The sequence below is a fragment of the Paraburkholderia lacunae genome (assembly GCF_003353175.1).
GTDB classification, from domain to species: Bacteria; Pseudomonadota; Gammaproteobacteria; order Burkholderiales; family Burkholderiaceae; genus Paraburkholderia; species Paraburkholderia lacunae.
On sequence record NZ_QHKS01000009.1, the window covers coordinates 1 to 54,449 of the forward strand.

The 54,449-nt window shown below is 61.7% G+C and carries 59 protein-coding genes and 1 pseudogene (1 of these 60 running past the window's edge); 37 read left to right on the forward strand and 23 right to left on the reverse strand.

Going from position 1 to position 54,449, the window contains the following annotated elements; genetic code table 11:
* Positions 1-232: hypothetical protein (locus DLM46_RS39845; RefSeq protein WP_208866280.1), on the forward strand; the 232-nt coding region annotated here is incomplete at its 5' end.
* Between the two features lie 54 nt (positions 233-286).
* On the opposite strand, the gene DLM46_RS15025 is transcribed toward DLM46_RS39845, so the two are convergent.
* Entirely contained in the window at positions 287-1,555 is a 1,269-nt protein-coding gene (locus DLM46_RS15025) for an SGNH/GDSL hydrolase family protein (RefSeq protein WP_115101550.1), read from the reverse strand.
* Between the two features lie 72 nt (positions 1,556-1,627).
* Positions 1,628-3,253: an NAD(P)/FAD-dependent oxidoreductase gene (locus tag DLM46_RS15030; RefSeq protein WP_115101551.1), complete on the reverse strand. Its 1,626-nt coding sequence runs from the start codon at positions 3,251-3,253 to the stop codon at positions 1,628-1,630.
* Between the two features lie 215 nt (positions 3,254-3,468).
* On the opposite strand from DLM46_RS15030, the gene paaA reads away from it, so the two are divergent.
* The 8 genes from paaA to DLM46_RS15070 all read left to right on the forward strand — a co-directional run bounded on the left by paaA (position 3,469) and on the right by DLM46_RS15070 (position 9,752).
* Positions 3,469-4,467 (forward strand): 1,2-phenylacetyl-CoA epoxidase subunit PaaA, encoded by a 999-nt coding sequence (paaA, locus tag DLM46_RS15035; RefSeq protein WP_115101552.1) that lies wholly within the window; start codon positions 3,469-3,471, stop codon positions 4,465-4,467.
* Positions 4,468-4,506: 39 nt separating this feature from the next.
* Positions 4,507-4,791: a 1,2-phenylacetyl-CoA epoxidase subunit PaaB gene (paaB, locus tag DLM46_RS15040; RefSeq protein ID WP_073432200.1), complete on the forward strand. Its 285-nt coding sequence runs from the start codon at positions 4,507-4,509 to the stop codon at positions 4,789-4,791.
* Between the two features lie 8 nt (positions 4,792-4,799).
* Positions 4,800-5,603 carry a 1,2-phenylacetyl-CoA epoxidase subunit PaaC gene (gene paaC / locus DLM46_RS15045; protein ID WP_115101553.1) on the forward strand — a complete coding sequence of 268 codons (804 nt, stop codon included), beginning with the start codon at positions 4,800-4,802 and terminating at the stop codon, positions 5,601-5,603.
* A gap of 21 nt (positions 5,604-5,624) precedes the next feature.
* Positions 5,625-6,167: a 1,2-phenylacetyl-CoA epoxidase subunit PaaD gene (paaD, locus tag DLM46_RS15050; protein WP_115101554.1), complete on the forward strand. Its 543-nt coding sequence runs from the start codon at positions 5,625-5,627 to the stop codon at positions 6,165-6,167.
* 1 nt (position 6,168) lies between these two features.
* Positions 6,169-7,257: a 1,2-phenylacetyl-CoA epoxidase subunit PaaE gene (gene paaE / locus DLM46_RS15055; RefSeq protein WP_115101555.1), complete on the forward strand. Its 1,089-nt coding sequence runs from the start codon at positions 6,169-6,171 to the stop codon at positions 7,255-7,257.
* Between the two features lie 157 nt (positions 7,258-7,414).
* Positions 7,415-8,230: a DUF1835 domain-containing protein gene (locus tag DLM46_RS15060; RefSeq protein WP_115101556.1), complete on the forward strand. Its 816-nt coding sequence runs from the start codon at positions 7,415-7,417 to the stop codon at positions 8,228-8,230.
* Positions 8,231-8,241: 11 nt separating this feature from the next.
* The gene (locus DLM46_RS15065; protein ID WP_115101557.1) at positions 8,242-8,850 is read left to right on the forward strand and encodes a TetR/AcrR family transcriptional regulator; all 609 of its coding nucleotides are present in this window, start codon (positions 8,242-8,244) and stop codon (positions 8,848-8,850) included.
* Between the two features lie 233 nt (positions 8,851-9,083).
* Entirely contained in the window at positions 9,084-9,752 is a 669-nt protein-coding gene (locus tag DLM46_RS15070; protein ID WP_115101793.1) for a GNAT family N-acetyltransferase, read from the forward strand.
* 79 nt (positions 9,753-9,831) lie between these two features.
* On the opposite strand, the gene DLM46_RS15075 is transcribed toward DLM46_RS15070, so the two are convergent.
* Complete coding sequence (locus DLM46_RS15075; RefSeq protein ID WP_115101558.1) at positions 9,832-10,329, reverse strand: Lrp/AsnC family transcriptional regulator; 498 nt, start codon at positions 10,327-10,329, stop codon at positions 9,832-9,834.
* Between the two features lie 294 nt (positions 10,330-10,623).
* Between DLM46_RS15075 and hppD the strand changes: the two genes are divergently transcribed.
* A complete protein-coding gene (hppD, locus tag DLM46_RS15080) occupies positions 10,624-11,721 on the forward strand; it encodes a 4-hydroxyphenylpyruvate dioxygenase (RefSeq protein WP_115101559.1) in 1,098 nt (365 codons plus the stop codon).
* A gap of 136 nt (positions 11,722-11,857) precedes the next feature.
* Here hppD and DLM46_RS15085 read toward each other — a convergent pair whose 3' ends face one another.
* Positions 11,858-12,055 carry a hypothetical protein gene (locus tag DLM46_RS15085; protein ID WP_115101560.1) on the reverse strand — a complete coding sequence of 66 codons (198 nt, stop codon included), beginning with the start codon at positions 12,053-12,055 and terminating at the stop codon, positions 11,858-11,860.
* A 359-nt stretch (positions 12,056-12,414) separates the two neighbouring features.
* Between DLM46_RS15085 and DLM46_RS15090 the strand changes: the two genes are divergently transcribed.
* On the forward strand, positions 12,415-16,014 hold the full coding sequence (locus DLM46_RS15090; protein ID WP_115101561.1) for an indolepyruvate ferredoxin oxidoreductase family protein: 3,600 nt from the start codon (positions 12,415-12,417) through the stop codon (positions 16,012-16,014).
* A gap of 223 nt (positions 16,015-16,237) precedes the next feature.
* Here DLM46_RS15090 and DLM46_RS15095 read toward each other — a convergent pair whose 3' ends face one another.
* On the reverse strand, positions 16,238-18,520 hold the full coding sequence (locus tag DLM46_RS15095; protein ID WP_115101562.1) for an NADP-dependent malic enzyme: 2,283 nt from the start codon (positions 18,518-18,520) through the stop codon (positions 16,238-16,240).
* Between the two features lie 290 nt (positions 18,521-18,810).
* Positions 18,811-20,043: an MFS transporter gene (locus DLM46_RS15100; protein ID WP_115101563.1), complete on the reverse strand. Its 1,233-nt coding sequence runs from the start codon at positions 20,041-20,043 to the stop codon at positions 18,811-18,813.
* 364 nt (positions 20,044-20,407) lie between these two features.
* Between DLM46_RS15100 and DLM46_RS15105 the strand changes: the two genes are divergently transcribed.
* Positions 20,408-21,094 carry an orotate phosphoribosyltransferase gene (locus tag DLM46_RS15105; RefSeq protein ID WP_115101564.1) on the forward strand — a complete coding sequence of 229 codons (687 nt, stop codon included), beginning with the start codon at positions 20,408-20,410 and terminating at the stop codon, positions 21,092-21,094.
* A 107-nt stretch (positions 21,095-21,201) separates the two neighbouring features.
* Here DLM46_RS15105 and DLM46_RS15110 read toward each other — a convergent pair whose 3' ends face one another.
* Positions 21,202-21,891 carry a response regulator gene (locus DLM46_RS15110; protein ID WP_115101565.1) on the reverse strand — a complete coding sequence of 230 codons (690 nt, stop codon included), beginning with the start codon at positions 21,889-21,891 and terminating at the stop codon, positions 21,202-21,204.
* A 269-nt stretch (positions 21,892-22,160) separates the two neighbouring features.
* Between DLM46_RS15110 and DLM46_RS15115 the strand changes: the two genes are divergently transcribed.
* The 6 genes from DLM46_RS15115 to DLM46_RS15140 all read left to right on the forward strand — a co-directional run bounded on the left by DLM46_RS15115 (position 22,161) and on the right by DLM46_RS15140 (position 29,057).
* Positions 22,161-22,763: a YbhB/YbcL family Raf kinase inhibitor-like protein gene (locus tag DLM46_RS15115; RefSeq protein WP_115101566.1), complete on the forward strand. Its 603-nt coding sequence runs from the start codon at positions 22,161-22,163 to the stop codon at positions 22,761-22,763.
* A 218-nt stretch (positions 22,764-22,981) separates the two neighbouring features.
* The gene (locus DLM46_RS15120; RefSeq protein ID WP_115101567.1) at positions 22,982-23,554 is read left to right on the forward strand and encodes a flavodoxin family protein; all 573 of its coding nucleotides are present in this window, start codon (positions 22,982-22,984) and stop codon (positions 23,552-23,554) included.
* Positions 23,555-23,842: 288 nt separating this feature from the next.
* A complete protein-coding gene (gene argC, locus DLM46_RS15125; protein ID WP_115101794.1) occupies positions 23,843-24,790 on the forward strand; it encodes an N-acetyl-gamma-glutamyl-phosphate reductase in 948 nt (315 codons plus the stop codon).
* Between the two features lie 483 nt (positions 24,791-25,273).
* Positions 25,274-26,707: a DUF2957 domain-containing protein gene (locus tag DLM46_RS15130; RefSeq protein WP_115101795.1), complete on the forward strand. Its 1,434-nt coding sequence runs from the start codon at positions 25,274-25,276 to the stop codon at positions 26,705-26,707.
* A gap of 102 nt (positions 26,708-26,809) precedes the next feature.
* On the forward strand, positions 26,810-28,057 hold the full coding sequence (locus tag DLM46_RS15135) for a DUF2957 domain-containing protein (protein WP_115101568.1): 1,248 nt from the start codon (positions 26,810-26,812) through the stop codon (positions 28,055-28,057).
* A gap of 175 nt (positions 28,058-28,232) precedes the next feature.
* A complete protein-coding gene (locus DLM46_RS15140) occupies positions 28,233-29,057 on the forward strand; it encodes an OmpW/AlkL family protein (protein ID WP_115101569.1) in 825 nt (274 codons plus the stop codon).
* Positions 29,058-29,344: 287 nt separating this feature from the next.
* On the opposite strand, the gene DLM46_RS15145 is transcribed toward DLM46_RS15140, so the two are convergent.
* On the reverse strand, positions 29,345-29,980 hold the full coding sequence (locus tag DLM46_RS15145; protein ID WP_115101570.1) for a LysE family translocator: 636 nt from the start codon (positions 29,978-29,980) through the stop codon (positions 29,345-29,347).
* Between the two features lie 175 nt (positions 29,981-30,155).
* Complete coding sequence (locus tag DLM46_RS15150) at positions 30,156-31,025, reverse strand: NAD(P)-dependent oxidoreductase (protein WP_115101571.1); 870 nt, start codon at positions 31,023-31,025, stop codon at positions 30,156-30,158.
* Between the two features lie 94 nt (positions 31,026-31,119).
* Between DLM46_RS15150 and DLM46_RS15155 the strand changes: the two genes are divergently transcribed.
* Positions 31,120-31,926, forward strand: coding sequence for a Mut7-C RNAse domain-containing protein (locus DLM46_RS15155; protein WP_115101572.1), 807 nt, complete (start codon positions 31,120-31,122; stop codon positions 31,924-31,926).
* Between the two features lie 72 nt (positions 31,927-31,998).
* The gene (locus tag DLM46_RS15160) at positions 31,999-32,277 is read left to right on the forward strand and encodes a hypothetical protein (RefSeq protein ID WP_115101573.1); all 279 of its coding nucleotides are present in this window, start codon (positions 31,999-32,001) and stop codon (positions 32,275-32,277) included.
* Between the two features lie 133 nt (positions 32,278-32,410).
* Here DLM46_RS15160 and DLM46_RS15165 read toward each other — a convergent pair whose 3' ends face one another.
* Positions 32,411-32,623, reverse strand: coding sequence for a hypothetical protein (locus DLM46_RS15165; protein WP_115101574.1), 213 nt, complete (start codon positions 32,621-32,623; stop codon positions 32,411-32,413).
* Between the two features lie 226 nt (positions 32,624-32,849).
* Entirely contained in the window at positions 32,850-33,602 is a 753-nt protein-coding gene (locus DLM46_RS15170; protein ID WP_115101575.1) for an IclR family transcriptional regulator domain-containing protein, read from the reverse strand.
* A gap of 393 nt (positions 33,603-33,995) precedes the next feature.
* Here DLM46_RS15170 and DLM46_RS15175 point away from each other — a divergent pair.
* Positions 33,996-34,160 (forward strand): annotated as a pseudogene (locus DLM46_RS15175) (DNA polymerase beta superfamily protein); the annotation flags it as partial.
* Positions 34,161-34,263: 103 nt separating this feature from the next.
* On the opposite strand, the gene DLM46_RS15180 reads toward DLM46_RS15175, so the two are convergent.
* From DLM46_RS15180 to DLM46_RS15195, 4 genes are all read right to left on the reverse strand, one after another.
* Entirely contained in the window at positions 34,264-34,515 is a 252-nt protein-coding gene (locus DLM46_RS15180) for a hypothetical protein (RefSeq protein ID WP_115101576.1), read from the reverse strand.
* Positions 34,512-34,865: a hypothetical protein gene (locus DLM46_RS40315; RefSeq protein ID WP_244306227.1), complete on the reverse strand. Its 354-nt coding sequence runs from the start codon at positions 34,863-34,865 to the stop codon at positions 34,512-34,514. The genes DLM46_RS15180 and DLM46_RS40315 overlap by 4 nt, the downstream gene beginning before the upstream one ends.
* Positions 34,866-35,298: 433 nt before the next feature.
* Positions 35,299-35,994: a DUF2242 domain-containing protein gene (locus DLM46_RS15190; RefSeq protein ID WP_115101577.1), complete on the reverse strand. Its 696-nt coding sequence runs from the start codon at positions 35,992-35,994 to the stop codon at positions 35,299-35,301.
* Positions 35,995-36,177: 183 nt separating this feature from the next.
* Positions 36,178-36,828: a transglycosylase SLT domain-containing protein gene (locus tag DLM46_RS15195; RefSeq protein WP_115101578.1), complete on the reverse strand. Its 651-nt coding sequence runs from the start codon at positions 36,826-36,828 to the stop codon at positions 36,178-36,180.
* A 563-nt stretch (positions 36,829-37,391) separates the two neighbouring features.
* On the opposite strand from DLM46_RS15195, the gene DLM46_RS15205 reads away from it, so the two are divergent.
* Together DLM46_RS15205 and chrA are read left to right on the forward strand one after the other, a co-directional pair.
* Positions 37,392-37,652 (forward strand): DUF6723 family protein, encoded by a 261-nt coding sequence (locus tag DLM46_RS15205; RefSeq protein WP_115101580.1) that lies wholly within the window; start codon positions 37,392-37,394, stop codon positions 37,650-37,652.
* Positions 37,653-37,744: 92 nt separating this feature from the next.
* On the forward strand, positions 37,745-39,124 hold the full coding sequence (chrA, locus tag DLM46_RS15210; protein ID WP_115101581.1) for a chromate efflux transporter: 1,380 nt from the start codon (positions 37,745-37,747) through the stop codon (positions 39,122-39,124).
* Positions 39,125-39,204: 80 nt separating this feature from the next.
* Here chrA and DLM46_RS15215 read toward each other — a convergent pair whose 3' ends face one another.
* A complete protein-coding gene (locus tag DLM46_RS15215; protein ID WP_115101582.1) occupies positions 39,205-40,746 on the reverse strand; it encodes a sensor domain-containing diguanylate cyclase in 1,542 nt (513 codons plus the stop codon).
* 368 nt (positions 40,747-41,114) lie between these two features.
* Complete coding sequence (locus tag DLM46_RS15225) at positions 41,115-41,930, reverse strand: alpha/beta hydrolase (RefSeq protein ID WP_115101797.1); 816 nt, start codon at positions 41,928-41,930, stop codon at positions 41,115-41,117.
* 25 nt (positions 41,931-41,955) lie between these two features.
* Between DLM46_RS15225 and DLM46_RS41120 the strand changes: the two genes are divergently transcribed.
* Positions 41,956-42,384 (forward strand): phosphatase PAP2 family protein, encoded by a 429-nt coding sequence (locus DLM46_RS41120; RefSeq protein WP_341868590.1) that lies wholly within the window; start codon positions 41,956-41,958, stop codon positions 42,382-42,384.
* Entirely contained in the window at positions 42,381-42,608 is a 228-nt protein-coding gene (locus DLM46_RS40320) for a GDCCVxC domain-containing (seleno)protein (RefSeq protein WP_115101584.1), read from the forward strand. The genes DLM46_RS41120 and DLM46_RS40320 overlap by 4 nt, the downstream gene beginning before the upstream one ends.
* A 99-nt stretch (positions 42,609-42,707) precedes the next feature.
* On the opposite strand, the gene DLM46_RS15240 is transcribed toward DLM46_RS40320, so the two are convergent.
* On the reverse strand, positions 42,708-42,905 hold the full coding sequence (locus DLM46_RS15240; protein WP_115101585.1) for a DUF3562 domain-containing protein: 198 nt from the start codon (positions 42,903-42,905) through the stop codon (positions 42,708-42,710).
* Between the two features lie 399 nt (positions 42,906-43,304).
* On the opposite strand from DLM46_RS15240, the gene DLM46_RS15245 reads away from it, so the two are divergent.
* Both DLM46_RS15245 and phoU read left to right on the forward strand, forming a co-directional pair.
* Complete coding sequence (locus tag DLM46_RS15245; RefSeq protein ID WP_115101798.1) at positions 43,305-43,751, forward strand: hypothetical protein; 447 nt, start codon at positions 43,305-43,307, stop codon at positions 43,749-43,751.
* Positions 43,752-44,026: 275 nt separating this feature from the next.
* Positions 44,027-44,752 (forward strand): phosphate signaling complex protein PhoU, encoded by a 726-nt coding sequence (phoU, locus tag DLM46_RS15250; protein ID WP_115101586.1) that lies wholly within the window; start codon positions 44,027-44,029, stop codon positions 44,750-44,752.
* Positions 44,753-44,947: 195 nt separating this feature from the next.
* Here the strand turns inward: phoU and DLM46_RS15255 are convergent, their stop codons facing one another.
* On the reverse strand, positions 44,948-45,256 hold the full coding sequence (locus DLM46_RS15255) for an acylphosphatase (protein WP_115101799.1): 309 nt from the start codon (positions 45,254-45,256) through the stop codon (positions 44,948-44,950).
* A 283-nt stretch (positions 45,257-45,539) separates the two neighbouring features.
* On the opposite strand from DLM46_RS15255, the gene DLM46_RS15260 reads away from it, so the two are divergent.
* Positions 45,540-45,878 (forward strand): hypothetical protein, encoded by a 339-nt coding sequence (locus DLM46_RS15260; RefSeq protein WP_115101800.1) that lies wholly within the window; start codon positions 45,540-45,542, stop codon positions 45,876-45,878.
* Positions 45,879-45,906: 28 nt separating this feature from the next.
* Here DLM46_RS15260 and DLM46_RS15265 read toward each other — a convergent pair whose 3' ends face one another.
* Positions 45,907-46,125 (reverse strand): hypothetical protein, encoded by a 219-nt coding sequence (locus DLM46_RS15265; RefSeq protein WP_115101587.1) that lies wholly within the window; start codon positions 46,123-46,125, stop codon positions 45,907-45,909.
* 343 nt (positions 46,126-46,468) lie between these two features.
* Positions 46,469-46,786, reverse strand: coding sequence for a hypothetical protein (locus DLM46_RS15275; protein ID WP_115101589.1), 318 nt, complete (start codon positions 46,784-46,786; stop codon positions 46,469-46,471).
* A 297-nt stretch (positions 46,787-47,083) separates the two neighbouring features.
* Here DLM46_RS15275 and DLM46_RS15280 point away from each other — a divergent pair, with 297 nt between their 5' ends.
* On the forward strand, positions 47,084-47,323 hold the full coding sequence (locus DLM46_RS15280) for a DUF2442 domain-containing protein (RefSeq protein ID WP_115101590.1): 240 nt from the start codon (positions 47,084-47,086) through the stop codon (positions 47,321-47,323).
* A 210-nt stretch (positions 47,324-47,533) separates the two neighbouring features.
* Positions 47,534-47,779, forward strand: a complete 246-nt coding sequence (locus DLM46_RS15285; RefSeq protein WP_115101591.1) for a hypothetical protein — start codon at positions 47,534-47,536, stop codon at positions 47,777-47,779.
* 1 nt (position 47,780) lies between these two features.
* On the opposite strand, the gene DLM46_RS15290 is transcribed toward DLM46_RS15285, so the two are convergent.
* Positions 47,781-48,686 (reverse strand): LysR family transcriptional regulator, encoded by a 906-nt coding sequence (locus DLM46_RS15290; protein ID WP_115101592.1) that lies wholly within the window; start codon positions 48,684-48,686, stop codon positions 47,781-47,783.
* 95 nt (positions 48,687-48,781) lie between these two features.
* On the opposite strand from DLM46_RS15290, the gene DLM46_RS15295 reads away from it, so the two are divergent.
* The 6 genes from DLM46_RS15295 (at position 48,782) to aroQ (ending at position 53,349) form a co-directional block, all read left to right on the forward strand.
* Positions 48,782-49,774 (forward strand): ketopantoate reductase family protein, encoded by a 993-nt coding sequence (locus DLM46_RS15295; RefSeq protein ID WP_115101801.1) that lies wholly within the window; start codon positions 48,782-48,784, stop codon positions 49,772-49,774.
* Positions 49,775-49,980: 206 nt separating this feature from the next.
* Positions 49,981-50,373, forward strand: a complete 393-nt coding sequence (locus tag DLM46_RS15300) for a VOC family protein (RefSeq protein WP_115101593.1) — start codon at positions 49,981-49,983, stop codon at positions 50,371-50,373.
* Between the two features lies 1 nt (position 50,374).
* Positions 50,375-50,833: a MaoC family dehydratase gene (locus tag DLM46_RS15305; RefSeq protein ID WP_115101594.1), complete on the forward strand. Its 459-nt coding sequence runs from the start codon at positions 50,375-50,377 to the stop codon at positions 50,831-50,833.
* On the forward strand, positions 50,833-52,053 hold the full coding sequence (locus DLM46_RS15310; RefSeq protein WP_115101595.1) for a CaiB/BaiF CoA transferase family protein: 1,221 nt from the start codon (positions 50,833-50,835) through the stop codon (positions 52,051-52,053). Before DLM46_RS15305 ends, DLM46_RS15310 begins: the two co-directional genes overlap by 1 nt.
* On the forward strand, positions 52,053-52,886 hold the full coding sequence (aroE, locus tag DLM46_RS15315) for a shikimate dehydrogenase (RefSeq protein WP_115101802.1): 834 nt from the start codon (positions 52,053-52,055) through the stop codon (positions 52,884-52,886). The genes DLM46_RS15310 and aroE overlap by 1 nt, the downstream gene beginning before the upstream one ends.
* A gap of 19 nt (positions 52,887-52,905) precedes the next feature.
* The gene (gene aroQ, locus DLM46_RS15320; RefSeq protein ID WP_115101596.1) at positions 52,906-53,349 is read left to right on the forward strand and encodes a type II 3-dehydroquinate dehydratase; all 444 of its coding nucleotides are present in this window, start codon (positions 52,906-52,908) and stop codon (positions 53,347-53,349) included.
* A 97-nt stretch (positions 53,350-53,446) separates the two neighbouring features.
* Here aroQ and DLM46_RS39430 read toward each other — a convergent pair whose 3' ends face one another.
* Entirely contained in the window at positions 53,447-53,620 is a 174-nt protein-coding gene (locus DLM46_RS39430; RefSeq protein WP_165847982.1) for a hypothetical protein, read from the reverse strand.
* 90 nt (positions 53,621-53,710) lie between these two features.
* On the opposite strand from DLM46_RS39430, the gene DLM46_RS15325 reads away from it, so the two are divergent.
* Positions 53,711-54,449, forward strand: partial view of a LysR substrate-binding domain-containing protein gene (locus DLM46_RS15325; RefSeq protein ID WP_165847983.1) — the 5' portion only. The gene runs 263 nt beyond the window's last position; the window shows 739 of its 1,002 coding nt (coding positions 1-739); it begins with the start codon at positions 53,711-53,713; the stop codon falls past the right edge of the window.

The following is a 54,449-nucleotide window of genomic DNA, read 5'->3' on the forward strand; positions in this document are numbered from 1 at the left end:
TTTTAAAGATCGGTTCCGCAGTCACCACCGAACCCGCACCGCGCGTCGTCAACCTCACAACCACCCGGCACCGCTTCGTTCTGCGTCGCTGCATCAGCAGCAGAGAAACGGGATTATGAAGAATCTTTTTCGTTTCGTCAACAAAATTTTTTCGCTTTCGCTTAAAACCTTGTTGACGCTACGGCCGCTGGTTCCTGCAGCGGCGCTCGTTCGCAAACGAGGAGGCGAATAGTAGGCGAACATCAGCCATGTGACAAGGGTTTGACGAAAATATTTTTTTGGCGAGTCACTTTCGGGGCAAATTCACTACAGCGTCCATAGGAACCGCCTCGGCCATTGCGGCGTAGCCGGCGTCCCCAGGATGAATGTTGTCGCCACTGTCCAAGGCGCGCTGCAGGCGGTCCGGGTGCGCCGGGTCGCGCAAGGCAGCGTCGAAATCCACGACGCCGTCGAACGCGTGGCTGGTACGGATCCATTGATTGACCGCGAGCCGTATGCTTTCTCTCGGCGCCGGCAACGACGCCGGTGTCAGCGTTGCGCCGAAGATCTTCACGCCGCGGTGCCGCGCGACAGCGATCACCCTCTGATAACCAGCGATCAGGTCGGGCGCCGTCACTGACGTATGCGGGAAATCGCAATCGAGACCACTGCGAGGGGGCATTGCTGCGAAATTGATGTCGTTGATGCCGATCAGCAGGATCGCTGTTTTGACGCCCGGCCGTTCGAGCACATCGCGATCGAAGCGTCGCACAAGCGCGTCCCCGTAGCACGGCGAGTCGCTCAGCAGGCGGTTGCCGCTAATGCCGAGATTGACGATCGCGGTAGAGCGATCGCCGCTGCCGGCGAGCCGGTGCGCCAGCGCGTCCGGCCAGCGGCGATTCTGATTCAAACTGGAGCGCATACCGTCGGTGATCGAATCGCCAATGGCCGCAACGGTAGCCGATGAAGGCACATCCACCGACAAGCCAGTCACCCATACGTAGTGCGTAAACCGGCCACGAAATGAATCTGCGGAAGCGTCCGCTGTGTGATTGCCCGGTGCGGAGACGTAATTCACCTGGTTCGAGACGCGGTGCCACGCCATAATTCTCTGTTCCGGCCCCATGAAGGCGCTAATCGCATAGGGCACGCCTGCGGCGATATCGATAGCCACCGTATCGCTATCCAGTTCGCCGCCCGCTGGAATGCTCACGGCGCCCTTGCCGCCAAAGGTCACGCGCGTCTCCCCGTTGCCCAAGGCTGCGGTGCCGCCCGCCGAGCGGGCAATGCGCAGATCGTCAATGACGAGCGGAGTCTTGCCGTATTCGTTGCTGAGATGAATCCGTGCGGATTTTCCAGACAGTGTCGGGTAGACGATCTGGCGAACCGTGCGCCCCGCTACCTCCGGGGCGCGGTACAGCGACGGCAAATCCGCGCGCTGTGGAATGGGCTGCAGGGCCGTCGCCCAAGCGGTGACCCAATGGTTCGGGGCGTCCGCGGCGAAAACAGTCGAGGCAACAGCAAATTGGGACAGTAGCGCCGCGCCACATGCGGCAACCAGGGTGCGAATGGTCATTCGGGTAGTCGGTTCGAGGCCAAATGTGCATTGTGCCCGATCGATCGCGCCAACTGCCGCGCTCAGTCCCACTCACGCCGCGGCCAGCGCTTCGGTCATCTTCAACGCCAGGGCTTCCGCCACTTCGATTCCGTCGATAGCCGCCGAGTAGATCCCGCCGGCATACCCCGCGCCTTCGCCGGCCGGATACAGGCCCTCGACATTCATACTCTGATAATCGTCCCGGCGACGCACCCGGATCGGCGACGACGTTCTCGTCTCGACGCCCGTCAGCACTGCGTCATGCATCGCGAAACCGGCAATCTTCTTGTCCAGCTGCGGCAGCGCTTCACGAATCGCTTCGATCACGTAATCGGGCAGCGCGGTGCTGAGATCGGTCGGATGCACGCCCGGCTTGTATGACGGCACCACCGAACCCAGCGACGTGGACGGCCGGCCCGCAATAAAATCGCCGACCAGCTGACCCGGCGCACAATAATTGCCGCCACCCAGCTCGAACGCACGCTCTTCCCATTTGCGCTGAAAAGCAATGCCGGCGAGCGGGCCACCCGGATAATCGTCCGGGGTAATGCCGACGACGATCCCCGCATTCGCATTGCGCTCCGCACGTGAGTACTGACTCATCCCGTTAGTGACCACACGCCCCGGCTCGGAGGTGGCGGCGACGACAGTACCGCCCGGACACATGCAGAAGCTATAAACCGCGCGCCCGTTGCTGCAGTGATGGACCACCTTATAGTCGGCGGCGCCCAGCTGCTTGTGGCCGGCGAACTTGCCGAAACGGCTGCGATCGATCACCCCTTGCGGGTGCTCGATCCGGAACCCCAGCGAAAACGGCTTCGCCTCGATATAGACGCCGCGATCGTGCAGCATCTGGAAGGTATCGCGTGCGCTATGGCCGACCGCCAGCACGACATGATCGCAGCGCAAGGTGTCGCCGGTCGAGAGCTTGAGCCCGCGCACCTTGCCCTGATCGATCTCGATATCGTCGACCCGCGTCTCGAATCGAACCTCGCCACCAAGCTCATGAATGGTCGCGCGCATCTTCTCGACCATGCTGACGAGGCGGAACGTGCCGATATGCGGCCGGCTCAGATAAAGAATGTCCTCCGGCGCGCCCGCCCTGACGAATTCGTCGAGCACCTTACGGCCGTAGTGCTTCGGATCCTTGATCTGGCTATAAAGCTTGCCGTCCGAGAACGTCCCCGCGCCGCCTTCGCCGAACTGCACGTTCGATTCGGGATTCAGCACCGACTTGCGCCATAGGCCAAAAGTGTCCTTGGTGCGCTCGCGCACCGCCTTGCCGCGCTCCAGAATGATCGGCCGGAAGCCCATCTGCGCGAGGATCAGACCGGCAAACAGACCGCACGGGCCCATGCCGATTACGACCGGACGCGGTACGTTCAATTGCGCTGGCGCTTTGGCGACGAAACGGTACGTCATATCCGGCGTCACGCTGCAGTGCGGAACGTCCGCGAGCCGCCTGAGCGCGGCCGGCTCATCGTTCACCTCGACATCGACGATATACGTCAACTTGATGTCGGCGCGCTTGCGTGCGTCGTGCGCGCGGCGAAACACGGTGTATCGGATGAGGCCGTCCGCCGCCACGCCGAGTTCTCCGAGGCGCGCGAGGATCGCGCCGTCGAGAGCGCTTTCGGGATGGTCGAGCGGGAGTTTGATTTCGCTTAGACGTAACATGAGTACCGGGGGATGCAGGAAGGCCGCAAATCGCGGCCAATTCACAATTTTATAGGTTATGCGTCGGCACGGGGCAGCGGCGGTCGCGAAACGCCTGGTCAACGACGCCCTTCTCCCCCTATCGAGACAGCGGCATCATCTTAAAAATTTATCAACCGACCGGTCGGTTGATTTATACTGCGCAGACACAGACAACTTCCGCTGAGAGCGTCCCCATGTATACGCAATCCCTGGATATCCCCGGCAATGTCGCCCCGCTCGACGCCGGCGCAGGTTCGCCCGAGCAGGCGCAATTCGATGCGGTCATGACCGCCGACGGCAAAATCGAACCGCAGGACTGGATGCCCGAGGCCTACCGCAAGACGCTGGTGCGGCAAATCTCGCAGCACGCTCATTCGGAAATCGTCGGCATGCTGCCGGAAGGCAACTGGATCACGCGCGCGCCCAGCCTGAAGCGTAAGGCGATCCTGCTCGCCAAAGTGCAGGACGAAGCCGGTCACGGCCTCTATCTATATAGCGCGGCAGAAACGCTCGGCGTGTCGCGCGATCAGCTGATCGCGGCGCTGCATTCGGGCAAAGCCAAATATTCGAGCATCTTCAATTACCCGACGCCCACCTGGGCGGACGTCGGCGTGATCGGCTGGCTGGTCGACGGCGCGGCGATCATGAACCAGATTCCGCTGTGCCGCTGCACCTACGGGCCGTACGCCCGCGCGATGATCCGCATCTGCAAGGAAGAATCGTTCCATCAACGCCAGGGTTTCGACGCGCTGATGTCGATGATGGCCGGCACCGAAGCGCAACGCGAGTTGGTCCAGCAGGCCGTGAACCGCTGGTGGTGGCCGGTGCTGATGATGTTCGGCCCGAGCGACAAAGACTCGATCCACAGCAATCAGTCGTCGCAATGGGGCATCAAACGTATTTCCAACGACGATCTGCGCCAGAAATTCGTCGACGCCGCCGTCGACCAGGCCAAGGTGCTCGGCGTCACGCTGCCGGACCCGGACCTGAAATGGAACGAAGCGCGCGGCCACTATGACTACGGCGACATCGACTGGGAAGAATTCTGGCGCGTCGTGAACGGTGACGGCCCGTGCAACCGGGAACGCCTCGCCACCCGCGTGAAAGCCCATGACGACGGCGTCTGGGTGCGCGAAGCCGCTCTCGCCCACGCCGAAAAGCAGCGCCAGCGTGCGCAGCAGCACGCCGCCTGAACCGGGCGGCAAACCAGGCAAAGTATCAGGAGAACAGCAATGAACAAGGAATGGCCGATTTGGGAAGTCTTCGTGCGCAGCAAGCAGGGACTCGACCACAAACACTGCGGCAGTCTGCACGCCGCCGACGCGCCGATGGCGCTGCGTATGGCGCGCGACGTCTACACCCGCCGCCAGGAAGGCGTGAGCATCTGGGTGGTGCCGTCGTCGGCGATTACGGCGTCCGCGCCGCAAGACAAGGCGGAGCTGTTCGAACCGGCTGGCGACAAGATCTATCGCCACCCGACGTTCTACACGCTCCCCGACGAAGTCAACCACATGTAAGCGCGGCCATGAACATCACGCCTGAACATCTGAAGTACGTGCTGCGCCTCGCGGATACCGCGCTGATCCTCGGTCAGCGCAATACCGAATGGTGCGGCCACGGCCCGATCCTCGAAGAGGACATCGCGCTGTCGAACATGAGCCTCGATCTGATCGGCCAGGCGCGCCTGCTGTACACGCACGCCGCTTCGCTGGAACAGCAGCTCACCGGCAAAACCCGCACCGAAGACGACTACGCGTACTTCCGTGCCGAACGCGAATTCGCCAATTACACGCTGGCCGAGTTGCCGCACTACGGGCCGCTGTCCGGCACTGCGCAGGCCGAGAAGGACTACGCGGTCACGATCGTGCGCAATTTTCTGTACTCGACGCTGATGGCGCATCTGTGGACAGCGCTCACTACGTCGAAAGACGAGCAGCTTGCGGCGATTGCGTCGAAGTCGATCAAGGAAACCCGTTATCACGTGCACCACGCCAGCGAATGGCTGATCCGTTTCGGCGACGGCACCGACGAATCGCATCGCCGCTCGCAAGCCGCGCTCGACTATCTGCTGCCGTACACGCGTGAATTCTTCAGCGTGGACGAGGTGGAGGAGACCATCGCCGCCGCCGGCATCGGCCCGCTGACGTCGGACCTCGAAGCCGCCTGGCTCGACGACGTACGCGCCACGCTCGGCGAAGCCACGCTGACGTTGCCGGAAGCCGTCAAGCACATCACCACCGGCAAGCACGGCGAGCATTCGGAGCACATGGGCTTCGTACTGGCCGAAATGCAAAGCCTCGCGCGCCAGCATCCGGGCGCCAGCTGGTAAGCACCCAACCGGAATCCGCCGATGACGACCTCGACTGCCATGTCCGCTACCGACACCACGCTTGAACGCGTATGGTCCGTGCTCGAAACGGTCCCAGATCCGGAAATCCCGGTGGTATCGATTCGTGAGCTCGGCATTCTGCGCGACGTGCGCCGCGCCGCCGACGGCGTGCTCGAAGTCGTCATCACGCCAACCTATTCGGGTTGCCCGGCGATGTCGCAAATCGCCGAAGACGTCGCCCACGCGCTGGATGCGGCCGAACTCAAGCCGTACCGGATCGCCACCGTGCTCGCGCCCGCCTGGACCACCGACTGGATGACCGCCGACGCGCGCGAAAAGCTGCGCGCCTACGGCATTGCACCGCCCACGGGCAATTGCGGCAACGCTGCGCCGTCGCAGGAAAAAGTGCTGCGCTTCGTACCGCGCGCCCTGCCGGCGCCGTCGTGCCCCCGTTGCGGCTCGGCGCATACCGAACGCCTCGCGCAATTCGGCTCGACGGCCTGCAAGGCGTTGTACCGCTGCATCGACTGCCGCGAACCCTTCGACTACTTCAAACCATACTGATATGGCCACCCCGCAATTTCATCCGCTGCGTATCCGCGAAGTGCGACCCGAAACCGCCGACGCGGTTTCAGTCGCTTTCGAAGTTCCCGTCGAACTGCGCGACCAATACCGCTTCACGCAGGGCCAGTTCGTCACGCTTAAAACGCACATCGACGGCGAGGAAACGCGCCGCTCGTATTCGATCTGCGTAGGCGTCACCGATTACGATCGCGACGGCGAACTGCGCATCGGTATCAAGCGCGTGCGCGGCGGGCGCTTTTCGAACTTCGCGTTCGATACACTGCAGCCCGGCCATACGATCGACGTAATGACGCCGGACGGCCGCTTCTTCACGCATCTGAACGCGGACCAGGGCAAGCAGTACATCGCGTTTTCCGGCGGCTCGGGCATCACGCCGGTGCTGGCGATCATCAAGACAACCCTGGAAGTCGAGCCGCGCAGCACGTTCACGCTGGTGTACGGCAACCGCAGTGTGGACCAGATCATGTTCGCGGAAGAACTCGAAGATCTGAAGAACCGCTACATGAGCCGCTTCGTGCTCTATCACGTGCTGTCAGACGACCTCCAGGAAGTCGAGCTGTTCAACGGCGTGCTCGACCAGGATAAGTGCGCAGCCTTCATCGAGAACCTGCTGCCGGCGGATGCCATCGACGAAGCGTTCATCTGCGGCCCCGCCCCGATGATGGATGCCGCAGAAGCCGCGCTGAAAGCCGCCGGCGTGCCGTCCGGGAAGGTGCACGTCGAGCGCTTCGGCTCGCCTCTGCCGCAAGCAGGGGTGCCGCCCGTCGAAATCACCGACGACACGCCTGCCGCCGACCTCGAAATCGTCCTTGACGGCAAGAAACGCAAGCTGCGCCTGCCTTATCAGGGTGTGAGCGTACTCGACGTCGGCCTGCGCGCGGGCCTCGCGCTGCCGTATGCATGCAAGGGTGGCGTCTGCTGCACCTGCCGCGCGAAAGTGCTGGAAGGCGAAGTCAAGATGGAAAAGAACTACACGCTGGAAGAACATGAGATTCGCGACGGATTCGTGCTCACCTGCCAATGCCATCCGATCAGCGATCGCGTGGTGGTGAGCTACGACGAACGTTGAACTGGAGCATTGGCGCATTGCGGGGCTGATGTGTAACGGCCGCAGCGCTTTCAGCAGGTCCGTGATCCGCTTACACTAAGGGCCGCTCATCGATCGGACAATTGTCCCCGTCGGAGAGCGGCCCTTTTTGTTATCTGTCAGCCCAAGCCACTTGCCGATGAGCACGATCCATCTCACCAACGGCGATGTCGCCGCCGAGTCACTGCGCACCGCGCTGCATGAGGCGGGCCGCGACGAGCGCGTGCACGCACTGCGCGACGATCTGGCGGTTGGCCCGCTGCGCGGCATCGACGATGCGCCCGATGTGCGGGCGGACTTCTGGGATCGCGTCAGCACGGACACGACGCGCGATTTCCTTCGCGAATTGCGCGAGCAGGCGGCGAGGCTGGAAACGATCGCGGGCGGCGCCGCGAATCTGGTGGTCTGGCACGGCGAGAGCGCGTCCGATCAATTGATGCTGCGCCGCGTCGGCTATCACCTGCGCAACAGCCCGCAGCGGCTCAACGAAGTGCGCCTGTCGATTCGCGATCTCACCGATCCCGGCGCATGGGCGCACAGCCGCAGAGACCGCGCGACGTCCGTCGGCATGTTCCCGCCGAGCGTGCTGCAGGCTCGCCTGCCGGACGCCGCACCGATTTCGATGCTACGGATCAGCCGGCTCGCGCTCGAATGGCAGGAAGTCAAACAGGCCAACGGCGAGACGCGGCGCTGGCGCGACAACACGTTCACGAGCGGCAGCTTCGCCGACCTCGACGCGCTGGTTCTCGAGCACGCGAGCGGCGCCTGGCAGCCGGCCGCGCCCATTGCCGCGGAATTGATGACCGCCGAACTCGGGTTTCTGGTTAGCGACAGCGTTGTGCTGTGGCGCTTCCGCGAACTGGCCGCGAGCAGGCGCATCCAGTTGCGCGGCGACGCGACCGCGTGGCGCACGCTGGAACTGTGCGCCACCCTTACTCCCTGTTCACATCAATAAAACCAACGACCATGGCCCGCACCCGAGCCCCCGACCACGAAACGCAGCGTGACCAGATTCTCGAATTGGCCGCCGCGAAATTCGCCCAGACCAGCTATCCGAGCACCTCGATGGCCGATCTCGCCGCTGCGAGCGGCACCTCGAAAGCGCGCCTGTACCACTACTACGCAAGCAAAGAAGCGATCCTGTTCGATCTGCTGGACCGTTACACGAAGCGGCTGATGCTGATCATTGCCGAGGTCGAGGGGGCGAGCCAACGCCGCGGATTGACGGAACGGGAGACATTCGCCGAATTGATCCGCGCGTTTCTGTCGGAATACGAGACGTCGCACAGCCGGCACGTCGCGCTCCTGAACGACGTGAAGTATCTGGTCGACAGCCAGCGCGAGGTCATCCTGAACCGCCAGCGCGACGTGGTGGCGGCGTTCGCGCGGCAGCTGGCGCGCGCCTATCCCGAGCGCGCAACGCGCGAAAACCAGACCGCCCTCACGATGATGGTGTTCGGCATGATCAACTGGACGTTCACCTGGCTCAAGCCAGACGGGCGGATGGGCTATCGGGAATTTGCCGAGCAGGTGGTCGGCATGGTCGATCATGGATTGAGCACCGCGCAGACTTGATGGCGCACGGCAGCATTGTTCTGACGAAATAGTGGCTAACGCACGACACTTTGCCTCGAACGCTCGTTCAATTTATTTTCCATTTAAAAATCATATACATAAAAATAGGGAGCAAACTTTTTAGGCAGTCTCCTCAAGATTTGATACGGGTTTTCCCTAGTGAGGGATATGCATTTCCGCTAAAATCGTTTTTGCGGTGCACCAATCCGCTCGATCAAAAGGAGAACCTATCCATGAACATGCTTACACCCCGTGCCGCTGAGCCGATCGTTGCAGACGATCGCCCGTTGCAGCCAGGCGGTCGCGCGCCTGCTCTGGTCCGGGAACTCACCGCCGTCGATCGCGAACGGCTGCTCACCCACTTCCTCGCACTCGACGAAGACGATCGCTTGCTGCGTTTCGGTCAGATCGTGCCGGACCACGTCATCGAAAACTACGTCCGCGCGATCGATTTCACGCGCGACACCGTCTTCGGCGTATTCGATAGCCAATTGCAGCTCACCGGTGTCGGCCATCTGGCGTATCTGCCGGCCGAAGGCGACAAGCGCACCGCCGAGTTCGGCGTCTCGGTGCTGGAAAGTGTGCGCGGCCAAGGCATCGGTTCCAAGCTCTTCGAACGCGCCGCCATTCGCAGTCGCAATACGCACGTCACCATGCTCTATATGCACTGCCTGTCGCGCAATTCGACCATGATGCACATCGCGAAGAAGGCCGGCATGAAGATCGAATACTCATACGGTGAAGCCGACGCCTATCTGACACTGCCGCCGGCAGACCAATCGAGCATCATCGCCGAGATGCTGCAGGAGCAGGCTGCGGTGTTCGACTACGCGCTCAAGCGTCAGGCACGCCGGACATCGAAGCTTTTCGAATCGTTTTTGCCGACGGCGGCCGCAGCGTAAGCGGCCCACTTAGGGCGAAAACGACAAGGGCGGCCATGGCCGCCCTTTTTGTTTTCCTGCCGCACGCGCCGCGCTGCCCTTACAAAATCGGCAGCGCCGTCGTCTCCTTGATCTTCTCGAGCGAAAAACTCGTCTTCACGTCGATCACCGACGGATGGTGCAGCAACTGGTCCTGCACGAAACGCGAAAAATGCGCCATATCCTCGACCTGAACACGCAGCAGGTAATCCATATCGCCAGTCATCGCGTGACACGCCACCACTTCCGGCCATGTTTGCACCGCTGCGCGGAACAGATCGGCATGCGTGGCGTCGCCACGCGGACTGAACGCCGGACCGCCGCGCTTTTCGAGCCGCACATTGACGTAGGCGAGCAGATCGAGCCCAAGCTTTTGCGCGTCGAGCAGCGCGACGTAGCCGCGAATCACTCCGCTCTCCTCCAGCCGGCGAATACGCCGCAAACATGGGCTGGGCGACAGGTTGACGCGCTCGGCGATCTCCTGATTCGATAGCCGGCCATTCTCCTGAAGGATCGTCAGAATACGTCGGTCGATGGCGTCTATCTCTATATTGGCCATTTTCTGCCGTCCACGTGAAAGATTGCGCTAGAAAATAGCGCAAGCGTATCGGTGCGCGATTAAGTTCGCAAGTTTTCGCCGAGGCTCGGCCTTTACACTTGCGTCATTCAGTCGCGCCATATGCGCGTCCCTTAGCTTTGGATGGGACCAGAGTAAGTGCTCTGCATGGGCCCGGAGTAAGTGCTAAAGCACTAACTCCGGCCGACAGCTGAAGCGCTAACTCTGGTCGACCGCTTTGCATGGGACCAGAGTTAGCGCTGAAGCGCTAACTCTGGTCGACACAGGAGACAGACAATGAAGGTTTCAACTTGGGACAACCCGGTCGGCACCGACGGCTTCGAATTCATCGAATACACCGCGCCCGATCCGAAGGCGCTCGGCAAGCTGTTCGAACAAATGGGCTTCACTGCCGTCGCACGGCATCGTCACAAAGACGTGACGCTGTATCGCCAGGGCGAAATCAACTTCATCGTCAACGGGGAACAGGACTCGTTTGCGCAACGCTTCACGCGCCTGCACGGCCCGTCGATCTGCGCGATCGCTTTCCGCGTGCAGGATGCGGCGAAGGCCTACAAGCAGGCGCTCGAAAAAGGCGCCTGGGGCTTCGACAACAAAACCGGTCCGATGGAGCTGAACATCCCGGCAATCAAGGGCATCGGCGACTCGCTGATCTACTTTGTCGACCGCTGGCGCGGCAAGAACGGCGCAGAGCCGAACAGCATCGGCAACATCGATATTTACGACGTCGACTTCGAGCCGATTCCGGGGGCGAACCCGAATCCGGTTGGTCACGGTCTCACCTACATCGATCACCTGACGCACAACGTCCACCGCGGACGCATGCAGGAATGGGCGGAGTTCTATGAGCGCCTGTTCAACTTCCGCGAAGTGCGTTACTTCGACATCGAAGGCAAGGTGACGGGCGTGAAGTCAAAGGCGATGACCTCGCCATGCGGCAAGATCCGCATTCCGATCAACGAAGAAGGGTCGGAAACTGCCGGTCAGATCCAGGAATACCTCGACGCTTATCACGGCGAAGGCATCCAGCACATCGCGCTCGGCAGCAATGACATCTATCGTACGGTGGACGGTCTGCGCGCGGCGAATATCGCGCTGCTCGACACGATCGACACGTACTATGAACTGGTGGACCGCCGCGTGCCGAATCACGGCGAGCCGCTCGACGAACTGCGCAAGCGCAAGATTCTGATCGACGGCGCGCCGGACGATCTGCTGCTCCAGATCTTTACCGAAAACCAGATTGGCCCGATCTTCTTCGAGATCATTCAGCGCAAGGGCAACCAGGGCTTCGGCGAGGGCAACTTCAAGGCGTTGTTCGAATCGATCGAACTGGATCAGATCCGCCGCGGCGTAGTGCAGGACAAGGTCTAACAACATCTGTACAGCGAGGTGCAGCCTGAAACAAAAAGGGCGAAGATCGCAAAATCTTCGCCCCTTGCCGTTTAAGCCGTCGTCCTCAGCTAGACAACGACCGGGTTTTCAACCGACACGCCGCATCAGCGACGCATCACGAATTCTGCTCTTCCTCGTCGTCCCGCCTGGATTGCGTGAGCCGCTCCACCGCAATGCACGCCTGCGCGACTTGAGCCGTGCGGATGACTGCGTTCGACGACAGCGTCCCTGCGCTGCCCGAGCGCACCGGTGCGCTCATTGCGAAGAATGCGGCTGAGACCATCAGGAACGTCTGGATATTTCTCGTGTTCATGCGTACTCCTTTTCTGACTGCCCTGCTGTCGCGAAGCTCCACCGAATGCGGAGCGTTGCGCGAACATTGCTCACAGGTGCGGGATTAGACAGGCATTTCAACCTCGGTTCCACAGTTTTGAAGGTTTTACAGCTTGTTACAGCGGCATGGTGCACGCCACCGGCCGCTGGCCGTAACCCGGCGCGATTCCTCGCAAATCACGCTGCACCGCCGCACTTTTGGCACGAAGCGGCGGGTTTTCACCAGTGCTACCATCACTTAAAACACGTCAATATGGCGACCCCGGCCCTACGCATTCACAAGATGCCGCGGCCCAAGAAAGTTTTGGCGATCCCAAACTGGGTGGAGGAGTACACATAATGAATGCCCCGCTGGACGCAGGTCAGCGAGCCTCGCTCGAAGCCGCGTTGTCTTCCGTCACGCTCGACGACAAATACACCCTGGAACGCGGCCGCGCCTACATGAGCGGCATCCAGGCGCTGGTGCGCCTGCCGATGTTGCAGCAGGAACGCGACCGGGCCGCCGGACTCAATACCGCCGGCTTCATCTCCGGCTATCGCGGATCGCCGCTCGGCGGACTCGACCAGTCGTTGTGGAAAGCGAAGCAGCACCTCGCCGCACACCAGGTCGTGTTCCAGCCCGGCGTCAATGAAGACCTCGCGGCAACCGCCGTGTGGGGGTCGCAGCAGGTCAACCTGTATCCGAGCGCCAAATACGACGGCGTGTTCTCGATGTGGTACGGCAAAGGTCCGGGCGTCGACCGCAGCGGCGACGTTTTCAAGCATGGCAACTCGGCCGGCTCATCGCAGCACGGCGGCGTTCTCGTCCTGGCGGGCGATGACCACGCGGCCAAATCCTCGACACTCGCGCACCAGTCCGAACACATCTTCAAGGCGTGCGGTTTGCCGGTGCTGTTCCCGTCGAACGTGCAGGAATACCTCGACTTCGGCCTGCACGGCTGGGCCATGAGCCGCTATTCCGGCCTCTGGGTCGCGATGAAGTGCGTGACCGACGTGGTCGAGTCGTCAGCGTCGGTCGATATCGATCCGCAACGCACCAAAATCATTCTGCCGGACGACTTCGCGATTCCCGAAGGCGGCCTGAATATCCGTTGGCCGGATCCGCCGCTGGTCCAGGAAGCGCGTCTGCTGGACTACAAGTGGTACGCGGCGCTCGCTTACGTGCGCGCGAACAAACTCGACCGCATCGAAATCGATTCGCCGCAAGCGCGCTTCGGCATCATGACGGGCGGCAAGGCCTATCTCGACGTCCGCCAGGCGCTGACCGACCTCGGTCTCGACGACGAAACCTGTTCGCGTATCGGCATCCGTCTGTACAAGGTCGGCTGCGTATGGCCGCTCGAAGCGCAAGGCGCGCACGCCTTCGCGCGCGGTCTCGACGAAATTCTGGTGGTTGAAGAGAAGCGCCAGATTCTCGAGTACGCGATCAAGGAAGAACTGTACAACTGGCCGGACACGCAGCGTCCGCGGGTGTTCGGCAAGTTCGACGAGAAAGACGGCGCGGGCGGCGAATGGTCCGTGCCGATGGGCAACTGGCTACTGCCGGCGCATTACGAGCTGTCGCCGGCGATCATCGCCAAGGCAATCGCCACGCGGCTCGACAAGTTCGATCTGCCGTCCGACGTGCGCGCTCGCATCGCCATGCGCATCGCCGTGATCGAAGCGAAGGAAAAAGCGCTGGCGCGCCCGCGCGTCGAAGCCGAGCGCAAACCGTGGTTCTGCTCGGGCTGCCCGCACAACACGTCGACCAATGTGCCGGAAGGCTCGCGCGCGATGGCGGGAATCGGCTGTCACTATATGACCGTGTGGATGGACCGCAGCACCAGCACCTTCAGCCAGATGGGCGGCGAAGGCGTCGCGTGGATCGGGCAGGCGCCGTTCACCAACGACAAGCATGTGTTCGCCAACCTCGGCGACGGCACCTATTTCCACTCGGGCCTGCTCGCGATTCGCGCGGCGATCGCGTCGAAGGCGAACATCACCTACAAGATTCTCTATAACGACGCGGTCGCCATGACCGGCGGCCAGCCGGTCGACGGCGTGCTGACCGTGCCGCAGATCACGCATCAACTTGCCGCCGAAGGCGCGACGAAGATCGTGATCGTCACCGACGAGCCGGAGAAGTACTCGGCGAACGTCGGCCTCGCGCCCGGCATCGACATTCATCATCGCGACAAGCTCGATGAGGTGCAGCGCCAGCTTCGCGAGATTTCCGGCACCACGATCCTGATTTACGACCAGACCTGCGCGACTGAAAAGCGCCGCCGCCGGAAACGCGGCACGTATCCGGATCCGGCGCGCCGCGTGGTGATCAACGAGGCCGTGTGCGAAGGTTGCGGCGATTGCTCGGTCAAGTCAAATTGCCTGTCGGTCGAGCCTATGGATACCGAGTACGGCACCAAGCGCCAGATCAATCAATCGACCTGCAACAAAGACTTCTCGTGCGTCAACGGGTTTTGCCCGAGCTTCGTGTCGGTGGAAGGCGGCCAACTGCGCAAGCCAAAGGCGGCGTCCGGCATTGTTGGCGATGGGATGCCGCCGGTGCCGGAACCCGAACTACCGTCGATCGAACGCCCTTACGGGGTGCTGGTGACGGGGGTCGGCGGCACGGGCGTCGTGACGATCGGTGCGCTGCTGGGCATGGCCGCGCATCTGGAGAACAAGGGCGTCACGGTACTCGACGTGACCGGCCTCGCGCAAAAAGGCGGCGCCGTGATGAGCCACGTGCAGATCGCCAACCAGCCAGCAGACATCCACGCGACGCGCATCGCGATGGGCGAGGCGAGCCTCGTGATCGGCTGCGACGCGATCGTTACCGCCAGCGACGAATGCGTCTCGCGGATGCAGGCGGGCCGCACGCGCGTCGTGCTGAATAGCGCACACACGCCGACGGCCGAGCTCATCAAGAACCCGAACTGGCGCTTCCCGGGCAGCAGCACGGAAGCGGATGTACGCGCCGGCGCCGGCGACGATGCTGTCGATACGGTCGACGCGAATCACTTCGCCGTCGCGCTGCTCGGCGACGCGATCTATACGAACCCGTTCGTGCTCGGCTATGCATGGCAGCGTGGCTGGGTGCCGCTGACGTATCAGTCACTGATGCGTGCGATCGAACTGAACAATGTGCAGGTCGAGAAGAATCGCGCGGCATTCGAATGGGGCCGTCGCGCCGCGCATGATCTGGCCGCCGTGCGCAAGCTCGCGCAGTCGCAAGGACGCGGTGGCGCCGAGGAAACGGCGAGCAGCAAGATCATCTCGCTGCATACGCCAAAGGCGCTCGACACGCTGATCGACAAGCGCGCCGACTACCTCGCCGCATGGCAAAACGCGGCGTACGCTGACCGGTATCGCGCGTTGGTGTCGCAAGTGCGGACGGCGGAATCGGCGCTCGATTCGATCGACGGCCAGTTGCCGTTGACTGAAGCGGTCGCGAAGAACCTGCACAAGCTGATGGCGTACAAGGACGAGTATGAAGTCGCACGCCTGTACAGCGACCCGGCGTTCATCGAAAAGTTGAAGAGCACTTTCGAAGGCGACTGGAAGCTGAACCTCCACCTCGCACCGCCGACGTTCTCGAAGAAGGACGCCCAAGGTCACCTGATCAAGAAGAAGTACGGACCGTGGATGTTCAGCGCCATGCACGTGCTGGCCAAGCTGAAGTTCCTGCGCGGCACCGCATTCGATGTGTTCGGCAAGACGGAAGAGCGTCGCACCGAGCGTGCGTTGATCGTCGAATACGAGGCACTGGTGCGCGAACTGATCGGCGGCCTGACGGTGCAAAAGCGTGAGCTGGCGATCGAACTGGCGAATCTGCCGGACGGTATCCGCGGCTACGGTCACGTGAAGGAAAACAACCTGAAGGGTGCGCGGATCAAGTGGAACGAGTTGCTGACGCGCTGGCGCTCGCCGGAGGCAGGAAAGGCTCAGCACGCGGCCTGACCGGGTCCGGCTGGCTGATCGGATCCGGCTGATCGAATCGGCTTGATCGGTTGCATCGGCCTGAAACGGAAAAAGGCGGCTGTCCTCACGGACAGTCGCCTTTTTTGCCTGTTTCGACAAGGATTCGCCAAAAAGAAACGCCACGGAATCACTTCCGTGGCGTTTTCGTTTGCTCGCAGCAGTGCCGCAATGCGGCGCCGCTTCAACCTTCAAGCGATCCGCATTACTGCGCGTTCACCAGCTTGCGTGCATTGGCCGAGGCCACTGCCGTCATGTTGATGATCCGGCGCACGGTCGCAGCCGGCGTCAGGACATGTACCGGCTTTGCCGCGCCCAGCAGGAACGGACCGACCGTCACGCCTTCGCCGCCGACCATCTTCAGCAGGTTGTAAGCGATATTCGCCGCTTCGACGTTCGGCATGATCAGCAGGTTCGCTTCGCCGCTCAACGTGGTGCCCGGGAACGCAGCCTTGCGGACCACTTCCGACAACGCCGCATCGCCGTGCATTTCACCGTCGATTTCGAGCGAAGGCGCACGTTCGACGATCAGCTTGCGCGCCGCCGTCATGCGTTGCGACGACGAAGACGGCGCACTGCCGAAGTTCGAATTCGACAGCAACGCGACCTTCGGCGTAATGCCGAACTTCTCGATCTCGCGCGAAGCCAGCATCGTCATGTCGGCGAGCTGCTCGGCAGTCGGCGTCTCGTTCACGTACGTATCGCAGATGAACAGGTTCCGGCCCGGCAGCATCAGCAGATTCATCGCGGCGAAGTTCTCCACGTTGTCCGCCTTGCCGAGCACCTGCTCGATGAACTTCAGATGCGTGTGGTACTGGCCGATCATCCCGCAGATCATGCCGTCCGCTTCGCCGAGGCGCACGAGGATCGCGCCGATCAGCGTGTTGAACTTGCGCATCGCAGCCTTCGCGACGTCCGGCGTCACGCCTTCACGCGCGCCGAGTTCGTGGTACGCCTGCCAGCATTGCTGATAGCGCGGATCGTCTTCCGGATCGACGATCTCGAAGTCTTCGCCGCCCTTGAGCTTCGAGCCCATCTTCTTCAGACGCATCGCGATCACCGACGGGCGGCCGACCAGAATCGGCCTGGCGATCTTTTCCAGCAGCACGAATTGCGCGGCGCGCAGCACGCGCTCGTCTTCGCCTTCGGCGAACACGATGCGCGCCGGCTCCGACTTCGCCGCGGCGAACACCGGACGCATCACCATGCCGGTGCGGTACACGGTCGTGCCGAGCTCTTCGCGATACGCGTCCATGTCCTTGATCGGACGGGTCGCGACGCCCGAGTCCATCGCGGCTTGCGCGACAGCCGGCGCGATCTTGATGATCAGACGCGGATCGAACGGCTTCGGAATCAGGTATTCAGGACCGAATTCGAGCGAGTGGCCTTCGTAGGCCTTGGCGACTTCATCGCCCTGATCGGTTTCTTCGGCCAGCTCGGCGATCGCGCGCACGCACGCGAGCTTCATTTCTTCCGTGATCGTGGTTGCGCCGACATCCAGCGCGCCGCGGAAGATGAACGGGAAGCACAGCACGTTGTTGACCTGGTTCGGGTAGTCCGAACGGCCCGTCGCGATGATGCAGTCCGGGCGCACCTTCTTTGCTTCCTCCGGGCGGATTTCCGGCTCCGGATTGGCCAGCGCGAGAATCAGCGGCCGCGTACCCATTTCGGCGACCATTTCCGGCTTCAGCACGCCGGCGCTCGAGCAGCCGAGGAACACGTCGGCGCCGCGAATCGCGTCGGCCAGCGTGCGCGCTTCGGTGTTCGCCGCATAACGTTCCTTCGACGGATCCAGATTGCCGCGGCCTTCGTAGATCACGCCCTTCGAATCGGTGACGAGAACGTTCTTCTTCGACAGACCCAGGTTCACCAGCAGATCCAGACACGCGATCGCCGCAGCGCCCGCGCCCGAACACACCAGCTTCACCTCGTCGAGCTTCTTGCCGACCACTTTCAGGCCGTTCAGAATCGCCGCCGACGCAATGATCGCGGTGCCGTGCTGATCGTCGTGGAAGACCGGAATCTTCATGCGCGCGCGCAGCTTCTTCTCGATGTAGAAGCATTCCGGCGCCTTGATGTCTTCGAGGTTGATGCCGCCCAGCGTGGGCTCGAGCATCGCGATCGCTTCGACCAGCTTGTCCGGATCGGACTCGGAGAGTTCGATGTCGAACACGTCGATGCCCGCGAACTTCTTGAAGAGGCAGCCCTTGCCTTCCATCACCGGCTTCGCGGCGAGCGGGCCGATGTTGCCGAGACCCAGCACGGCCGTGCCGTTGGTGATCACGCCGACGAGGTTGCCGCGCGAGGTGTATTTCTGCGCGTCGAGCGGTTCGTCGTAGATCGCCATACAGGCCGCCGCGACGCCCGGCGAGTAAGCCAGCGACAGGTCGAGCTGGTTCGACAGCGGCTTGGTGGGCGTGACCGAAATCTTGCCGGGTTTCGGATTCTGGTGGTATGCGAGAGCGCTTTGCTTAAGTTGTTCGTCCATTTTTTGGCCTGCGAGACGTAAGAAATTGGGCCCGGCACACTGCACCGTATGCGTCGCTTGCAACTATCGAATGGATAATCGACGGCGGCGGTTTCGCATGCGCCGGTTGGGCGCGGCGTCGAACCTCGGCGGAGGGCAGGACGGTGCGGAGTGCTACGCGGGTCGGTTAGTGTACACCCCGAATGCGTCGATGCACTGACTGGTTAACGCGGCTCACCATCGACAAAACAGGGCGCTGCCATGCTGCGGCGCCGCATCCGGGGCGCGTTTTGCAGGCTGCCGCGTGGGGGTCATTCGAGCGCGGCGCCGCGTCGTTCGGGGATCAGAAACAGCGTGGCGAAAATGTCGAGCAGATAGATCGACGCGAGCAACGCGAGCGCCGCGCCGAACGAATAGCGTGCGGCCAATGCGCCCACCGCGACCGGCCCGAAGCCGCCGACCGCCCGCCCGACGTTGAACAGCACGTTCTGCGCGGTGGCGCGCGCATCGGTCGGATAAAGCTCGGAGATCAGCGCGCCATAGCCGCCGATCATCCCGTTGACGAACACGCCCATGGCCGCGCCGCCGATCAGTAGCGCCATCGGCGTCGTCAGATGGGCGTAGACAAACACCATCACGACGGCGCCCGCCTGGTAGAACAGGAACGCCGGCTTGCGGCCGAAGCGGTCGGCGGCGATGCCGAACAGCCAGATGCCGCACGCCATGCCGAGAACCGTCGCGGCGGTCCACAGCCCGGATCGGGTCAGCGAATAGCCGAAGGTCTTGGACAAATAGCTCGGCAGCCAGATCATCAGACCGTAATAGCCGAAGTTCTGCACCGAACAGAGAAGCACCACGCCGATGCTCGCGCGTGCCGTGCGCGCGTCGGCTGCCAGCAGCTTCAGCGGCAGCTTGCGCATGCCACGCGCCACGCGCTCGGCGAACAGCGCCGGTTCCTCGACGCGCCGTCGCACGAAAAACGACACCACCGCGGGCAACAACCCGAGCGCGAACATGCCGCGCCAGCCGATCACCGGCAACAGCAGCGGGGTAAGCAGCGCGGCCGCCAGCACGCCGAGTTGCCAGCCAAGCCCGACATACGACGACACGCGCGCCCGCTGGGAAGCCGGCCACGCTTCGGCCACCAGCGTCATACCGATACCGAACTCGCCGCCCAGACCAATGCCGGCAATGGTCCGATAGGTCAGCAGGTCGGCATAGCCTTGTGCCACCGCACACAAGCCGGTGAACACGGCGAAGATCAGGATCGTCCACGTGAGCATGCGCACGCGGCCGAAATAGTCGCTCAATACGCCGAAGATCGACCCGCCGGCCACAGCGCCGATCAGCGTCCACGTGACAAGCGAACCGGCCTGCGCAGACGACAGATGCAGATCGGCCGCAATCACCGGCAGCATGAAACCGAGGATCAGCAGGTCGAAGCCGTCCATCGCGTAGCCGAGCACCGAGGCGATCAGCGCCCGGCCGGCATAGCCGGGTTTGGCGGGTGCAAGGGTGTCGGCAGCAGAAGAAGCGGGGGTCATTGAAAGTAATCCGTAGGTCGCGGGGCGCCAAAGATGCGCGAACGCCCAGGAAATTCGCGTGAGTGTAAAGGCCGCTCGAGCTGCTCACAAGCAAGCCAAAAAGCGGCTCCAAACGAAGCCTGAACGACCCGTTCGGCACGATCGATACGACCGTCGTGGGCCGCCAATGCGCACAACGGCCTCCTCGGGAGAGTCCGATTCGGGTAAAATATCGGGCTACGCGCGCAGCAAACACCGGCCTGCATTCCACTGACCGGCTGCGTATCCCGCCCGGCATTTCGCTCTGAACGGCGCGGTATACCCCGCTTGCTGCGCCACCGGGCCGCGCGCCCGCCTTCCCCCGCTCACACCCAAGGATCCGCCCATGACAGGCTTCGATCGCCAGACGATCTCCGACACCACCGCCAAGATGCTGCTGGAAGTGCAAGCAGTGCACTTCAACGCGGAGAAACCGTACATTTTCACGTCCGGCTGGGCGAGCCCGGTTTACATCGACTGCCGCAAGCTGATCTCGTATCCACGCGTGCGCCGCGGCCTGATGGAAATGGCCGAGACCACCATCCTGCGCGATGTCGGCTATGAGCAGATCGACGCGGTCGCCGGTGGCGAAACCGCCGGCATCCCGTTCGCGGCATGGCTGTCCGACCGCCTGATGGTGCCGATGCAATACGTGCGCAAGAAGCCGAAGGGTTTCGGCCGCAACGCGCAGATCGAAGGTCTGCTGACCGAAGGCCAGCGCGTCCTGCTGGTCGAAGACCTGACCACCGACAGCCGCAGCAAGATCAACTTCATCAACGCGCTGCGCACGGCCGGCGCCACGGTGAACCACTGCTTCGTGCTGTTCCACTACAACATCTTCAAGGAAAGCGTGTCGGTGCTGAAAGACATCGACGTCGATCTGCACGCGCTTGCCACCTGGTGGGACGTGTTGCGCGTCGCCAAGCAAGCGGGCTACTTCGACACCAAGACGCTTGATGAAGTGGAGAAATTCCTCCACGCACCGGCCGAATGGTCGGCCGCGCACGGCGGCGCAACCTCGACACCGCAGTAAGCGCAGCGTAGCCGCTCGATGCGGCTGAAATAAGAAGGCCGCCTGTCTTGTCGACAGGCGGCCTTTTTCATCGACCTCGCCTGGGCGGGTGAACTAGCGCATTGCGGCTAAGACGCGGCGCCGGTATCGTCCGCCGAATTCGACGACAGATTCAGCAAGCCGTTGCTCTGCGCGTACTGGAACAACTCCGAATCACGCTCGATGCCGAGCTTGCGCATCGCCGTGTTCTTCTGCGTGCTGATCGTCTTGATGCTGCGATTGAGCTGCTCCGAGATTTCCTTGATCATCATGCCGGACACGAACAGGCGCACTACCTCGAGTTCACGCCTCGACAGCATCGCGTCGTCGGTCTTGCCGCCGGCATTCATGCGCAGCGTATCCAGCGCCGCCTTGACCAACGGGCTCATATATTCGAGGTTGCGGCTGACGTGCTGCACCGCGAGGCCGATATGGCTCAGATCGTCCGACTTGTTGACGACCGCGTTGACGCCGAGCTCGCTCAGCCGCTTGAGCAACGCGGCGTTTTCCAGCATTGTCAGCACGACGATGGGAAGGCCGGGAAAATTGCGGCGCAAATACCCGATCAACGGCAAACCGTCGCCGTATTGGCCACCTGGCATCGCCAGATCCGTAACGAGCACGTCACACGCAACCGTCTGCAGCACCTTCATCAACTCGGTTGACTGGCGCGCTCGCGCGACCACCTGAACGCCTGGAAACTTGAGCAACGCCTGTTCGGCGCCGAACACAATCACCGGATGGTCGTCGGCCAGCACGACCCTGACTGGATCTTGCATTGCCCTTCCCTCGACTGATAAACCGCTCTCCGAAACTTCTGCCATGCCTTTCTATTCCGTGTACTCGAACTATTCGAATGCGCACTCTTTTGCGCACGCGGAATATTCCTCCGACTATAGCCGATTTCACCGCCAAACCAAGCCCGCCAACTGGGCTGACGAACGGCCAATCAAGCTAGTGTTGGACTTGATTCGACCTTGGGGCACAAAATAGGGACAATAATCATCGCGAGGACAACCGCCTCGCGCCCTGACAGGAGAACCGGCACATGCGCTCGCGTTGCCTGGTTGTTTCGTTTGCCTCACCCCACCGCCGTCTGCCGTCCTTCACCTGCGCAATGCTGAGTCTTGCGCTACTGGCGGCGCAGGGCCCTCACGCGCTCGCCGAAGGCGCATTCGCGCTCACCAGCGCCAGCTTCCATGCGGGCGGCACAGTGGATGCCGCGCAAGTCTTCGATCAGGACGACTGCAAAGGCGGCAACCACTCGCCGCAACTGACCTGGCACGACGCGCCGACGGGTACACGCAGCTTCGCGGTCACCCTGTTCGACCCGGATGCGCCCGGCCGCGGCTGGTGGCATTGGGCGGTCGCCGGCATTCCGGCCAGCGTCGACCGCCTGCCGGAGAACGCCAGTTCGTCGGGCTATCTCAAGAAACTCGGCGCGGTCGAGGCGCGCAATGATTTCGACATCGACGGCTACGGCGGCCCTTGCCCGCCACCCGGCAAACCGCACCGTTATGTGATCACCGTTTATGCGTTGAGCACCGCCGACCTGCGGCTCGGGCAGGGCCGCCCGGCGCTGATGTTCGATCACGAGATCGGCACCGCGACGCTCGGCAGTGCGCGGATGGTGGTCAATTACGGGCGATAGCATCGAACGCCATTACGCTCGACGCACGCATATCGCCTGGCGGTGCGTGAATTGGCAGCTCGCCAGCATCGCATTGCCGCCCGGGCCGAAATTCTGTCATCCGTGCACGCTAATGTGCGGAAAGCCAGTGTACGCGATGCTTGTGGATGGCGCGCCGCTGCATCCGCGCGCCTTCGCCGTGCTTCACCCCTTCCCTGTTCACCTTGCCGGAGAGTGCAATGTCGAAGATCGTCATCGTTTATCACAGCGGCTACGGCCACACGAAGAAAGTTGCCGAGGCCGTACTGGCCGGCACTCTCGAAGCCGGCGCAGACAGCCGGCTGCTGCCGGTCGGCGAAATCGACGACGCGGGCTGGGCCGAGCTGGCAGCCGCCGACGCAATTATCTTCGGCGCGCCGACCTATATGGGCGGGCCGTCCGCCGACTTCAAGAAATTCGCCGACGCCAGTTCGAAACCGTGGTTCGGCCAGACGTGGAAGGACAAGATCGCCGCCGGCTTCACCAACTCGGCGACCATGAACGGCGACAAGTTCTCGACCATCCAGTACTTCGTCACGCTGGCCATGCAGCACAGCATGATCTGGGCAGGCACCGGCATGATGCCGTCGAACACCAAGGCCGCGACCCGCAACGATCTGAACTATGTGGGCGGATTCACCGGGCTGCTGGCGCAATCGCCGGCGGATGCTTCTCCGGAAGAAGCGCCGCCCGCCGGCGATCTGGAAACGGCACGGATGTTCGGTGCGCGCATCGCCGGGGTCGCAGCGCGGTGGAATGCAGTGGCGCGATAGCCGGCGCCGGCGCGCGCGGTTTGCAGCGCGCCCATGCCGCCAATGCTGCGCGCGTCGACCGGCGCGCGGCGCAACCGCACTCGGCTGCTCGTCAATCTGCTCCGAACCCGCCTGCATCGGCTTGCATCTGCCGCATAAACGGTCATGCCGACGTCATTTTTGGCGCGCATCGTCGTTTTTTCACCGTTTTTGCACCCCGATCCGCACGACAGCCGCCATCACGTCTTAAAATGGCGTTCCGGCGCGGTGCCGCGCCCCGTTTCCAGCCAAGCAGCCAGTGAGATCGAGATGAGCACGAAAGTTTTTGTCGACGGACAGGAAGGCACGACCGGCCTGAAGATTTTCGAATACCTGTCGCACCGCGCCGACGTGGAGATCCTGCGTATCGAAGAAGCGAAGCGCAAAGACCTCGACGAGCGCCGTCGTCTCATCAACGCATCGGACGTCACGTTCCTGTGTCTGCCGGATGTCGCCTCACGCGAATCGGCCTCGCTGGTGGACAACGATCGCACCGTGCTGATCGACGCCAGCACCGCCTTCCGCACCGCCGCCGACTGGGCTTACGGTCTGCCTGAACTGGCGCGCTCGCAGCGCGAGCGTCTGCGCACCGCGAAACGCATCGCCGTGCCCGGCTGCCACGCGTCGGCCTTCGTACTGGCGATGCGCCCGCTCGTCGACGCCGGCGTCGTGGCGCCGGACTTCGCCGCGCATGCGTACTCGATCACCGGGTACAGCGGCGGCGGCAAGAAGATGATTGCCGACTACGAAGCAGGTGGCAACGCGAGGCTCAAGAGCCCGCGTCCTTACGCGCTCGGCCTCACGCACAAGCATCTGCCCGAAATGGCGGCGCATACGGGCCTGAAGTCGGCACCGGTGTTCACGCCGATCGTCGGCGACTTCTACAAGGGTCTGGCGGTCACCACCTTCTTCTCGCCGAACCAGTTGGCCAAGAAGACGGCGCCGCAAGACGTGCTGGCGCTGTTCGCCGAATACTACGCGGGCGAGGCGTTCGTGAACGTCGCCCCGTTCGATGCTGGCGCAAACCTCGACGGCGGTTTCTTCGACGTGCAGGCGAACAACGACACCAATCGTGTCGACCTGTTCGTGTTCGGCAACGAGGAGCGCTTCGTGACCGTCGCGCGCCTGGATAACCTGGGCAAAGGCGCATCGGGCGCAGCGATTCAGTGTATGAACCTCGCGATCGGTGCCCCCGAAGAAAGCGGATTGAACCGCTAATACGTCCGCGATCCAGACGGCTTTGGCCGTCAATCCACAGAAAAGCCGGTTTGCAAAAACCGGCTTTTCTGTTTTAAACCGCGCATCAAATCCTTCTTTCTCAGTTAATCGGTAGTAGCCCGCATTTCTTTTAAAACAAAAATCGGACTGCTCATCACCGACCGGTAAATCGTTCCCGATCGCTACCCACACAGCATAGTTTTCCGCCTAGGGAAACCCCCGATTTTTCCTCGAACGATCGTTCGAAGATGATAGAGCCATTTTGCTGTCTCGCTTGCCTGGCAAGCGTGTGCGGCGAAGCAACGGTATCGCTGTCCCCGCAAAAATTCCTTTTTGTTTAAAAGGCCCGCCAGCATCCATCCAGCATGCGTCCCGCAAAAAAAGCACTGTTTGAATCAGTCTTTTTAGACGGTTCTTTCAATTGACAGGCATTAACTGCGCAGCGAAATTACTTCGCACAATTACATGAAGGGAGACAGCACGATGTCGCGTGCCATTATTCGAGGCTTGGCAACGGCCATTACCACGGTGCCATTTTTAATCGCTTGCGGCGGCGGCAAAGCCGACAATCCCAGCACGATCAGTGCGCCGCAATGCTCGGGTTCGAGCTGCGGCGTCCAGGGTCCCCCGGCCCAGGGCGCGGGCGCAGCCGCGCTGTGTCCGGCCAATGCGGACATCGTCAAGACCACGTTCCTCGGCGGCGCAGGCAGCGGCGAAGTGGTGCAGTTGAATATCGACGCCACCGCGATGACTTACACGCTGAAGTGGCTCAAGTCGCCGATCCCGTTGACCAGCGCCGACGTCACAGTGACGCGTGAAGGCACGCAGATCACCGGCGCGGTGATTCACCCGCCGACCGGCACGCTGCCGACCGCGGAGCAGACACGTTGCGCGTTCATCCTCGGCAAAGGCACCGGCACCGCGGCTGCCGACGGCACGACTTACACGACGCCCGACTTCGTCAACAACCCGAACCCGCCGATGATCCTGGTCGGCCTGGGCGTAGCGGGCGGCGGCATTCCTGGCGCGACGGTCGAGTACGCCGGGCTGACCATTGCTCCGTTGCCGGGCCTGGAGAACATCGGCGCCGTTCCCAAGCGGCATTTCGACTTCTATCCGTTCCTTGGCTTTGCCAGCACGACGACGGACCTCACCAAGCTGGCCGGCACTTATAACGGACTGCTCTACCACATTGTGCCCTCGGGTTCTTACGCGGCAACGGCCGCCAACACGATTGAAACCTTCGACGCAAGCGGCAACTGCACGGGCTCCAATCAGGCCAACGCCGCCTACAACCCGAGTGCGAGCGGATGCCTGACGACCGGTACGGCATGGACCGTCAACAGCGGCGGCTACTTCGACAGCCAGCAGGCGCCGCAGATCGGTGCACAACTGAAGCTACCGCCGTTAAATCAGCCGAGCGGCAAGTCGGCTCAGGCACACCTGATTCTCGGGCAGATCAACGGCGCGACGGTGCCGCTCGTCATCCGCACGGGCTCGGTGAATCTTGGCACGGCGCCGTTGCATCTCGACGCCAAGGTCGACGACGAATCCGGCATCGCCATGCTCGCCACCGCCACAGCGCTCGCATCCGGCGGTTTCGACGGCGGCTATGTCGGCGCGGACTCGAACTTCAAGTACACCGCGACGTTGATCCAGGGCGGCGTGGGCACCTTCATCAACCCGACCACCTCCAGGGCGGAAGACGGTTTCGGTTTGGGCTACGGCCTGGCGAGCCCAGGGCTGGTCGGCGTGCAGGACAAGAACGGCAAGACCGGTTTGGCGATTGCCTCCGGCGGCCTCTACGCGATCGCCATTCAGGACACGATGAACGGCGGCGTGGCGCCGACCTCGCAACTCAACGGCTCCGCCGCCGGTGCGCCGTACTTCGGCGTCGGAGCGCAGATCAGCAAATAAGGGACGGTCAGACGGCAGTTTGCAGTGCGAGAAATAAATAGAGCAAAAGAGGTGGCTGGACTGGGAGCTGGCCACACACAACGAGAAAATTCTGGAGGCGGTATGAATTGGAGATTCCTTTCGGTGCTAACTCTTGCGGCACCTTTGCTGGGGGCATGTGGTGGCGGCGGCGGTAGCGGTAGCGGACCAGTGACTGAAGTTCGCCTGTGTCCTGCCTCGCTCGACTACGGCACGGTGTTCACGGGCGGTGGCGGCGACGGCGAACTGGTCAAGCTGCAACTCGATACGACCAAGATGACCTGGTTAGTCAGCTATATCGAATCGCCGATTCCGGCGACCACCGGCACCGTCGTGCCGACGCGCGCCGGTCAGACTGCTAGCGGCACGCTGACGCAGGAAACCTTGCTGCCGACGAACAAACTCAATCAGTGCGCTTTCCGGCTGAACGGCGCGAGTCTCGATCCGAATCGTCCGGCACGGATTTTCGTCGGCGAAGGCGTCGCGGGCGGCACGATTCCGGGCGCGGAAATCTCGTTCGGCGGGATTCTCGGCGTAGGCGCGGTGCCGGATACCAAGTTTCCGTACTACCCGTTCATCGGCTTCTCGTCGATTGAAACAAACCTCGCGAACGTGGCCGGCACCTACAACCAGCTCGGCTATCACCAGGTTCCGTCGCAGAACTTCACGCCGGTTGCCGTCGATTCGAAGATCACGATCAACGCTGACGGCACGTGGAGCGAGTGCGACAACTCCGGGGTCAACGCGGGCAAGTGTCAGCAGCCAGGCACGAACCTCGTGCAGGCGTCCGACGGCAGCGGCGCGTTCCAGACCAACAACTTCCAGGGCCAGGCCAAACCGACCCTTGCCACTACGCCGAAAGCCAGGGGCTACATGATCGTCGGCAAGCTGCGCAACCAGCTGGTGCCGATCCTGGTTCGCGCCGGCGCGGCGAACTCGTCGGTCACCGTGCCGCAGAACGGCGAGCTCGGACCGTACGCGGACGACGAATCAGGTATCTCGATCCTGGCGCCGCAAAGCGCGATCGCGCTGAACTCGCAGAACGGCGAGTACATCGGTGTGGATAGCCAGTTCGACTACCGCACCACTGCACTCGAAGGCACGCAGGCCACGCTGCTCGATCCTTTCAATCCGTCGCAAGCCTCGCTCGCGACGGCGCTGGATCTGAGCTTCACGCAAACCGTGCCAGGCCTCGTGACGACGACCCATGTGGGCGCCTCGACGGGCACCACGCCGACCGGAAAGATGATCTTCACGGGCGGCGTGTTCGGCTACCTCGATCTGACCGACGCGGCTTCGCCGTACTTCACGATCGGCGCCTTCGTCCAGTAACGGGCGAAGCACGCGCCGCCTGCACGCAGCGAGGCGCTTGCGTCCCGGCTGCCGCGTCCGGCAACGACGCGGCAGCCGGCGCCCACAGCGTATTCAGCGTATTCAGCGCAACGGCCGGGCCGCCGGGCCGCCGCCACGCGCCTTTCCAGGCGCGCGCATCAGAAGGGGGAACAACATGAAAAAAATCTATCTCGCGGTACTGGCCGCTTGCCTGTCCGCCGGTGCTCACGCCCAGCATGCGGGCGACGACGTCGCCGTACTCGGCTGGTTTCATGTCATGCCGCAGGATTCGAGCACACCGCAGACCACCAACGTCGCGCCGACGCCGATCAATACGCCGCTGCGGCTGCCGAGCTCGTTCACGTCGGCCGGCACGGGCTTATCGACCAACAAAGCGGACACCGTCGGCCTCGTGTTCAGTCATTACCTCACCGACCACATCGCGGTGACGACGGTGGCGGGCGTACCGCCGGTCTTCAAGATCTATGGACACGGCACCATCAAGCCGCCAGGACCGGCGGGTGCGCTCGGCCAGCAGAATCTCGGCGATCCGCAGACCAATCCGATCGTGAAGAGCGTGCGTCAATGGAGCCCGGCGCTGCTGTTCCAGTACTACTTCAATGCGCCGACCGCGAAGTTCAGGCCTTTCGTCGGCATCGGCGTGTCGTACAACTGGTTCTCCGATATCCAGCTGAGCCCGAACTTCGTGCAGTCGACGCAGAACAACCTCGGCGCGGTGCTGGCAGCCGGCGCGGGCAAGCCCGGGCAGACGCAGGTGTCGGCGAAGGCTTCGTCGTCATGGCAGCCGGTGTTCAATGCGGGTCTGTCGTACAACATCACCGATCACTGGGGCATGGTGGCGTCGGTCACGTACATCCCGCTCAAGACGACCTCGTCGGTGATCATCAAGGCGGCGGACGGCACGGAACTGGGTGTCTCCAAGGCGGAGCTGAAAGCGGATCCGATCATTTCGTTCCTGGCCGTCTCGTACAAGTTCTAGGTTCGGCGCAGACGCAGACGCAGATGCAGACGTGGCAAAGCCGGCGGCCCTTCCAGGGGGCCAGCCGGCTTTGTCGTTCTGGATTTCGGGCGAAACGCGAAATTCAGGGCAAAAAAAAGCCCGCCTAAGTTGGCGGGCTGAATCCATATCAGAGGAGACATGGAGGAGACAAGACGAACTATAGCAAACGATTTGGTGCGGCGCAACATTTAAATTAGGGTTGACCCTCGCCGTTGCTTACACGCAACACTTCGCTGATCGAATCAATGACGGCGCCAAGCGCCCGTCTAGTGACGCACCAGCGCCATCATCGCGCCGAAGCCAACAAACACCCCGCCCGTCAGCCGATTGAACATCTTCGCGACGCTGCGGCTCTTTAATTTGGCGCCGATCCGCGTGCCGAATCCGGCGTACACGAGATACCAGCTCACCTCGATGACCGCGAACGTGGCGACGAGGACGCCGAACTGCGGCAGCTTCGGCTGCGCGGCGTCGATGAATTGCGGCAGCAGCGCGGCGGCGAACAAAATCGCCTTCGGGTTGCTGCCGGCCACCAGGAAGCCATTGCGAAACAGCGCGGCGCGCGAGCGCGCAGGCTTTGCGGCCAGTTCGTCTGCTTCGCCGGCGGCGGCTTCGTCGGCCGGCGCACGCCATGCCTTGACGCCCAGATAGACGAGGTACGCGGCGCCGATCATGCGCAACGCGTTGAACATCGCCGGCCACGCTTCGAGAAACACGCCAAGGCCTGCCGCCGACACCGCCAGCATCAGCACCAGCGCCGACAGGCACCCGGCCATGGTCGCGCTGGAGCGGCGCAGGCCGTGCTGGGCGCCGTGAGTCATGACCAGCAGCATGTTCGGGCCAGGAATCGCGGAAACGACGAAGACGGTGGCGACGAATAGCCACCAGGTATGCAGACTCATGAGAATCGACGCGAGAAAAAGGATCGGGCGAGTATTATGCCCGCCCACCCGGATCCGCGGCGCAGCAGTACTGCCTGTCTTGCCACGGACAACCCGCGGCGGCTCAGCGCGGGAACAGTGAAATCGCCACGCCTCGCGGGCTCGCCTTCGCGCGACGCCGCTCGCACGCGCAGATTCAGCGCCCTGCCCGCCGCGCCGCCACCTCGCCCAGCACCGCGAAGTCTTTCTCGCCGCCGCCGTGAGCCACCGCTTCCAGCAGGCTGTCGCGCACGACGCTCGCAATCGGCAGCGGCGTCGTCACCGCGTCGGCGGCGGCCAGTGCAAGGCGCACGTCCTTCAGCCCAAGGCGCGCCTTGAACAGTGCCGGCTCGTAGCACTGCTCCGCGATCATCTTGCCGTAGCCCTGATACACCGGGCCTGGGAAAATACCGCTTGTGATCACGTCGAGGAAATCCTGCATCGCGACGCCGTGCCCGGTCACCAGCGTCGCCGCCTCGCCGAGCGTCTCGACGGCGGAGGCCAGCATGAAGTTCGCCGCCAGTTTCATCACGTTCGCCTGCTGCGGCAGCGAACCGATCCGCCACGTTTTCTGGCCGATGGCGTCGAAAATCGGCTGAACGCGATCGATCGCCTCAGCCGGGCCGCCGGCGACGATCGTCAGCTTGCCCGCCGCCGCGACGTCCGGCCGCCCCATGACCGGCGCGGCGACGTAATTGACGCCGCGCGACGCGTGCGCCGTCGCCAGTTCCTCAGCGAGCGCCACCGAGATCGTCGCCATGTTCACGTGAATCAGGCCGCGCGCGGCATGCTCCAGCAGCGACGCGGTGATGACGTCGCGCAGCGCGGCATCGTCGGCGAGCATCGAGAACACGGCGTCGCCCGCAAACGCTTCGGCAGGCGTCGCGACGATCCGCGCACCCGCTTCGGCGAGCTGCTGCGCGCGTTCCGGCGAGCGGTTCCACACACGCACCTGATGCCCGGCTTTCAAAATGTTTGCAACCATCGCGGCGCCCATCTCGCCGAGGCCGATAAAACCGATGTCCATCTGTCGCTCCGTCTTCTAAAGAACTCGAAGTAAAGCACACCCGTACGACACCTGCAGGACAGCACGCATCGAAACGCGGTGCGATACTGATGCGATGGTCACCGCGACATTCCGCTTCTATGAGGAGCTGAACGATTTTCTCGCCCGGCCGCTGCGCCGGCGCGCGTTCAGTTACGCCTGCGCGAACGGCGCCACCGCGAAGCACACGATCGAGGCGCTCGGCGTGCCGCACACGGAAGTCGAGCTGATTCTGGTGAACGGCGTATCGGTCGGTTTCAATCACCCGGTTTCGGACGGCGACCGCATCGCCGTCTATCCGAAGTTTGAAGCGCTCGACATCCAGCCGCTGTTGCGCGTGCGCGAGCGGCCGTTGCGCGTTGTGCGCTTCATCGCCGATGCGCATCTGGGCGGTCTCGCGCCGCTGCTGCGGCTCGCCGGCTTCGATACGCTCTACGACAACCATTACCCCGACGCGGATATCGAAACGCTCGCGGCCGAGGAACACCGCATCGTTCTGACGCGCGACCGCGAGTTATTGAAACGCCGCACCATCACGCATGGTTGCTACATACGCACGCTGAGGCCCCGCGAACAGTTGCGCGAAGTGTTTGAACGGCTCGATCTGGCCGGCAGCGCGCGGCCGTTTCGCTTGTGCCTGATGTGCAATGCGCCGCTGCGGCGCATCGCCAAAGAAGAAGTTGCCGGCCGCGCGCCCGAGGGCGTGCTGGAACGGCATACGCAATTCGTCACCTGCGACGTCTGCCGGCGCGTGTTCTGGGAAGGCACGCACTGGCAAAGAATGCGCGCGCTGATGGACAGCGTGGCCGGTGCACCGGACCGGGTTGCCGGAGCAGCGCCCGAGCAGAAATCGAACGGCGCTCGCACGCCGGGCAAGCCCTGAGCGCCAGCGCTCACGTAACGCGCGGCGCGATGCGTACAATGCGGGATTACTTATCTGGCAGAGGCCTTCCGTATGGCGATGAAAAAAACCGACCTTGAAAAGAACAAGGCACTCAAGCTGAACAACGCAATGAAACTGGCGACCGCCGACCGTTTCGGCAAAGCCGCGGCCGCCGAGCCGAAACTCGATCGCCGCGAACAGCGCAAGCTCGATCAGGCGCAGGGCCTCGTCGCCTTTGCCTGCAAGCTGGACAGCGAACTGGTCGCGCAACTGAAAGAACGGGCTGTCGCGCACCCGCACGGTATGACCGGACTGTTGAACGAAGTCATCAAACGCGGCCTCGCGGGTTAAGGCTGCCGCGAGCGCCGTTGCTGCGCGGCGCCCGCGTGACGGGCCGGCAAACAACAAACCGCCGCACGAATACAAAAAGGCCAGAGCAGAAGCTCTGGCCTTTTTGCTGGTGACGCTGAACTACAGCTTCAGCTTAGTTCGGCGTGCCCTTGTCGTTCGTGCCAGCTGCCGAAGCGGCTGCCGAAACCGGAGCGCGTTTGCCGTGCGTCTTCAGCTTCTTGATGTGGTGCTTCTTCGGCATGCTAGCAGCGGCTTCCGGAGCTGCTGCGTCCGATGCCTGTGCGAAAGCTTGGACGGAAACCAGTGCGATCGAAGCTGCTGCGAGCGAGACGATAACCTTTTTCATGTGTTGTTCCCCAAACCTCAACGACTGAGTCAATGTGAATGAATAAGCTGCACGGCAAAGCAGACATGGCTTGAGCGCCTTCCCGCTTCCCGCGGGAGAGTATTACGCAGTGTAGGCGGTTTGTCATGCCTAAAACTCGATATGTATTTTCCGGGAGACACGTTGCTTTCTCGATGCTTTCACCCATTAAATACATCGCATTGGGGCAATTACCTAGGACATCGTTTTAGACCAGATTGCGCAGCAGGCTGGCGGTTTCCTGCAAGGTCGGCAGCACCCGGTGCAGCGCGGCGTTTGCCGATTCCTGGCCGATCGGCATGCTGACGCTGATCGCCGCCACCACCGAGCCGTGCCGGTCACGCAACGGCACCGCGACACCGCGCATACCCAGTTCCAGTTGCTGATCGGTCACCACATAGCCATTGCGGCGGATTTCGCCGAGCACTTCGCGCAACCGCCCGACGGTCGAATACGTGTATGGCGTGAATACCTTGATCGGGTACGAGGCGAGCCACTGCTCGATATCCTCCGGCGCGCGAAACGCCAGCAGGACGAGGCCCGCCGACGACAACGGCGCAGGCGCCCGCGAGCCGAGGACGAATCCGACCGCCATCGCCCGGTTCACGCCATTGCGCGCGACGTAGACCACGTCGTGTTCGTCGAGAATCGCGACCAGTGCGGTTTCCTGCACGGTCGCCGTAATGCGCTGCAGGAAGGGCTGCACCGTGCGCGGCAAGCGCGCCGAATCCAGATACGACTGGCCAAGCCGCAGCACCCGCGGCGCTAGCCAGAACAGCTTGCCGTCGGTGTCCACGTAGCCGAGTTCGCGCAGCGTCAGCAGATAGCGGCGCGCCGCCGTACGCGACAGCGCCGCACGCGAGCCCACCATGGTCGGTGTCATGCGCGTGTGCTCTTCGTCGAATGCTTCGATGATCGCTAGCGCCTTGGCGGCGCCGGCGATCCAGTCTTTCTCGTCCATTGTGATTGCCTGAAAATCGGTCGGGCCGGCGGCTCAATCGTTCTGTGAACGCCATGGCTGTCGCGCGATTATCGCGCGATGAGCGCCCGACCAGGGGCCCGCAGCCTGTCCACTTGAAATCTCGACGCATCGGCTCGACGATGCCCACGCCGCGCGAAGTCCGCACGCATTCGCTGACAGAGTCCGTGAACGGCAGCGGTTCGAGACCGATTTCTTTACGCAGGTGGTTATCGAAGGTGCAGGAGTCGCCGGTGTGTTGCCGGTGCAAGTACCGGCGCATAGCGTCGGCGTGCTGTAGCTCGACGGCAAGGTGGAGAGTTTGCTGCAGCCGGTTTGTCGGCGTTGTGGCGTTTCAGCCGGGACCGATCCGCGCCCGTTCCGTTGCCAACCCACGCATTTTTCTCACCATTGCGCAGGCGGCACTATTACCTGTCGATGGCGAAGAGGAACTTCCACGGCTATTTGCAAGCGGACACCGTGCGCTACAAGAAGTATCTGTACGTGCTGCGGCCTCTGCTCGCCGTCAAATGGATCGATGCGGAACGCGGCACGCCGCCGAGCGGCCCGAGGGCGGCGCTGCCACGCTGAACGCATATCTACGCGACATGATCCGCTCGTCGAGCCTCGGCACCGCCGCCGAAGCGCCGCGCGCCCTTCGACGTCAAGCCGCGCGCGGCTGGGCGAACATTTTGGGTGTATCCCCAGTGGGTGGGAACACGCACCAGCAGCCGTCGTCGTGCCGAAAGAAAAACAAACCGCGCGAGCCGGTTTCCAATGAGGCCTCGACGCGGACATAACGCCTGCCACCCAGCCTGGTGCGGCTGAATTCGGTCACGTGAAGCGGAATCGAGGGTCCCGGCGCCAGCCATTTCTCGACCAGGAAACGCAGCGAATGCTCGCTCGCGGCTTTCATGATCCGCTCCGGGCCGGTTTGTCTTGACGTGATTCGCGCGCGGCTTCGGTGCTTTCTTCACTGGCGCCGGCTGCGTCCGCATCGCGTTCGGCGGATGCGAGGGCCATGGCCCGGTTGGTCGCCGCCGCCCGCAGCGTACTGCAATGAACGGCATGCCTGATATCCGAAAGAAGGCGGACTAGCTGTCGTGCTGTTCTACGTTTCATTACACACCCCCGCACCGCACCAATAACTTCATAAAACACTTTAACTTTATGCCTGGATCGGGCGTCGCTGAAATGGTTTTGACAAAATAGCAACAGTTGCGCTTGCAAAATGAGATACGCAATCTTTGTACCGTCCGACTTCAATGTGCGCGCCTCGGAGCGTCGAAGTCTGTGCGGTGGCGAGCGGATGGCATCGATGAAAAGCCGGCGGAAGCGGCATGGGGAAGTCACTGCGAAGAACCCGAGTTATCCACGTCCGCCTATGGATAACTTCGGGATAGCGGGTCGGACAGCTTGTGCGCGGAATCTTGATAAGACGGACCGGAGAGCGAACGCCGCCAAAGTTATCCCGTCCTCGTAGTTTTTCTACAGACGTGTTCCGCAAGGTTATGGTTTTCGCATGCCGTTGATGCGGCGGGGAATTTGAGACTTATCCACAGAAGGACTTAGCCCTTGTTAACTATTACTACATATGTATACGGATGAAGTAAAAGACATAGGACAAGTACCGCTGCACGCTGAAATCAAAGGCTGAACATGCGCCAGGCAGTCACGGCCCAAATGTGGCCCGATGAAATCAGGGCGCTACAGCACTCCCGCTTGCAGGTTGCACAGACGCAGCCTGCGCTGACGCCGCGGGCGTCGCCGGAACGGACGATGGAGATGGCAACGGAACCGAGGCTTCGACCGGCACGGGCAACATGCGCGTCTCGATGTGGCTGTTTGACACCGGTTGCGTACGCACCACCGTCTGCAGATAGTGATCGACGAGGCCGAAGAAGCGGTCGTAGAACTTCCCCGATGGAATGGTTTCGCTTGAGATCTTTACCATCGCATCGCTGTTCGAACGGATCGGCAGCGACAACGATCCCAGCACGCTCAACCCGACACTCGCGGACGTATCGCTTTTCTTCAAGGCAAAGCCGTTTTGCACGGCGTTCACATAAACGATGCTCGTATCGCTCGCCTCTTCACCCGGCGTACAGACGACATGAAACTCAACGACGACGTGCGAATCCCCAGTGGGCTGAAAATTCTTCGTGCCGTCGACAGTATCGGTACGCGTCATGGTTGTCAGATAGCCCTGGCTCAGCAGAGCGCGGCGCGCAGCTTCGCAGGTATCGGTGGTGTTCGAGTTGAAATTGCGGGCGTAGGGGCTCGCGCCCGTTTCGAACGATTCCTGCTGGAATTTCGGCTGCGGGGTGCTGCTGCAGGCGACAAGCGCGAGCAACCCGAGCGAGGCTGCGGTGGTTTTGAAAAACGAGGTGAACATGATCGATAGGAAGGGGCGCTACGTGAGCTCGAATGGAAATGCATTGTAGGGCCGTTGCGCAAGCTGCGTAAAAAGCGTGGAGCCCGCGCGTGGCGCCGCCTTACATGGCGTGACGGCCCCGGTTGCGGCGTGGGTGGGGGCCGCTGCAATGTATAAGCAGAAAAGGAGGAAAGAAGCAGGCGCTCAGTTCGACGCCGCGGGCAATTCGTTCGACAACCCGGACGCGCCGATCGTCCCGGCAGCGTTGCCGGCGGGCATTGCAAAGGAATTGGCCCAGTAGCCCGGCGCTGCACAACGATCGGCCGAACGCACCTCGCACATGCCGGCGGGCACGTCCGGCTGCTGCGCCGCGTCTTCCGGGCCGGCCACTTTAGCAAAGTCTTCGACGCGCAAGCTCACCTTCTGCGCGTACGCCTGCGAGCCGCCGTAGTTCTTGAGCGCAGCGTTCAGGTCGCCATTGGCCGAGCGCATGTAGCCGTACAGGATCGCCGAACCGACGTCGATGTTAGTGGTCGGCTCGGTCAGATCCTTCACGTGTCGCAGCATTCCTCTGTGGGCGCCTGGCACGACCTGCATCAGGCCGGTTGCGCCGTTGGCGCCCTTGGCCTTGTCCTTGAAGCGGGATTCGATCGAGATGATCGCCAGCAGCAGTGCCGGCGGAAGTGAATACTTCGAGGCGGCGGATTGCACCGCGTCCGAAATCTTTTGAGCCTTGTCCTTCGCCAGACCGAACTTTTGCGTCAGATACGCGGACATGCGGTTGGTGTTCTCCTCAGCCGTTGCGGCTTGCATCAGGCCGAGCGAAAGCACGATCAGGCAAAGTAACCGGCTCATGGCGGAGGATTGAGAAGGAAGGGAATTCGCGCATTATAACGTTGCCCAAAAATGAGGTCCCGATCAGTCAATATTTGTCTTATTAAAGCGGGCCGGCCGATGTGGCAGAACACCCTGCGCTCCGCCATGTCACGCAGCGATCCTGACTCGAACAGCCAGCAACTGCCCTCCCCAGCAGGATTGTCGGCTAGCTTTTTTGGCTTACAACTTATGTGCCGTTAGTTGCAATTTCATCGTCGAGAGAAAGCGTCGCTTTACCGCTGCGCCTCGGATCGGGCGGCGGCATCATTGCCCGTAACGACGATGCAAGGCCGCGGCCGAGTTTCGTGAAGGCGAGCGCGATGGACTTGGCGCTCGCGGTCGAACATGAGGCAGCGCTCAAGGACGCGTGACGGGCGTTGTCCGATCCAGGTCGAGTGCGGCAGGCGGGTTGCGCTTCAGGTTGAATCCACGGAGATTTGAGACAATGAGCGCCGCCGCCGAATGCCTTCCCCCGGAACAACCGGGTGAAGCTCCGGCTTTCTGAGCAGATGCTGCCCCATCGAACAAGAGATGTTTCAGGCATGAGCAAGACCGCATTTATTCCCAGCGTACCCGCGGCGTCCGAGGACGACTTTGAAGTTTCGGCGACGTCGAAACTGGCCGGCTACCGGCGCTTCTTCGGCGTGTTGAAGGTGGTTCGAACGACCGACGGCCGCGTGCTGTTCCCATTCGACGGCTCGCCGGAATTTGGGCCGTTTCCCACTAAGCTGGAAGCGGTCGCGGCGGCGCAAGTGTATGGCGAACATATCGTCACCAGCGATCTGGCGCGCCCGGAGTTGTAGACGCTGAAGCGGCGTATCGACGCATATCGACGCACCGGCGTATCCGCTGACCGCGGAACGTCAAATCGAAGGCTGCAGCGTTCGGAGTTTCAATGCGACAAAGTCGATTTGCACCGGAGGATGAAACGGGCAGCCGCCGCGTTGAAGCGGTCGAGCCGGTGGTGAGCTTCGGCGAGGCGCTGTGGTACTGGCTGAAGCTTGGCTTTATCAGCTTCGGAGGCCCGGCCGGGCAGATTGCCATCATGCATCAGGACCTGGTCGAACGAAAACGCTGGATTTCCGAAAAGCGCTTTTTACACGCGTTGAACTATTGCATGGTCCTCCCCGGACCGGAGGCGCAGCAGCTCGCCACCTACATCGGCTGGCTGATGCATCGCACGTGGGGCGGCCTGATTGCCGGAGGATTCTTCGTTCTTCCGTCTCTGTTCGTCCTGATCGGACTTTCCTGGGTCTACATGGCCTTCGGCAGTGTTCCTGCCGTCGCAGGCGTGCTTTATGGCATCAAGCCGGCGGTCACGGCGATCGTGGTGTTCGCCGCGTACAGGATCGGCTCGCGCGCGCTGAAGAATGCGTGGCTCTATGCCATCGCTGCGGCCGCATTTCTCGCGATCTTCGCGGCCAACGTCCCGTTTCCTCTGATCGTGCTGGTCGCCGGCGTCATCGGTCACTTCGGCGGCCAGTACGCGCCGGCAAAATTCACCATTGGCGGCGGGCACAAGGCCGGCGAGACGACGTTTGGCCCGGCCATCCTCGACGACGACACGCCCACGCCGCGACACGCGCTGTTCACGTGGAGGCGCTTCGCGGCCGTGCTGGCCATCTTCGTGCTCATCTGGCTCGCGGCCGTCGCGACCCTCACGCTCGCGTTCGGCTGGACCGGCACGATGCCGCAAATGGCCTGGTTTTTCACCAAAGCCGCCTTGCTGACGTTCGGCGGCGCCTATGCGGTGCTCCCGTACGTCTATCAGGGCGCCGTCGATCATTACCACTGGTTGAGCGGCCTTCAGATGATAGATGGCCTCGCGCTCGGCGAAACGACGCCTGGACCACTCATCATGGTTGTCTCCTTCGTCGGCTTCGTTGGAGGGTGGACCAATGCGGTATTCGGGCCGCACGCCGTTCTTGCATCTGCCGTGGTCGCGTCAATCGTCGTGACGTTTTTTACGTTCCTGCCGTCTTTCCTGTTTATTTTCCTCGGTGGCCCGTTCATCGAGACGACTCACGGCAACCTGAAATTCACTGCGCCGCTGACAGCCATCACTTCTGCCGTGGTGGGCGTTATTGTGAATCTCGCGGTGTTCTTCGCCATTCACGTGCTATGGCCGCGCGGCATGCAAGGCGCCTTCGAGTGGCCGTCGTTGCTGATAGGCCTCGCGGCGGGCATCGCGTTGTTTCGATTCAAGGTGGGCGTGATACCGGTGGTGCTGACGTGCGGCGTGGTGGGTCTTGTGCTGCGGGTGGCTGGTTTGTGAGGGTAAGTGGGCGGCGCTGGTTGTGGGTAAAGCCGCATCGTTGCGGAGCGCGCGAGCCATTGAAACCTTCGCGATGTGGACTAGCGAGTCCCACAGCGAATATCCTCCGCGGTCGAGAGGCGATACGTACCCTTGCCGGCTTCCTTTGCGTCGTACAACGCCGCGTCGGCTCGCTTCATCAATCGTTCGAAGGACTCGCCGCTCACCGCAAACGCAATGCCGATGCTGGTGCCAATGCTGACGGCCTCGCCTGTTGTCAGCCAGAACGGCCGGGCTATCTGGCGAATAATGCGTTGAGCGAGCGCGACGGCGCCGGAAACGGTGGCGTTCTCGAAGGCAATGGCGAACTCGTCGCCACCGAGTCGCGCCACCAGCTCTTCTCGTTGAAGCATCTCTCTCAATCGGTCTGCGACGGTTACCAGTACCTCGTCGCCGGCATGATGACCCAGTCTGTCGTTAACCTGTTTGAAACCGTCCAGATCGAGATACATCACCGCCACGGCTGACGCGCGGTTCGACGCGGAACGGCGGAGTATTCGTTCGATCTCGTCGCGCAGTTCGCGGCGATTGGAAAGACCCGTGAGTGGGTCGTGACGCGCCAGATAGAGGATTTTCGCTTCGGACTCACGGCGCTCCGTGACGTCCTCGATAATGATGACAGCGCTTCCGTCGGGTACCGGATTTCGAGTCATCGCGAGCTGGCGGCCGTCGTTGAGTTCCATGTCGAAGGGACTTTCTTCTTTTGACAGCCATACGGCGCACTGCTCGACGAGCTGTCTTCTGAGCGTTTCTCCAAACTTCGCCAGGCCCACATGGCCGATAAACTCCGGAAGCGGGACGTTGAGCTTCAGCATGTCGACAGTCGCGCCGAACAGTTCCGCGGTTCGGCGGTTGGCAATAATCACCTTGCCGGCGCTATCGATCGTGCATAGCCCGTGAGGCATATGGGCCAATGCGGCGTCGAATCTGGCCGCAAGTTCAGCATGCCGCTGTTCCGCCGTCATCAGGGCAACGAGCACCTTATAGTGTCTCCGGACAACCGAAGCCATTGCGGCGATGTACATGAAGAGCGGTGGCACGAGAATCCACGAGCCGCCGCGAGGTGCGAGCAGCGCGCCCAGACCGATGGGCAATGCGCCGAGGCAAATCTGTGCGATGGCCAGATAGGGCAAGGCTGCATTTCTCGACGCGATACCGCCAAGAATTCCGGCGGTTACCATGACGGCGAGTGAGGCCAACTCCGCATCTGGGGACATGACACACGCCATCGTCCCGATCCCGAACAGGAAGCAGGCCAGCAGCGAAACCGGCGCGTAGCGCGTTGCCCACGGAGCGGGATGAGCCGCTTCTGTCCGGCTGCGCACAACGTAAGCATGCGCGATGCCGAGCCGCGCGGCCAGCAGGCATAGATCCGCTATCAGCCATAGCGCCGCCCACCTCTGATGTACGCGGATGAGAGCAACGAGCGCAACAAATGCGCTGGCGAGGCCCGACAGGAGCAGTGGCCGGGTATTCTCAAACAACGTCGATAGCATCGACGACCGGATGGCAGCTGTAACCTGTCCGTGACCCGACGACGGTGTCGCAAGCACTGAATTGAGGAAGGACGTCCTGCCTGACATGGTGTGGCCGCGCAGAGAAGGTTAGTTTCCGGGCCGCTTCGATAGACGGCAACTCCGTGTGTTTACGGCGGACGCGGTTACTTTCTTGATGGACGCAGATACTTACTCCACATGCTAGGCCAATTCGCCTGATAAATGCACGACCATGACGATGGGCGCCGCGGTGACCGGGACGGCGGTGATTGGCGAGGTGACTGGGGTCGTGACCACGAAGACGGCGCCGAGAGGCACGACCACTGACACGAACGGCACTAATGTTGCATTCGGCGTGCCGAAACTTCCGCAAGCTCATCCGGTCCGCAAGCGTGATCCCGGTGGCCAGGGATGTCTTTGACGAGGGACGCGGCTGTCGTGGACGCCCGGATTGGCTATTGCGCCGGCGCCACCTGCAGCCAGCGAAATACCTCTCGCCAATGGTCGGCGGTCATCGGGCCGAACCAGTCATTGTGACCGGCGCCAGACAATAACAAAAAGCGCGCATGCGGATGCAGGCGGGCGAGCCGCTCGGCGTGCCATACGGGGATAAGCGTATCCAGCTCGCAGCCGACTACGACGACTTGACCTGCGTAGTGCTCGAGCGCATCGACTGTATCGAACGGGGCATGCAGTATCCATCGCACTGGAAACAGCCGTAGCTTCTCCGCTGCAACGCTTTCCAGCGAATCCCATGGCGTGACAAGCAGCACACCGGCGACCGCTGATTCTTCACCTCGGATAGCTTGCGCTGCCATACCGGCACCCAGCGACTCGCCAACCAGAAATATCGATTCGGCCCATTGAGCGCGGGCGTCGGACAGCGCACTTCGCGACGCGGCCAACGCAGCCTTCATCGTTCGCCTGCCCTGTCGCCCGCCATAGCCGGGATATTCGACGAGGACAACGCGGTAGCCAAGGCGCACGAACACTTCGGCAAGCGATTGTTTGTTCTCGGCAGACTCTGCGTTGCCGTGATACACGAGGAACGTTCCAATCGGCTGGCGGCCGACGGGTGCGATGACGTATCCCGCGTACCCGCCTCTGGGGTACCAGGGTTGGACATCATAGTCCGCATGACGCCCCATCCGGATATCAGCCACGTTTGCCGCTGGCGGGAGCAAAAGCCGGTCCTGGAACACGTAAAGGGTGACCACTGCCACAACGTAGACGACAAGCGCCAGCCGCAGGCCGGAAAGAAACAGTGTCATATCCATTCCTCGCGAAGACCCATCGATCGGATGGCGCTACCGTTCCTGGCGGTATCGTGCGACGCCCTGGTTTCTTTGGGGTGGCTGCTGGCAAAGTTTCCCCAGCAGGGAAGTCACCCTTCAGGCGAGCTTCGTCACGCCGTTCATTGTCAATTATGGCCGCCGGGAACCGTGGGTCTGGGCGCTGGAAATTCTTCCTGCCTATGACGCCATCGCGCGGATGAAAAGCCCGGCGCACTGGCAGACCGATGTGCTCGCCAGCTGGATACTGGGCACTGGGCACGGCAGTCGGCTATTGGAGTACCACGCGGGATACACCGATATTCGTTCAGCTACTTCCGCATGGGTTCAGTGTGGGCTTGTCAAAGCGATTCTAGAGTCAGGCTTCCCGTCGGCGCTGGCGAATACCACGGCCGACCATGACTATCCATCCCGTGAGGAGCACGCGCAATGACGACTACAGTCGTATTGAATTCCACCATCACGTGCCCGGTGTGCGGACATAGGAAAAGCGAGACGATGCCCACCGACGCCTGTGTGTGGTTTTACGAATGCGAGCATTGCAAGACAGTACTCAGGCCGAAACCCGGTGACTGCTGCGTGTACTGCTCGTATGGAACCAACAGGTGTCCGCCAATGCAGCAGTCTGGCTCGTGCTGTGCGAGCCAGGTCAGGTGACAGCGTCCCACGCGGTATTGAGCGAGTGTCGTTGTCCCAGGCACGCTGCATCGGCGCTGGATATCGTGAGGCGATTTGATGAACCTTGTGGCGCTTCGCCTAGTGCCGGTCTTGCGAAACACCGCGCAGATTTTCACGAACGCGTTTGGTGACCAGCACGGTAAGGTAGTCCATGATTCGAGCACCGTCGCTGTATTCGGCCCACGTTTCCGCATACATTTTCGACACCGTCTCAGTAGGCGTATTGGTGTCCGTGGCGATTGCCTTGACGACGTCTTCAAAGTTGGGCTGGACCATAGTGTGCTCCTGACTTTCGAAGAGAAGGGGCGTGCGGAAAAGCGATTAGACGACGTTGCCGACGCGCAGGCAAATTGAATCGACCTATCGTTGAGGCAGGTCAGTTGTCGCCATTTTGTCTACACAGATTCTGTCGCTTACCTGACCAGTTGCGTGCTTACTTCACCTCTGCGCGACCGCTACCGGCGACCCTGCAGATGCACACGTTGAGCGCGCACTGCACAAATCCAATCGTTTCAGAGGCTTGCCCCGCTTGCTCGCGAATTGTCCACAGCCTTGCAAACAGATTACGTGGACAACTTGCGGGCCATACCCGCAGCGTGGCATCGCCGATGCAGTCTGGGAAACGCTCATAAACCGTATATACTGTTTATATCATTTCTCAATCAGGAGATGAACATGAGCGAAGCAAGCATCAGGAAGCCGACGAAGAAGGCCTTTCACTTCCCCAAGAACGCCAACGGTCACGCGAAGACCGGTGACAAGCGGGCACATGAGGTAAGCGCGCCGGCCAGCGAAGTCGCAGAGGCAAAACCTGTCTCGACAAAGGCCCCAAAACAGAAGCGCGCCGCAGCGGTCGAGGCGGCACCAGCCAGTGCCGCTACCGAAATGAAGCCGAAGCGCGCGAAGAAGGAAAAGGTTGTGCGCGACAGCTTTACCATGCCGACGTCTGATTACGAAAAAATCGCGGCGCTGAAACAGAAGTGTCTTGATGCAGGCGTATCGGTGAAAAAGAGCGAGCTGCTACGGGCTGGCCTGCTCCTGCTCGAATCGGCTGCACCCAAGCGTCTGCTGGCAGCCATTGCCGCAGTCGAAACCGTCAAGACCGGTCGACCAGCAAAATAGTAGCGGGGTGGTTTCTCGCGGCACACGACAAGCGCGCCAGCAATTCTTTGCTGCTTATGTCTGCCTCGCCCGACTTGCTCCGCCACTCATTCCGACGCCGGGGTTCGGAACTTGCGTTCCTCGTGCATCTGCTCGAGTTGGCCTCTTCAAGGTTTTCAAAGGTTTGTACAGGCACGCTGCGGTTGATGACTTAATGTTTGCAGTCGCCAATTGCAGCGTGTAACTGAGTACTGCGTGAGTACTGCATAACAGGCGACTTCGGCCGAGGAGCGAAGATGTCGGATAAGCATCTTTCCAGCAGGTTTGATGTCGACCTCAACCTGCTTTCAACGAGGCTGTTTGAAATGGGCGGGCTGGTCGAGGCACAGATTGCGCGCGCGATGGAGGCGCTGAACACATTTGACCTGTACCTCACATTCGACGTGGATCTTGTCGAACGCGTCTTCGACGGTGAACGCCGGCTCAATGCGATGGAAATCGAAATTGACGAGGAAATTAGCAACATCATCGCCCGGAGGCAACCAGCCGCTCGTGACCTGCGCCTCCTGATGGCCGCCTCGAAATGCGTCGCGAACCTCGAGCGTGCGGGCGACGAGGCACACAAGATAGTGAAGCGAACCCGTCGGATTGCCATGGAAGCAAACGCTCAGAACATCAACATCACTGAAATCAAGGTTTCGGGCGAAATGGCTTCAAACGTTCTTCGCCGGGCTCTGGATGCGTTTGCCCGGATGGACATGACTGCCGCAGAACAGATTATCCGCGACGACGAAGCCATCGATAGCCAGTTCCGGACGTTCGTGCGCAAACTCGTGACATACATGATGGACGACGCGCGAACAATTTCCACGGGGCTGGACTATCTGTTCATTGCGAAGGCCATCGAACGTATCGGCGACCATGCGACCAACATCGCCGAGTCCGTCGTCTATGTGGCTCGCGGCACCGATATTCGCCACGAACATAGAAAGCAGCAGGAGCGCGACGGTTCGCGCAGTTGACGGCGAAGCGAGCGGGCAGTTCTCGGAACGCAGGTGCCGATGCGCTGCGGTCATCCGCTCAACGCTAGCAGTTGCATTCGAATAAGCATCTCGGGCAATGGAAATCGAGCCGCCGGGTCGACGAGAGGGCGTCGTTCAAAGTTGGCACGCCAGGCTTATGCACAGTGGGATTGCGATGCGGCAAACCGTGAGTCCCTACAACGTCGGTAATCGCTCAAAGTGTTCGAAGCGGGCAAACGGTGGCAGGACCTCGGTAACCTCGAGCCTGTCGACAAGCGCGGCGGGCATGCCCTCACCTAACCAGGCACATATTTCTGCAAGCTGCTCCGGCGAGCCCTGAACCATCACCTCCACCGAGCCGTCCATGCGGTTGCGAACCCAGCCGGTGACGCCCAGTGCATGGGCGCGGTGTACACAGGCCTCCCGATAGCCAATGCCCTGCACGAGGCCGTGCACCCTCACCAGCCGCATCTCGAGCACCCCATCTTTCTGGTCGTCTTCCATCCGCGTAGTTCCAGCGTTGGTTGTCACGATGTCCTGCGCGCCGAAGGGCGCCGCATGAACGCGCCTATTGCGGAGTTGGGAAGCTATCGCGTCAACGCTACCCACTGGTGAGCGGCGCCCCACCAGCCGTCTATCTGCCAAAGCTATCTTAATGACGGCAGGCCGGCAATCTCTGCAAATTCCTTTTGGCGTGCGGTGCGACGGTTGGCCGCCTATAGTGGAACTACGGTCGCTTTATGGCGAGTTTGCTTTCAGGACCCGTATTTTTGACGAGGACGGCAGAATGGCTACCGCTTCTGGTTTTGTTGACAGCCCGCAGGAAGAGACGCCGCAATCGCTGCTGGCGCTGGTTCAATATCTCGAACTCTCGCTGGACAAGGGGAAGTGCATCGTCATGATGCGCCACGACGCGGACGTATGTTCGGTCTACGTCGGCGATCCGGCGGACGAGGAGAACGAGTTGACCGGTCACGGAACCATTGCAGCGGGCGTGGCTAACGAGATACTCGAACTGACGCAGGCAGGTGTAAACCGGCTAGCGATCGGCGACCAGACGTACCGGTTTGTTCGAAGCTTTACGCACGTTGATGGTGTCGGAGCGGTAGTTTTCGGACCGGCGTAGGCTGCCGCGGACTGACGTCAGCCAAGTGCTAGCCGTGGTTATCGACCCAGGCACGCGCCCAGTCTAGTCCCGCGAGCTGGGCCTCTTCTTCCGTATCAAAAACGCCGAGTACTCCGGAGGCTTCAACCATCTTTGTTTCGCGGGTGATGGTTCCGCTGGCTGCGTATCGTTCAGGCAAAAGAACATCCTCTTGCTGAAGTATGGCGTGACCGAAGATGCGGTATCCCTTGTAGCTTCCCGATTCCATCAGCGCGCGACCTCAACATGCGAGTCGTGAGCATCGACGCGCAGAATGTTTCCCTCTGGCGTTATCTGCCGCGGAATATACGACATGTCTGGAGTGACACGTCGCGTGCCTGCACCGGCGGCTCCCTGCTTCACGGCGAGCTTCGTGGTGGTGGTAGGCATGCGATGCGCTCGTGCTTTTACCAAATGGGGCACACGCCGCTTATGCGCAGGCGATTTGGGCGCGCCTGCTCCCTGAAGCAATCCACCCCGAGCTTCGGGCGGATTCCAGATTTCTATGTAGCGCTCACCTGCAAACGCGGACGAAGTACACGCCAGTAAGAGCAACCCGCATCCAACCAGTTTCACGATCGTTTCTCCTTGGTGAAGCGCTTCAATCTGTCGCTGCAGGATACATCCCCTCCCACGCACGATCCGTCACAACCATCACAGTAGTGGCGATCGCGCACAGCGCCGTCAACACGCCAGACATCCGCTTCCACCGGACTAGCGGTACCAACAGCGTGGCCGTTTTCGGAGGCGTAAAACGTTGGCTCTCCCGCGTTGCCCCGACGGATGGCCTCGTCGATTTCCTGCGTGCCAAATGCCGCTTTCATGTCAGCGACAAACGCAGCAATCTCCTGCATCGGGTGGCGGACCGACTGGCGAACGCACAGATCCATGAAGCCTCTCCCGAATGACTGCCTGTTCGGCGTTGCGAAATGCCATGCAGAATACTGTACATCTATACAGGTATTTGCGCAATTCAACGACTGTCCTGCCACCGGCCCCGGGAAGCAATACTCCACGGCCCGCGCATCCCGACGATGTTTACGTGAGTGGATGTTCACGTGAGTCGAGACGGCGTTTCACGTTTCAGATGGCGTCCGGCATCACCGTGCTCGCGCCAGGTTTTCCTGCTTGAGTGCGGGGCTGCGGCACTCTATGCTCGGAGTGCTGTTCCTCTTCAGGAGTTGGTCATGAAAGGCGCTGCAGTGAACGTGCATTTCGATGCAAAGTTTTTGGTGCTGGACCTGGCAGACGGCCGGGCCGCTTATTTTCCGCTGAAGTTGTTTCCGGTCCTTGAGTCTGCGTCGTCGATCGAACGTGAGCATTTCGCCATTTCGATTGACCGGCAGCAGTTGTACTGGCCCGAACTCGGCGAAGATGTCGACGTGACGGCATTGCTGCTACCTCTCGATGACCCGAAGCTTCACTGAGCTAACCGCATATCATCTGGTCAGATTTGCTTAACCGTACCGCAGCCTTTTGCAGGAAGGGGACCGTCGGACTACGGCACCACTGCCTCTCGAACGGCTCACCGTTTTGCTAGTGGACATCGAAACTGACATCGGCGTTGCCGCGCGTGCCGCCGTATCGGCGAAACGGTCTATCGCTGGGCGCGCTCGATCCTCCAGGACGTCGACGCGATGCGCGACGATCTGTCGAATCTGCGGGTAAATCCCAAGGGGTCGTTGCGTATCAGTGCGAGCCAGCGCCTCGGGCGCAGCCACATCGCGCCAATCGTGTCGCTGATGAAAAAACGCTATCCGGAACTGGAAATCGGGCTGGAGCTGGTTGATCGCCGCTCGGCGCAGTCGGCCAAGGTGCGCGTCTGCGTCGACTTTCTCAAACAGGAACACGCGCAAGGGGAGTTCGCGTTGTGGAAGACTTAGCTCACCGCAAACTGCTGAATAGCTGAGCTACCAGATCGCGCAGCCAGCGATTTCCTGCTTCGTGATGATAGCGGGCGTGCCAGTGCTGCCGTACCGCAAATTCCTCCACGGGTATCGGACACGGATGCACCGACAGGTCGTTCACCTTCGCCAGCGTCTCGCCGATATGCCGCGGCAGCGTGGCGATCAGGTCGGTCGTCCGGATGATTGCCCCCAGCCCGAGAAAACCCGGCAGCTCGAGCACTACGTCCCGCTCAACCTGCTCGCGCACGAGCGCTTGCTCCAGCAGTTGCGCCCCGGTCCCCGCCGCGATGACCACATGCCCTTCCGCGCGGTACTGCTTTAACCCGAGCTTTCCGCGCACGCGTGGATGATGCTTATTCATCAGACACACCCAGTCCTGCGTGTACAACTGCTGCTGGTAAATCCCGCCGCCGAGCCAAGGTATGTGACCGATCGCAAGGTCCGCCTCACCGGATTCAAGCGCCCGTTCGGTATTGCCGTCGATCCTCGCCGCCTCCAGACGGATGCCCGGTGCCTGCGCGCGAACGTGCGCCAGCATTCGCGGAAGCAACGTGATGTGGCTGGCGTCGGTCATGCAGATGCGGAACCGCCGTTTCGCGGTGGCTGGATCGAACTCGATCTCCCAGGCAGCGAAGCGTCGTAGCGATTCGAGAATCTCCCGGCACGGCCCGATCAGCGCATCGGCTTGCGGCGTCGGCGCCATGCCGCCCGGTGTTCGTATGAACAGCGGGTCCTGCAGATGCTCCCGCAAACGCCCCAGCCAGATGCTGATCGTGGGCTGACTCTGTCCGAGCTGCTCCGCCACGCGCGTGACGCTGCGGACATCGTAGAGAAGATCGAAAAGCTGCAATAGCTTCAGATCGGGGAGTTCTGCAGGGTTCATAGCGATATTGCCTGATGCAATGACGTCATTGTATCCATTGCATTGCCGACATGAGCACCGAATCGTATCTTGATCTCCAGATTAGGGAGACGACCGTGAAGATTGCGATTCTGGGTGCGGGTGCTCTGGGCTGCGCCATTGGCGCAGCGCTGACCGAAGGCGGCAACGACGTCTGGTTGTTGAACCGTTCGGCGGCACACGTGGAGGCCATGCGGCGTGATGGCCTGAGGGTGGACGATACGAGTGGCTCACGTCGCGTGAAGGTTCAGGCCACGACGCGCGCCGCCGAGGCCGGCGTCGTCGATCTGGTGGTTGTGCTGGTCAAGTCATTTCATACCGATGCTGCGATGCGCAGCGCACTCGAACTGATCGGACCCGACACGCTGGTCCTGTCGTTGCAGAACGGCCTCGGGCACGAAGATGTGCTTGCGGACATCGTGGGTCGCGAGCGCGTACTGGCCGGCAAGACCTACGTCGGCGGCGTGATGCGCAATCCGGGGCACATTGAGTCCGGCGTCGCCGGCAAGGCGACTTGCATCGGCGAACTCGACGGCCGGATCACCTCCCGCGTGACGGCAATCGCCGAAATCTTCAATGCCGCCGGGCTGGCCACCACGGTCAGCCACAACATCGTCGGCACGATGTGGGACAAGCTGCTGGTCAATGTCGCAACAGGCGCACTGACGGGCACCACCGGCCTGACCTACGGGCAGCTTTACGACGAGCCGCTTCTGAAGACGGCGGCGCTCGCAGCGGTCGCCGAAGCGATCGCGGTCGCCCACGCGGCAGGCGTAACGCTCTCCACCACCGATCCCGAAAGGCCGTGGACCCTCGCCGGCGAGGGACTATCCGCCACCTTCAAGACTTCGATGCTGCAAAGCCTCGAAAAAGGCTCGATCACCGAAATCGACTTTATCAACGGCGCGGTCGTGCGCTGGGGACAACGGCACGGCGTGCCGACGCCCGTCAACGCGACGCTGGTGGCGTGCATCAAGGGCATCGAGCGCGCTATGACCGACCGACAACACGAGCAACATCTTGCATGGGACCAGAGTAAGTGCTCTGCATGGGCCCGGAGTAAGTGCTAAAGCACTAACTCCGGCCGACAGCTAAAGCGCTAACTCTGGTCGACCGCTTTGCATGGGACCAGAGTAAGCGCTAAAGCGCTAACTCTGGTCGACCGCTTTGCATGGGACCAGAGTAAGCGCTAAAGCGCTAACTCTGGTCGACCGCTTTGCATGGGACCAGAGTAAGCGCTAAAGCGCTAACTCTGGTCGACAAAGGAGACAACCGCATGAACGGCAGTAAGGCCTATCTGGAGCATGTCGCCATCTGGGTGAAGGACATCCACTGGCACATCCGCTTTTTCGAAGACGTGCTCGGCATGACGAAGCGCGAGGTCGACGGCACCGTCGAGGAACCACGGCAGTACTGGACGCTCGGTGGTTTGCAATTCATCCATAACCCGCAGCATGACGCGCCTGAAGGCCGCCTCGCCCACCTGGGCGTGATGTGCGAAGACATGGAGGCCGCGCTGGCCGCTGCACAAAAGTATGGCGTCAGCGAAATGCCGCAAGGACGCAACTGGCTACGCCTGCCGGACGGCCTCGCCGTCGAACTGATTCAGGCCAGGCCTGCCACCTGCGTCGCACAGGCGCTGGCGATCAATCCACGTTCGGAGGTGTGACATGACGGTCATTGAAAAATACTGGGATGACGCCAGCGAAGGCGACGAGTGCGTGAGCCCGACTTACACCGTCACCAAAGAACGCATCCTGGCCTACGCAGACCTCACCGGCGATCACACGCCGGTTCACGTGGACGAGGAATACGCGAACGCGAGCCACTTCGGTTCGATCGTCGCACACGGTCTGTTTGGCTTGTCGATCGCCGATGGGCTCAAGACGCAAAGCGACTATCGTTTCCTGCCTGGCATGTCGCTCGGCTGGACGTGGGACTTCAACCTGCCGATCAAGGTCAACGACGTACTGCATGTCAGATTTCGCGTCGGCGCGATGCGAGCAAGCAAGAGCCGCTCCGACTGGGGGATCGTTGTACTGCCGTCCGAGCTGGTCAATCAGGACGGCAAGGTCGTCCAGCATGGCGAGCATCGACTGATGGTGCCGCGCCGACCGGGAGCGTTCTGATGCAAGCACGTCCTCTCGAAGGTATTCGCGTCGTCGACTACAGCCATTTTCTGGCCGGTCCGTATGCTGGGCGCTGTCTCGCGGCGCTCGGAGCCGAAGTCATCAAGGTCGAGCGGCCCGGCAGCGGCGATGCCGGGCGTCAGCACGCCACGGTGCTCGACGACGAGCAGAGCGGCTATTTTCTGCAACTCAATATGGGCAAGCGCGGCGTCAGCGTCAACATGCGCGATGCGCGTGGCAAGGAGTTCATGCAGCGCCTGTGCGACTCGGCGGATGTGTTTGTCGAGAACTACCGACCGGGTGCGTTGAACAAACTCGGGCTCGGTTATGACGAACTGTCCGCGCGCAATCCGAAACTGGTCTACTGCTCGATCTCGGCATATGGCCATACGGGCCCCGATGCGCACCGCGCCGGCTTCGGCCTGATTGCCGAAGCGAAGAGCGGCATTATGCAGATGATCGGCACTCCCGGCGAGCCGCCGCCGCTGATGCGCATCTCGCTCGGCGATATGTACACCGGCATTCACGCAGTGGCGGCGATCAATGCCGCGCTGCTCGGTCGCGTGAAGAGCGGCCGAGGCCAGCATATCGACATGGCGCTGTACGACACATTGGTGTCGATGCATGAATACGCGGTGCAGTGCTACACGATGCAAGGCATCGTGCCGGAGCAAACCGGTCACGATATGCCCACGTCGACGCTCTACGGCGTGTTCCGTGCCGCCGACGGCGACCTCGTAATCGCAGCGCAGGTGGACGATGCGTGGAAGCGCTTCGCCGCACTGGTAGAGGCTCATGGCGGGCCGGCTGGTTTCGGAACCGACACCCGCTTTCACACCCTCGCGGGACGCAATACGAACCGGTTGGACATTCTGTCCGTCGTGAAGCCCTGGGTGTCAAGCCGACCGGTCCTGCAGGTGCTCGAGCTGCTGGATAGCATCGACGTGCCTTGCGCGAAGGTGCAGCGCATCGACGAGGTGCTGGCCGATCCGCAGATCGTCGCGCGCGGCATGGTGGTCGAGCAGGAGCATCCGCGCTACGGCAAGTTGCGTCTGCCGAACCTGCCCTTTCGCTTCTCGGATTGCGATACGACGGTCCGCGAGGTCGCGCCCGATCTCGGTCAGCACAACGCGGAAGTGGCGCAATCGCTGGGCTTCGGCGCAGCCGAAATCGACGCGATGCAAACCGATGGTGTGTTGTATTCAACGGTGAGGCCATGATGAACGACCAGTACGCAGTGATCGGCAACCCGATCGGACACACGAAATCTCCGCTGATCCACGGGCTCTTTGCAGAAGAGTCGCAGCAGGACATGTCCTATACGGCGATCGAGGGTCCGCTGGAGCCGCAGGACGCGTTCGCCGATACCGTGCGCGCATTCATCGCAGCGGGCGGCAAAGGCATGAACGTGACCGCGCCGTTCAAGCTGAAGGCGTTCGCGATGGCCGACGAGCGCAGCGAGCGCGCGACACTGGCAGGCGCCGCTAACGCGTTGGGCTTTAAGGACGGCCGGATCATCGCCGAGAACTTCGATGGCGTCGGCCTGTTACGCGACATCGAAGTCAACCTGAACCTGCCGATGGCCGGCAAGCGCGTGCTGGTCCTCGGCGCGGGTGGAGCAGTGCGTGGCGCATTGCTGCCCTTCCTTGCCGCGCGACCCGCGGAGCTGGTCGTTGTCAACAGAGATATCGCGAAGGTTCGGGCGCTGGTCGATCAGGTCGCCACGAGCGGGTCGCTGGCCGTCTGCGGGTACGGCGATCTGGAAGCGATGGGACAGTTCGACCTGGTGGTCAACGCGACGTCGGCCAGTCTCACCGGCGATCTGCCGCCGGTTCCACCAAGCGTTTTCAGTCCCACAGGCGCGGCTTACGAACTCGCCTACGGCAAGCGGCTGACGCCCTTCCTGAGACTCGCGCGCAATGCAGGTGTGCTGGGTGTCGCGGACGGTGTCGGCATGCTGGTGGAGCAAGCGGCAGAAGCGTTCGCGTGGTGGCGCGGCGTGCGGCCTCAGACTCGTGCCGTGATCGACCGGCTCACGGTGCCGCTCGCTTGAAAATGCAACGGAGTGACAAATGAAAACGGTCCTGATGCTTCACGGTATCAACCACAATATGTTTGGCAAGCGCGACCCGGTGCAGTACGGAACGATCACACTGGCCGAAATCGATGCCCGGCTGCAGGCTCTCGGCTTCGAGCTTGGCGTGCAGGTGGAATCGTTCCAGACGAATAGTGAAGGGGCAATGTGCGAGCGTATTCACCAGGCCTTCGAGGAGCGCTGCGGCGCCGTGCTGATCAACGCCGGGGCGTGGACACACTACAGCTACGGCATACGCGATGCGCTGGCTATTCTCACCTGCCCGGTTGTCGAACTGCACATGTCCAACATTCACGCCCGGGAGCCGTTCCGGCATCACTCGGTATTCGCCGAGATCGTCGATGGGCAAATCTGCGGCTTCGGGGTTGAGAGCTATCTGCTGGCCTTGCGAGCCGCAGTTGCTCAGAACAAACATAAGTAAAGCAATCGGCAATCTGGCGCCGAGCCAAAGCCGGCATCAGCACGAATTGGCGTTAGTGCGGCTTTCACCAATGCTCTTTTGTTTGACGTCTTTTTAGTCAGCCACGATTCGACCTGCCACCCCAACACGGATAGCCGACGCGCGGAGCGTCGAAGTAATCGGCGCGGACCGCAGCACCGATCATGTTGACGGTGAGCCGGCCCGCGGTGATCGATGTGATGTTGTTCACGTCAGCCGATGGAGTGATCTCAACGATGGAGATGGGGTGCATCAACTGTCGCGATTGCGGGTACCCACATCTCGATCTCGGCGATTTCGCTACGATATGGACAGACGCTTCGTCACTTCTTCCGCAGTGCTCGTGTATATTTTGGCCATCCGGCTCGGCATTCGAGCCTTCCGCGTAGGCGACGTGCAGAAGGAAGGGAGAGGTCCGTTCCCTTTCAGTGTTGGAAATGGAGCGACCTTGGGATCGAAACCAGAACAACAACTCAAAATTCGGATACCAGCGATAAGCGGCCTGATGGCATTTGAAGCCGTCGCGCGCTTGAGCAGTTTTTCTAAGGCGGCCGAAGAGTTGTCTGTGACGCAAAGCGCCGTCAGTCACCGCATCTCGCAGTTGGAGGCACAGCTAGGAACCCGACTTTTCATTCGGGTTGGAGCGAACACTTCACTGACACCACACGGCGAGCAATTGTTGGAGCATGTCGTCAGGGGGTTGGACTGCTTTCGAGAGGGCATCATGTCCCTCCAGACAAGCCAGCGATCCGTCATTCGGCTCAGTTTGCCTCCAGCTCTGGCATCCAACTGGCTTATCCTGCGCCTTTCATCATTCCAGCGAATCCACCCGGAGGTCGAGCTCGAGATTTCCGTCACGTCACGTTTCCTGAATTTGCGAGCCGGTGAAGCAGATGTGGCTATCCGGTTCGGTAATGGTCAATGGGATGGGCTGGATGCCATCAAGCTTTTACCTGTCCGTATATTTCCGGTGTGCAGCCCTTCATATCTCGTTGCCCACCCTTGGCTGAAAGCGCCTTCGAACCTGGAGGGAGCGACTCTGCTGAGGCAAACAATTACACCATGGAAGCCGTGGTTTGAAG

Excerpts from the sequence above, each read along its gene's own strand:
- DLM46_RS15240 (WP_115101585.1), bottom strand. The coding sequence starts at position 42,905 with ATGGTCCAGCCCAACTTTGAAGACGTCGTCAAGGCAATCGCCACGGAC.
- DLM46_RS15120 (WP_115101567.1), top strand. The coding sequence starts at position 22,982 with ATGTCGAAGATCGTCATCGTTTATCACAGCGGCTACGGCCACACGAAG.
- DLM46_RS39430 (WP_165847982.1), bottom strand. The coding sequence starts at position 53,620 with ATGCACCCCATCTCCATCGTTGAGATCACTCCATCGGCTGACGTGAAC.
- DLM46_RS15135 (WP_115101568.1), top strand. The coding sequence starts at position 26,810 with ATGAATTGGAGATTCCTTTCGGTGCTAACTCTTGCGGCACCTTTGCTG.
- DLM46_RS15085 (WP_115101560.1), bottom strand. The coding sequence starts at position 12,055 with ATGAACACGAGAAATATCCAGACGTTCCTGATGGTCTCAGCCGCATTC.
- DLM46_RS15130 (WP_115101795.1), top strand. The coding sequence starts at position 25,274 with ATGTCGCGTGCCATTATTCGAGGCTTGGCAACGGCCATTACCACGGTG.
- DLM46_RS15025 (WP_115101550.1), bottom strand. The coding sequence starts at position 1,555 with ATGACCATTCGCACCCTGGTTGCCGCATGTGGCGCGGCGCTACTGTCC.
- hppD (WP_115101559.1), top strand. The coding sequence starts at position 10,624 with ATGAAGGTTTCAACTTGGGACAACCCGGTCGGCACCGACGGCTTCGAA.
- DLM46_RS15170 (WP_115101575.1), bottom strand. The coding sequence starts at position 33,602 with ATGGACGAGAAAGACTGGATCGCCGGCGCCGCCAAGGCGCTAGCGATC.
- paaE (WP_115101555.1), top strand. The coding sequence starts at position 6,169 with ATGGCCACCCCGCAATTTCATCCGCTGCGTATCCGCGAAGTGCGACCC.
- DLM46_RS15190 (WP_115101577.1), bottom strand. The coding sequence starts at position 35,994 with ATGTTCACCTCGTTTTTCAAAACCACCGCAGCCTCGCTCGGGTTGCTC.
- DLM46_RS15180 (WP_115101576.1), bottom strand. The coding sequence starts at position 34,515 with ATGAAAGCCGCGAGCGAGCATTCGCTGCGTTTCCTGGTCGAGAAATGG.
- phoU (WP_115101586.1), top strand. The coding sequence starts at position 44,027 with ATGTCGGATAAGCATCTTTCCAGCAGGTTTGATGTCGACCTCAACCTG.
- DLM46_RS15215 (WP_115101582.1), bottom strand. The coding sequence starts at position 40,746 with ATGTCAGGCAGGACGTCCTTCCTCAATTCAGTGCTTGCGACACCGTCG.
- DLM46_RS15305 (WP_115101594.1), top strand. The coding sequence starts at position 50,375 with ATGACGGTCATTGAAAAATACTGGGATGACGCCAGCGAAGGCGACGAG.
- DLM46_RS15165 (WP_115101574.1), bottom strand. The coding sequence starts at position 32,623 with ATGAAAAAGGTTATCGTCTCGCTCGCAGCAGCTTCGATCGCACTGGTT.
- DLM46_RS15265 (WP_115101587.1), bottom strand. The coding sequence starts at position 46,125 with ATGGAATCGGGAAGCTACAAGGGATACCGCATCTTCGGTCACGCCATA.
- DLM46_RS40320 (WP_115101584.1), top strand. The coding sequence starts at position 42,381 with ATGACGACTACAGTCGTATTGAATTCCACCATCACGTGCCCGGTGTGC.
- chrA (WP_115101581.1), top strand. The coding sequence starts at position 37,745 with ATGCGACAAAGTCGATTTGCACCGGAGGATGAAACGGGCAGCCGCCGC.
- paaC (WP_115101553.1), top strand. The coding sequence starts at position 4,800 with ATGAACATCACGCCTGAACATCTGAAGTACGTGCTGCGCCTCGCGGAT.
- DLM46_RS15105 (WP_115101564.1), top strand. The coding sequence starts at position 20,408 with ATGACAGGCTTCGATCGCCAGACGATCTCCGACACCACCGCCAAGATG.
- DLM46_RS15285 (WP_115101591.1), top strand. The coding sequence starts at position 47,534 with ATGCGCGACGATCTGTCGAATCTGCGGGTAAATCCCAAGGGGTCGTTG.
- aroE (WP_115101802.1), top strand. The coding sequence starts at position 52,053 with ATGAACGACCAGTACGCAGTGATCGGCAACCCGATCGGACACACGAAA.
- DLM46_RS15260 (WP_115101800.1), top strand. The coding sequence starts at position 45,540 with ATGGCTACCGCTTCTGGTTTTGTTGACAGCCCGCAGGAAGAGACGCCG.
- DLM46_RS15225 (WP_115101797.1), bottom strand. The coding sequence starts at position 41,930 with ATGACACTGTTTCTTTCCGGCCTGCGGCTGGCGCTTGTCGTCTACGTT.
- DLM46_RS15030 (WP_115101551.1), bottom strand. The coding sequence starts at position 3,253 with ATGTTACGTCTAAGCGAAATCAAACTCCCGCTCGACCATCCCGAAAGC.
- DLM46_RS15155 (WP_115101572.1), top strand. The coding sequence starts at position 31,120 with ATGGTCACCGCGACATTCCGCTTCTATGAGGAGCTGAACGATTTTCTC.
- DLM46_RS15150 (WP_115101571.1), bottom strand. The coding sequence starts at position 31,025 with ATGGACATCGGTTTTATCGGCCTCGGCGAGATGGGCGCCGCGATGGTT.
- DLM46_RS15115 (WP_115101566.1), top strand. The coding sequence starts at position 22,161 with ATGCGCTCGCGTTGCCTGGTTGTTTCGTTTGCCTCACCCCACCGCCGT.
- DLM46_RS15310 (WP_115101595.1), top strand. The coding sequence starts at position 50,833 with ATGCAAGCACGTCCTCTCGAAGGTATTCGCGTCGTCGACTACAGCCAT.
- aroQ (WP_115101596.1), top strand. The coding sequence starts at position 52,906 with ATGAAAACGGTCCTGATGCTTCACGGTATCAACCACAATATGTTTGGC.
- DLM46_RS15140 (WP_115101569.1), top strand. The coding sequence starts at position 28,233 with ATGAAAAAAATCTATCTCGCGGTACTGGCCGCTTGCCTGTCCGCCGGT.
- DLM46_RS15090 (WP_115101561.1), top strand. The coding sequence starts at position 12,415 with ATGAATGCCCCGCTGGACGCAGGTCAGCGAGCCTCGCTCGAAGCCGCG.
- DLM46_RS15145 (WP_115101570.1), bottom strand. The coding sequence starts at position 29,980 with ATGAGTCTGCATACCTGGTGGCTATTCGTCGCCACCGTCTTCGTCGTT.
- DLM46_RS15160 (WP_115101573.1), top strand. The coding sequence starts at position 31,999 with ATGGCGATGAAAAAAACCGACCTTGAAAAGAACAAGGCACTCAAGCTG.
- DLM46_RS15060 (WP_115101556.1), top strand. The coding sequence starts at position 7,415 with ATGAGCACGATCCATCTCACCAACGGCGATGTCGCCGCCGAGTCACTG.
- DLM46_RS15075 (WP_115101558.1), bottom strand. The coding sequence starts at position 10,329 with ATGGCCAATATAGAGATAGACGCCATCGACCGACGTATTCTGACGATC.
- DLM46_RS15065 (WP_115101557.1), top strand. The coding sequence starts at position 8,242 with ATGGCCCGCACCCGAGCCCCCGACCACGAAACGCAGCGTGACCAGATT.
- DLM46_RS15255 (WP_115101799.1), bottom strand. The coding sequence starts at position 45,256 with ATGGAAGACGACCAGAAAGATGGGGTGCTCGAGATGCGGCTGGTGAGG.
- paaB (WP_073432200.1), top strand. The coding sequence starts at position 4,507 with ATGAACAAGGAATGGCCGATTTGGGAAGTCTTCGTGCGCAGCAAGCAG.
- paaA (WP_115101552.1), top strand. The coding sequence starts at position 3,469 with ATGTATACGCAATCCCTGGATATCCCCGGCAATGTCGCCCCGCTCGAC.
- DLM46_RS15280 (WP_115101590.1), top strand. The coding sequence starts at position 47,084 with ATGAAAGGCGCTGCAGTGAACGTGCATTTCGATGCAAAGTTTTTGGTG.
- DLM46_RS15100 (WP_115101563.1), bottom strand. The coding sequence starts at position 20,043 with ATGACCCCCGCTTCTTCTGCTGCCGACACCCTTGCACCCGCCAAACCC.
- paaD (WP_115101554.1), top strand. The coding sequence starts at position 5,625 with ATGACGACCTCGACTGCCATGTCCGCTACCGACACCACGCTTGAACGC.
- DLM46_RS15195 (WP_115101578.1), bottom strand. The coding sequence starts at position 36,828 with ATGAGCCGGTTACTTTGCCTGATCGTGCTTTCGCTCGGCCTGATGCAA.
- DLM46_RS15245 (WP_115101798.1), top strand. The coding sequence starts at position 43,305 with ATGAGCGAAGCAAGCATCAGGAAGCCGACGAAGAAGGCCTTTCACTTC.
- DLM46_RS15070 (WP_115101793.1), top strand. The coding sequence starts at position 9,084 with ATGAACATGCTTACACCCCGTGCCGCTGAGCCGATCGTTGCAGACGAT.
- DLM46_RS15110 (WP_115101565.1), bottom strand. The coding sequence starts at position 21,891 with ATGCAAGATCCAGTCAGGGTCGTGCTGGCCGACGACCATCCGGTGATT.
- DLM46_RS15205 (WP_115101580.1), top strand. The coding sequence starts at position 37,392 with ATGAGCAAGACCGCATTTATTCCCAGCGTACCCGCGGCGTCCGAGGAC.
- DLM46_RS15275 (WP_115101589.1), bottom strand. The coding sequence starts at position 46,786 with ATGGATCTGTGCGTTCGCCAGTCGGTCCGCCACCCGATGCAGGAGATT.
- DLM46_RS15095 (WP_115101562.1), bottom strand. The coding sequence starts at position 18,520 with ATGGACGAACAACTTAAGCAAAGCGCTCTCGCATACCACCAGAATCCG.
- DLM46_RS15300 (WP_115101593.1), top strand. The coding sequence starts at position 49,981 with ATGAACGGCAGTAAGGCCTATCTGGAGCATGTCGCCATCTGGGTGAAG.
- argC (WP_115101794.1), top strand. The coding sequence starts at position 23,843 with ATGAGCACGAAAGTTTTTGTCGACGGACAGGAAGGCACGACCGGCCTG.
- DLM46_RS15290 (WP_115101592.1), bottom strand. The coding sequence starts at position 48,686 with ATGAACCCTGCAGAACTCCCCGATCTGAAGCTATTGCAGCTTTTCGAT.